The organism is Labrys okinawensis (assembly GCF_002982075.1).
GTDB classification, from domain to species: Bacteria; Pseudomonadota; Alphaproteobacteria; order Rhizobiales; family Labraceae; genus Labrys; species Labrys okinawensis_A.
The window spans coordinates 115,000-171,936 of sequence record NZ_PUEJ01000013.1; the positions used below are offsets into that span (position 1 = coordinate 115,000).

At 64.6% G+C, this 56,937-nt stretch carries 53 protein-coding genes and 1 pseudogene (2 of these 54 cut by a window edge); 29 read left to right on the top strand and 25 right to left on the bottom strand.

Features of this window, described 5'->3' with window-relative positions; translation table 11 throughout:
- Together C5L14_RS26895 and C5L14_RS26900 are read right to left on the bottom strand one after the other, a co-directional pair.
- Positions 1-1,300: the 5' portion of a deoxyribodipyrimidine photo-lyase gene (locus tag C5L14_RS26895; RefSeq protein ID WP_342588437.1), read on the bottom strand. It extends 167 nt beyond the left edge of the window; only the first 1,300 of its 1,467 coding nucleotides appear in the window; its start codon is at positions 1,298-1,300; its stop codon lies beyond the left edge, outside the window.
- 30 nt (positions 1,301-1,330) lie between these two features.
- Positions 1,331-2,617 (bottom strand): 3-phosphoshikimate 1-carboxyvinyltransferase, encoded by a 1,287-nt coding sequence (locus C5L14_RS26900; protein WP_105865138.1) that lies wholly within the window; start codon positions 2,615-2,617, stop codon positions 1,331-1,333.
- A gap of 198 nt (positions 2,618-2,815) precedes the next feature.
- Between C5L14_RS26900 and C5L14_RS26905 the strand changes: the two genes are divergently transcribed.
- On the top strand, positions 2,816-4,039 hold the full coding sequence (locus C5L14_RS26905; protein ID WP_105865139.1) for a TCR/Tet family MFS transporter: 1,224 nt from the start codon (positions 2,816-2,818) through the stop codon (positions 4,037-4,039).
- Here C5L14_RS26905 and C5L14_RS26910 read toward each other — a convergent pair.
- Both C5L14_RS26910 and C5L14_RS26915 read right to left on the bottom strand, forming a co-directional pair.
- Positions 4,036-4,779 (bottom strand): alpha/beta fold hydrolase, encoded by a 744-nt coding sequence (locus C5L14_RS26910; RefSeq protein ID WP_105865140.1) that lies wholly within the window; start codon positions 4,777-4,779, stop codon positions 4,036-4,038. The two genes, C5L14_RS26905 and C5L14_RS26910, sit on opposite strands and share 4 nt — an antisense overlap.
- A 153-nt stretch (positions 4,780-4,932) precedes the next feature.
- Complete coding sequence (locus tag C5L14_RS26915) at positions 4,933-6,462, bottom strand: UxaA family hydrolase (RefSeq protein ID WP_105865141.1); 1,530 nt, start codon at positions 6,460-6,462, stop codon at positions 4,933-4,935.
- 159 nt (positions 6,463-6,621) lie between these two features.
- On the opposite strand from C5L14_RS26915, the gene C5L14_RS26920 reads away from it, so the two are divergent.
- Both C5L14_RS26920 and C5L14_RS26925 read left to right on the top strand, forming a co-directional pair.
- Positions 6,622-7,338, top strand: coding sequence for a GntR family transcriptional regulator (locus C5L14_RS26920; RefSeq protein ID WP_105865142.1), 717 nt, complete (start codon positions 6,622-6,624; stop codon positions 7,336-7,338).
- 11 nt (positions 7,339-7,349) lie between these two features.
- A complete protein-coding gene (locus C5L14_RS26925; protein ID WP_105865143.1) occupies positions 7,350-8,402 on the top strand; it encodes an aldo/keto reductase in 1,053 nt (350 codons plus the stop codon).
- Between the two features lie 142 nt (positions 8,403-8,544).
- Here C5L14_RS26925 and C5L14_RS26930 read toward each other — a convergent pair whose 3' ends face one another.
- Positions 8,545-9,447 (bottom strand): EamA family transporter, encoded by a 903-nt coding sequence (locus C5L14_RS26930; protein ID WP_245443603.1) that lies wholly within the window; start codon positions 9,445-9,447, stop codon positions 8,545-8,547.
- Complete coding sequence (locus C5L14_RS26935) at positions 9,444-10,103, bottom strand: nitroreductase family protein (RefSeq protein ID WP_245443604.1); 660 nt, start codon at positions 10,101-10,103, stop codon at positions 9,444-9,446. Before C5L14_RS26935 ends, C5L14_RS26930 begins: the two co-directional genes overlap by 4 nt.
- Positions 10,104-10,218: 115 nt before the next feature.
- On the opposite strand from C5L14_RS26935, the gene C5L14_RS26940 reads away from it, so the two are divergent.
- Positions 10,219-11,124 carry a LysR family transcriptional regulator gene (locus C5L14_RS26940; RefSeq protein ID WP_105865144.1) on the top strand — a complete coding sequence of 302 codons (906 nt, stop codon included), beginning with the start codon at positions 10,219-10,221 and terminating at the stop codon, positions 11,122-11,124.
- A gap of 24 nt (positions 11,125-11,148) precedes the next feature.
- On the opposite strand, the gene C5L14_RS26945 is transcribed toward C5L14_RS26940, so the two are convergent.
- Positions 11,149-11,739: a hydrolase gene (locus C5L14_RS26945; protein WP_105865145.1), complete on the bottom strand. Its 591-nt coding sequence runs from the start codon at positions 11,737-11,739 to the stop codon at positions 11,149-11,151.
- 389 nt (positions 11,740-12,128) lie between these two features.
- Between C5L14_RS26945 and C5L14_RS26950 the strand changes: the two genes are divergently transcribed.
- The 7 genes from C5L14_RS26950 (at position 12,129) to C5L14_RS26980 (ending at position 17,755) form a co-directional block, all read left to right on the top strand.
- A complete protein-coding gene (locus tag C5L14_RS26950; protein WP_105865146.1) occupies positions 12,129-12,899 on the top strand; it encodes a GNAT family N-acetyltransferase in 771 nt (256 codons plus the stop codon).
- Between the two features lie 170 nt (positions 12,900-13,069).
- Complete coding sequence (locus tag C5L14_RS26955) at positions 13,070-13,372, top strand: DUF2849 domain-containing protein (RefSeq protein WP_105865214.1); 303 nt, start codon at positions 13,070-13,072, stop codon at positions 13,370-13,372.
- A complete protein-coding gene (locus tag C5L14_RS26960) occupies positions 13,372-15,039 on the top strand; it encodes a nitrite/sulfite reductase (RefSeq protein WP_105865147.1) in 1,668 nt (555 codons plus the stop codon). The genes C5L14_RS26955 and C5L14_RS26960 overlap by 1 nt, the downstream gene beginning before the upstream one ends.
- Positions 15,023-15,790 (top strand): phosphoadenylyl-sulfate reductase, encoded by a 768-nt coding sequence (locus tag C5L14_RS26965; protein WP_105865148.1) that lies wholly within the window; start codon positions 15,023-15,025, stop codon positions 15,788-15,790. Before C5L14_RS26960 ends, C5L14_RS26965 begins: the two co-directional genes overlap by 17 nt.
- 59 nt (positions 15,791-15,849) lie before the next feature.
- Positions 15,850-16,350 carry a DUF934 domain-containing protein gene (locus C5L14_RS26970; protein WP_105865149.1) on the top strand — a complete coding sequence of 167 codons (501 nt, stop codon included), beginning with the start codon at positions 15,850-15,852 and terminating at the stop codon, positions 16,348-16,350.
- Between the two features lie 110 nt (positions 16,351-16,460).
- The gene (locus C5L14_RS26975; protein ID WP_105865150.1) at positions 16,461-16,811 is read left to right on the top strand and encodes a hypothetical protein; all 351 of its coding nucleotides are present in this window, start codon (positions 16,461-16,463) and stop codon (positions 16,809-16,811) included.
- Positions 16,812-16,927: 116 nt separating this feature from the next.
- Positions 16,928-17,755 carry a class I SAM-dependent methyltransferase gene (locus tag C5L14_RS26980; protein WP_105865151.1) on the top strand — a complete coding sequence of 276 codons (828 nt, stop codon included), beginning with the start codon at positions 16,928-16,930 and terminating at the stop codon, positions 17,753-17,755.
- Positions 17,756-17,800: 45 nt separating this feature from the next.
- Here the strand turns inward: C5L14_RS26980 and C5L14_RS26985 are convergent, their stop codons facing one another.
- Complete coding sequence (locus C5L14_RS26985; protein ID WP_181161350.1) at positions 17,801-21,235, bottom strand: DUF3971 domain-containing protein; 3,435 nt, start codon at positions 21,233-21,235, stop codon at positions 17,801-17,803.
- Between the two features lie 295 nt (positions 21,236-21,530).
- On the opposite strand from C5L14_RS26985, the gene C5L14_RS26990 reads away from it, so the two are divergent.
- The 5 genes from C5L14_RS26990 to C5L14_RS27010 all read left to right on the top strand — a co-directional run bounded on the left by C5L14_RS26990 (position 21,531) and on the right by C5L14_RS27010 (position 27,055).
- Positions 21,531-22,001 carry a peroxiredoxin gene (locus C5L14_RS26990; RefSeq protein ID WP_105865153.1) on the top strand — a complete coding sequence of 157 codons (471 nt, stop codon included), beginning with the start codon at positions 21,531-21,533 and terminating at the stop codon, positions 21,999-22,001.
- A gap of 223 nt (positions 22,002-22,224) precedes the next feature.
- The gene (locus C5L14_RS26995) at positions 22,225-24,333 is read left to right on the top strand and encodes a molybdopterin-containing oxidoreductase family protein (RefSeq protein ID WP_105865154.1); all 2,109 of its coding nucleotides are present in this window, start codon (positions 22,225-22,227) and stop codon (positions 24,331-24,333) included.
- Positions 24,330-24,689, top strand: coding sequence for an MmcQ/YjbR family DNA-binding protein (locus C5L14_RS27000; RefSeq protein WP_105865155.1), 360 nt, complete (start codon positions 24,330-24,332; stop codon positions 24,687-24,689). The genes C5L14_RS26995 and C5L14_RS27000 overlap by 4 nt, the downstream gene beginning before the upstream one ends.
- A gap of 356 nt (positions 24,690-25,045) precedes the next feature.
- A complete protein-coding gene (gene fae / locus C5L14_RS27005; protein WP_105865156.1) occupies positions 25,046-25,585 on the top strand; it encodes a formaldehyde-activating enzyme in 540 nt (179 codons plus the stop codon).
- Positions 25,586-25,774: 189 nt separating this feature from the next.
- A complete protein-coding gene (locus C5L14_RS27010) occupies positions 25,775-27,055 on the top strand; it encodes a cystathionine gamma-synthase family protein (RefSeq protein WP_105865157.1) in 1,281 nt (426 codons plus the stop codon).
- A 27-nt stretch (positions 27,056-27,082) separates the two neighbouring features.
- Here C5L14_RS27010 and attM read toward each other — a convergent pair whose 3' ends face one another.
- Complete coding sequence (gene attM, locus C5L14_RS27015; RefSeq protein ID WP_105865158.1) at positions 27,083-27,874, bottom strand: AttM family quorum-quenching N-acyl homoserine lactonase; 792 nt, start codon at positions 27,872-27,874, stop codon at positions 27,083-27,085.
- Between the two features lie 187 nt (positions 27,875-28,061).
- Between attM and C5L14_RS27020 the strand changes: the two genes are divergently transcribed.
- Positions 28,062-28,919: a LysR family transcriptional regulator gene (locus tag C5L14_RS27020; RefSeq protein WP_105865159.1), complete on the top strand. Its 858-nt coding sequence runs from the start codon at positions 28,062-28,064 to the stop codon at positions 28,917-28,919.
- Positions 28,920-29,003: 84 nt separating this feature from the next.
- Here the strand turns inward: C5L14_RS27020 and C5L14_RS27025 are convergent, their stop codons facing one another.
- Positions 29,004-30,479 (bottom strand): hypothetical protein, encoded by a 1,476-nt coding sequence (locus C5L14_RS27025; protein WP_146127032.1) that lies wholly within the window; start codon positions 30,477-30,479, stop codon positions 29,004-29,006.
- A gap of 218 nt (positions 30,480-30,697) precedes the next feature.
- Here C5L14_RS27025 and C5L14_RS27030 point away from each other — a divergent pair, with 218 nt between their 5' ends.
- Positions 30,698-32,278 (top strand): alkaline phosphatase D family protein, encoded by a 1,581-nt coding sequence (locus tag C5L14_RS27030; protein WP_105865161.1) that lies wholly within the window; start codon positions 30,698-30,700, stop codon positions 32,276-32,278.
- A gap of 151 nt (positions 32,279-32,429) precedes the next feature.
- Here C5L14_RS27030 and C5L14_RS27035 read toward each other — a convergent pair whose 3' ends face one another.
- From C5L14_RS27035 to dctP, 5 genes and pseudogenes are all read right to left on the bottom strand, one after another.
- Positions 32,430-33,947 carry a malonate--CoA ligase gene (locus tag C5L14_RS27035; RefSeq protein WP_181161351.1) on the bottom strand — a complete coding sequence of 506 codons (1,518 nt, stop codon included), beginning with the start codon at positions 33,945-33,947 and terminating at the stop codon, positions 32,430-32,432.
- A 10-nt stretch (positions 33,948-33,957) separates the two neighbouring features.
- A complete protein-coding gene (locus tag C5L14_RS27040) occupies positions 33,958-35,382 on the bottom strand; it encodes a malonyl-CoA decarboxylase (protein WP_105865163.1) in 1,425 nt (474 codons plus the stop codon).
- A gap of 38 nt (positions 35,383-35,420) precedes the next feature.
- A complete protein-coding gene (locus tag C5L14_RS27045; protein WP_245443606.1) occupies positions 35,421-36,764 on the bottom strand; it encodes a TRAP transporter large permease in 1,344 nt (447 codons plus the stop codon).
- A 96-nt stretch (positions 36,765-36,860) separates the two neighbouring features.
- Positions 36,861-37,376: pseudogene (locus tag C5L14_RS30765) on the bottom strand (TRAP transporter small permease); the annotation flags it as partial.
- Between the two features lies 1 nt (position 37,377).
- Entirely contained in the window at positions 37,378-38,397 is a 1,020-nt protein-coding gene (gene dctP, locus C5L14_RS27050; protein WP_105865165.1) for a TRAP transporter substrate-binding protein DctP, read from the bottom strand.
- A gap of 161 nt (positions 38,398-38,558) precedes the next feature.
- On the opposite strand from dctP, the gene C5L14_RS27055 reads away from it, so the two are divergent.
- The 8 genes from C5L14_RS27055 (at position 38,559) to C5L14_RS27095 (ending at position 46,169) form a co-directional block, all read left to right on the top strand.
- Positions 38,559-39,218, top strand: coding sequence for a GntR family transcriptional regulator (locus C5L14_RS27055; protein ID WP_105865166.1), 660 nt, complete (start codon positions 38,559-38,561; stop codon positions 39,216-39,218).
- A gap of 701 nt (positions 39,219-39,919) precedes the next feature.
- Complete coding sequence (locus tag C5L14_RS27065) at positions 39,920-41,653, top strand: autotransporter outer membrane beta-barrel domain-containing protein (RefSeq protein WP_181161352.1); 1,734 nt, start codon at positions 39,920-39,922, stop codon at positions 41,651-41,653.
- A 210-nt stretch (positions 41,654-41,863) separates the two neighbouring features.
- Entirely contained in the window at positions 41,864-42,598 is a 735-nt protein-coding gene (locus C5L14_RS27070; protein WP_105865169.1) for a FadR/GntR family transcriptional regulator, read from the top strand.
- Entirely contained in the window at positions 42,595-43,413 is an 819-nt protein-coding gene (locus tag C5L14_RS27075; protein WP_105865170.1) for an inositol monophosphatase family protein, read from the top strand. Before C5L14_RS27070 ends, C5L14_RS27075 begins: the two co-directional genes overlap by 4 nt.
- Before the next feature lie 135 nt (positions 43,414-43,548).
- Positions 43,549-44,523 (top strand): MBL fold metallo-hydrolase, encoded by a 975-nt coding sequence (locus tag C5L14_RS27080; protein WP_105865171.1) that lies wholly within the window; start codon positions 43,549-43,551, stop codon positions 44,521-44,523.
- Positions 44,524-44,555: 32 nt separating this feature from the next.
- Positions 44,556-45,020 (top strand): tetratricopeptide repeat protein, encoded by a 465-nt coding sequence (locus C5L14_RS27085; protein WP_105865172.1) that lies wholly within the window; start codon positions 44,556-44,558, stop codon positions 45,018-45,020.
- 58 nt (positions 45,021-45,078) lie between these two features.
- Positions 45,079-45,525, top strand: a complete 447-nt coding sequence (locus C5L14_RS27090; protein WP_105865173.1) for a DoxX family protein — start codon at positions 45,079-45,081, stop codon at positions 45,523-45,525.
- Between the two features lie 233 nt (positions 45,526-45,758).
- Positions 45,759-46,169 carry a DUF3592 domain-containing protein gene (locus C5L14_RS27095; RefSeq protein WP_181161354.1) on the top strand — a complete coding sequence of 137 codons (411 nt, stop codon included), beginning with the start codon at positions 45,759-45,761 and terminating at the stop codon, positions 46,167-46,169.
- Between the two features lies 1 nt (position 46,170).
- On the opposite strand, the gene C5L14_RS27100 is transcribed toward C5L14_RS27095, so the two are convergent.
- The 4 genes from C5L14_RS27100 to speB form a co-directional block, all read right to left on the bottom strand.
- Entirely contained in the window at positions 46,171-47,670 is a 1,500-nt protein-coding gene (locus tag C5L14_RS27100) for a hypothetical protein (RefSeq protein ID WP_105865175.1), read from the bottom strand.
- Between the two features lie 75 nt (positions 47,671-47,745).
- Positions 47,746-48,381, bottom strand: a complete 636-nt coding sequence (purN, locus tag C5L14_RS27105) for a phosphoribosylglycinamide formyltransferase (RefSeq protein ID WP_105865176.1) — start codon at positions 48,379-48,381, stop codon at positions 47,746-47,748.
- The gene (gene purM, locus C5L14_RS27110) at positions 48,378-49,451 is read right to left on the bottom strand and encodes a phosphoribosylformylglycinamidine cyclo-ligase (RefSeq protein WP_105865177.1); all 1,074 of its coding nucleotides are present in this window, start codon (positions 49,449-49,451) and stop codon (positions 48,378-48,380) included. Before purM ends, purN begins: the two co-directional genes overlap by 4 nt.
- A complete protein-coding gene (gene speB / locus C5L14_RS27115) occupies positions 49,448-50,431 on the bottom strand; it encodes an agmatinase (protein WP_105865215.1) in 984 nt (327 codons plus the stop codon). The genes purM and speB overlap by 4 nt, the downstream gene beginning before the upstream one ends.
- A gap of 262 nt (positions 50,432-50,693) precedes the next feature.
- Between speB and C5L14_RS27120 the strand changes: the two genes are divergently transcribed.
- Together C5L14_RS27120 and C5L14_RS27125 are read left to right on the top strand one after the other, a co-directional pair.
- On the top strand, positions 50,694-51,212 hold the full coding sequence (locus C5L14_RS27120; protein WP_181161355.1) for a PRC-barrel domain-containing protein: 519 nt from the start codon (positions 50,694-50,696) through the stop codon (positions 51,210-51,212).
- Between the two features lie 172 nt (positions 51,213-51,384).
- Positions 51,385-51,783: a (R)-mandelonitrile lyase gene (locus C5L14_RS27125; RefSeq protein ID WP_105865179.1), complete on the top strand. Its 399-nt coding sequence runs from the start codon at positions 51,385-51,387 to the stop codon at positions 51,781-51,783.
- 85 nt (positions 51,784-51,868) lie between these two features.
- Here the strand turns inward: C5L14_RS27125 and C5L14_RS27130 are convergent, their stop codons facing one another.
- Positions 51,869-53,014 carry an AAA family ATPase gene (locus tag C5L14_RS27130; RefSeq protein WP_105865180.1) on the bottom strand — a complete coding sequence of 382 codons (1,146 nt, stop codon included), beginning with the start codon at positions 53,012-53,014 and terminating at the stop codon, positions 51,869-51,871.
- A 199-nt stretch (positions 53,015-53,213) separates the two neighbouring features.
- Positions 53,214-53,396 (bottom strand): hypothetical protein, encoded by a 183-nt coding sequence (locus C5L14_RS27135; RefSeq protein WP_146127033.1) that lies wholly within the window; start codon positions 53,394-53,396, stop codon positions 53,214-53,216.
- 272 nt (positions 53,397-53,668) lie between these two features.
- On the opposite strand from C5L14_RS27135, the gene C5L14_RS27140 reads away from it, so the two are divergent.
- Positions 53,669-54,724: a LacI family DNA-binding transcriptional regulator gene (locus tag C5L14_RS27140; protein ID WP_105865182.1), complete on the top strand. Its 1,056-nt coding sequence runs from the start codon at positions 53,669-53,671 to the stop codon at positions 54,722-54,724.
- Positions 54,725-54,779: 55 nt separating this feature from the next.
- Here the strand turns inward: C5L14_RS27140 and rpsI are convergent, their stop codons facing one another.
- The 4 genes from rpsI to C5L14_RS27160 form a co-directional block, all read right to left on the bottom strand.
- Complete coding sequence (gene rpsI, locus C5L14_RS27145) at positions 54,780-55,253, bottom strand: 30S ribosomal protein S9 (protein ID WP_105865183.1); 474 nt, start codon at positions 55,251-55,253, stop codon at positions 54,780-54,782.
- Between the two features lie 4 nt (positions 55,254-55,257).
- Complete coding sequence (gene rplM, locus C5L14_RS27150; RefSeq protein ID WP_105865184.1) at positions 55,258-55,719, bottom strand: 50S ribosomal protein L13; 462 nt, start codon at positions 55,717-55,719, stop codon at positions 55,258-55,260.
- A 168-nt stretch (positions 55,720-55,887) separates the two neighbouring features.
- The gene (locus C5L14_RS27155; protein ID WP_105865185.1) at positions 55,888-56,466 is read right to left on the bottom strand and encodes a nitroreductase family protein; all 579 of its coding nucleotides are present in this window, start codon (positions 56,464-56,466) and stop codon (positions 55,888-55,890) included.
- A gap of 436 nt (positions 56,467-56,902) precedes the next feature.
- Positions 56,903-56,937 carry the 3' portion of an MFS transporter gene (locus C5L14_RS27160; protein ID WP_105865186.1) on the bottom strand. 1,180 nt of this gene lie beyond the right edge of the window, so only the last 35 of its 1,215 coding nucleotides appear in the window; the start codon falls outside the window, past its right edge; its stop codon occupies positions 56,903-56,905.

Sequence of the window (56,937 nt, forward strand, 5' to 3'; positions counted from 1 at the left end):
CCGGCAGCCACCTCTTCACGAAGCGCCCCTCCGGATCGAAGTTCTCGCCCTGGGTCACCGGATTGAAGATGCGGAAATAGGGCGCGGCATCGGCGCCCGACCCGGCCACCCATTGCCAGCTCGCCGGATTGTTGGCCGGATCGGCATCGACCAGGGTCTCCCAGAACCAGCGCTCCCCGTCCCGCCAATCGATCAGCAGATGCTTGACCAGAAAGGAGGCCACGATCATGCGGGCGCGGTTGTGCATCCATCCGGTTGCCCACAACTGACGCATGGCGGCGTCGACGACGGGATAGCCGGTCATGCCCTGCTTCCAGGCGGCGAGATCCTGGCTGTCCCGGCGCCAGGGCATGGCGTCGAATTCCGGCTGGAGATTGCGCTCGTGCAAAGGCGAACAGTGATAGAGCAGGGAATAGGAAAATTCGCGCCAGCCGAGTTCCGATTTGAACTTCTCGATGTCGCGATCGCCGGCCGCCATGCCGCCATCCTGCCGCACCGACAGGGCATGCCAAAGTTGCCGTGCGGATACATTGCCGGCGCGCAGGTAGGGCGATAGCCGCGATGTCGTCCTGCCATCGAGACGATCGCGATTGTCGGCATAGCCGGCCAAATCCTCGTCGAGGAAGTCCTGCAGGCAGGCAAGCCCCGCCGCCTCCCCGCGCCTCCAGTCCCCACGCATCGCCGCGGCCCAATCGGGGCGCTGCGGATCAGGCTCGAGGCCGGTTGGATAGTCAAAGCGCCGAGCGAACGCTTCCGGAAGCGGCGTAAAGGCGCATGCGGCCGGCGCCGGCAGGGGCGGATCGACGACGCCCTGCCGGTGGGCCTGCCAAAAGGCTCCGAAGACGCGATAGGGCGCGCCCGACTGGGAAGAAACCGTCCAGGGTTCCCGCAGGAGCGAGCCGTTGGAGCTATGCGTCTCGACACCGCGAGCGCGCAGGCTGGCCTTGATTCCCGTATCGAGATCCCGGCCGGCGGGATCATAGCGCCGGTTCCAGTAGACGGCGCTGGCGCCGAGATTGTCCACAGTCGTAGACAGGATTTCCTCGGCCGCGCCGGCAAGGACGTGCAGCTGCCCGCCTCTTTCACGAAGGTCCGTATCCAGCGCTGCAAGCGAGCCGTGCAGCCACCAGAGAGCTGCACCTTCCGGCCGCCGTCCTTCACCCGCCGGTTCGTGGATATAGAGGCAAAGCACGGGAACGCCGGCCTGGCAGGCGGCATGCAAGGCAGGATTGTCGCGCAGGCGCAGATCGTCACGAAACCAGACGATCACAGGCTTGTGCGCGGGAGAAGCCGTCATCATCACACCACTGCCCCCCGCCTCAGCCTGCTTTCACGCGCGGCTCTCCTCCAGTTGCACCCCGAGCGAGGCCAGCGCCTGCCAATAGCCAGGATAGGTCTTGGCGACACAGCTCGGATCCTGGATGGAGATGCCATGGATCTTCAGCCCGGCCAGCGCAAAGCTCATGGCGATGCGATGATCGGCATAGCTGTCGATCGAAGCCGGCAGCGTCTGGCCCGCCAGGCCGGGATCGGAGGCGACGATGAGATCGTCGCCCTCCTCGCGGGCGAGATCGGGGCGGATGCGGGTCAGACCGTCGGCAAGCGCCGACACCCGGTCGCATTCCTTGACACGCAGATTGGCGATGCCGGTGAAGCGCACGGGCGTCTGATTGAAGGCGGCCAGAACGGCCAGCGTCGGCACCGCATCCTGCATCTGGGAACCGTCGATCACCGGCGGCAGATGCGGAAAAGCCGCGATCAGGGCATGGGCTTTGGCGTCCGGCTGGGTGAAGGCTTCGGCGGGAACGCCGAGGTCGATGGCGCCCCCCGTCAGCACCTCGGCGGCCCACAGATAGGTCGCGGCAGAGGCGTCCGGCTCGATCAGATAGTCGGTGGCGCGATAGCCGGTCGGGGCCACGCGCCAGGTGCGGGCATCAGGCCGCTCGATCTCGGCCGCGAAAGCCCGCATGGTTGCGAGGGTCAGGTCGATATAGCCGCGGGCGCCGATCTCCTCGCCCTCCTTGCCCCCCGCCAGCACGATGTCCACGGGCTCCGTGCCGCAGGCGGACGCCATCAGCAGAGCGGAGACATATTGGCTCGACAGTCCCGCATCGATCTCGACGCGCCCTGCCCCGAAACTGCCCTTGCCATGCACGGTGACCGGCGGGCACCCCGTCGGCGCCTCGGCTGCGATGCCAAGCGCTCCGAGTGCCGCAACCAGCGGTGCGATCGGGCGCTTGCGCATATGGGCATCGCCATCCACCACGACGTCACCGTCGACCAGGGCCGCGGCGGCGGCCAGGAAGCGGGTGGCTGTTCCGGCATTGCCGAGGAAGAGCGGCGCCGCCGGTTTCATCAGGCGGCCGGAACTGATGACGGTGAAGCTGGTCGCGTCGGGCTCCTCGACGGTCACGCCCATGGCCTGCAGCGCCACCGCCATATAGCGGGTGTCGTCGCTCTTCAGCGCCCCCGTGAGGCGGCTGGTGCCCTTGGCCAGCGCCGCCACCAGCAGAGCCCGGTTGGTGATCGACTTGGAGCCCGGCGGCACCACGCGCCCACGCAGCGGATGATCCGGCGGGATCACCGTGGTCAGATCTCCGCTCCAATCCGTCGACATCCTCTATTCCTTCATTCCAAGAGCAAGGCGCGTCCGCAACGGGCCGACAGACGCTATCGCGCCCTCTCTACGATTGTTGCGCGATTGCGCCAAGCGAGAACCAATCCCGTCTCCGCGGCTTCGCCGATTGCACGCCGCGGCTGCGGCCGGCTAGAAGGACAACCTGCGGAGGATCTGGTATTTCAGATAGGGTGGCCCATGACGGAATCGAAGACCAGCCCTCACGCCCTCACCTTCGTTCTTGTCACCGTGCTGATCGACATGATCGGCCTCGGCATCATCATTCCCGTGTTGCCGCGCCTGATCGAGGACGTCGCCCATGTCGAAATCGCCCAGGCCTCGGTGATCGGCGGCTGGCTGTTCGTGGCCTATTCGGCCATGCAGTTCCTGTTCGGCCCGATCCTCGGCAATCTCTCCGATGCGCACGGGCGCAGACCGATTCTGCTGCTCTCCATCGGGGGCCTCGGCATCGACTATCTGCTGACCGCCTTCGCCCCGACCATCGCCTGGCTCTTCCTCGGACGGCTGATCGCCGGCATTTGCGGGGCCTCCTACAGCGCGGCGAATGCTTTCATTGCCGACATCACCAAGCCCGAGGAGCGCGCCAAGGCCTTCGGCATGATCGGCGCAGCCTTCGGTGTCGGCTTCGCCTTGGGTCCGGCCCTGGGAGGCCTGCTTGCCGGGCTGGGCCCGCGGGCGCCCTTCTTCGCCGCGGCGGCCCTGTCGATCGCCAATCTCGTCTATGGCTATTTCGTGCTGCCGGAGACCTTGCCGCCCGAAAAGCGCCGCCCCTTCTCGCTGTCCCGCGCCAATCCGCTCGGCACCCTGATCGCCTTTCGCCACCACCCCTTCCTGCTCGGCGCCGGGCTGGTGCTGTTCCTGCATTTCCTGGCCAACAATGTCTACCCGGCCATCTGGGCCTACTACACGATCTACCGCTATGGCTGGAGCGAGTTCGATGTCGGCCTGTCGCTGGCGGCCTTCGGTGTGATCACCGGGATCGTGCAGGGCGGCCTGGTCGGCGCCATCATCCGGCTTCTCGGCGAATGGCGGACCGCCGCCATCTGCCTGGCGCTCGAGGCGGCCGTGCTGGTCGCCTATGGCCTGGCCAACAAGGGCTGGATGATCTACGCGCTGCTTGGCTTCTCCAGCCTTGCCGGCATTGCCATGCCAGCCATCAACGCCATGATGTCGCATCAGGTCGACGACGATGCTCAGGGCGAGTTGCAGGGCGCGATCTCCGGCCTGATGGGCATTACCGCCATTCTGAGCCCGGCCATGGCGACCCAGCTTTTCGGCCTGTTCGCCGGCAAGCAAGCCGTGATCGAACTGCCCGGCGCGCCCTTCTTCGCCGCGGCGATCATCGCGGCTCTTGCCTTGTTGGCTTTCCTCGCGGTGCCGGAGAAACGGCCGGCATCCTAGCCATCCGGCCTGAGCCAGGCCCTGACGGCCCGCGCCCCCTCGGGCGCGTGCTCATAGACGACGCTGTTGTGATTGCCCGCGGTCCAGATCATCTCGACGCCATGGCGCTCGGCGAAGACCTTCATATGGCGCCCGCGGATATCGTCGCGGCCGCACCACATCAGCACCGGCGCCCGGCCCGACAGCAAGGCCTCCGCCAGGCCATCCATTTCGGCGAGCGCATCCCAGCTGGCACGAAGGCCCGGCTCGTCCTCGGGCGTCACCCAGGAGACCAGATGCGGCACGAAGGCCCGCGCCAGTTCGAGGGCCTGTTCGAAAAGCAACGGCCCCTCGAAACCCGGCGGAAAGGCCGCTGCGACGCCCTTCACCGGGTCCCAGCCACCGAGCGTCAGGGATTGGAGGCGATCGGGCCAGTGCCTCGCCATGCCGGCCGCAGTCCACGCCCCCATCGAATGCCCGATGACATCCGCCCTCTCGATGCCGAGGGCATCCATCACAGACGCCACCTTGCCGGCCTGGTCTTTGAGGCGGTAGGCGGCGGGATCAGCCGGCTTGTCGCTCTGGCCATGGCCGAGCGCATCCACCAGCACCACCATGTGATCGGCCAGAAACGCTTCGGCGAAGCCGCCCTCGAGCCAGCATCGGGAACTCAGCAAATGCCCATGCAGGAGAACGACGGGTAGACCGGCACCGAGTGTCTGATAATGCGTGCGATGACCGTTATGGGAGATGAAGGGCATGGCAGAAGTCTTTGATCAGAGAACGGCTCGGCACTTGTCATACCCGGGCTTGTTCCGGGTATCCAGGGGCGGCCACGCGCCGGCCTGAAGCGTTGGATTGCCGGGTCAAGCCCGGCAATAACAAGTGGCGTACAATCCGGGCCGCTTCCGAAACTACATCGTCGCGCCAACCTGCCAGGGCACGAACTCGTTGGAACCGTAGCCGAGTTCTTCCGACTTGGACTTTTCGCCCGAGGCGACGGCCAGGATCTTGTCGAAAATCTCCTTGCCCTTCTCCTCGATCGAGACGCCCTCCAGCACGTCGCCGCAATTGATGTCCATGTCGTCCTGCATGCGGCGATAGATGTCGGAATTGGTGGCGAGCTTGATCGACGGCGTCGGCTTGCAGCCATAGGCCGAGCCACGGCCGGTGGTGAAACACAGGACATTGGCACCGCCGGCGACCTGCCCGGTGGCCGAGACGGGATCGTAGCCGGGCGTGTCCATGAAGACGAAGCCCTTCTCCTTCACGGGTTCGGCATATTCATAGACGGCGGTCAGCGTCGTCGTGCCGCCCTTGGCCGCGGCGCCGAGAGATTTCTCCAGAATGGTGGTCAGGCCACCGGCCTTGTTGCCGGGAGACGGGTTGTTGTCCATCGAGCCATTGTTTTTGGCCGTATATTCTTCCCACCACTTGATGCGCTCGACCAGCTTCTCGCCGACTTCGCGGCTGGCGGCGCGGCGGGTCAGCAGGTGCTCGGCGCCGTAAATCTCAGGCGTTTCGGAAAGAATGGCCGTGCCGCCATGATGCACCAGCAGGTCGGCGGCGGCGCCGAGAGCGGGATTGGCGGAGATGCCGGAATAGCCGTCCGAACCGCCGCATTGAAGCGCCAGGATCAGCTCGGAAGCGGGAATCGTCTCGCGCCTGGCCTGGTTTGCGAGCGGGAGCATCGCCTTGATACGCTCCATGCCCTGCTCGATGGTCTTGCGCGTGCCGCCGGTATCCTGGATCGTCATGGTCTGGAAATGATCGCCCTCCACGATGCCGTATTCGCTCTTCATGCGGCCGATCTGGAACACCTCGCAGCCCAGGCCCACCAGCAGCACGGCGGCGATGTTGGGATTGGAGGCATAGCCCCACTGCGTGCGCTTCATGATCTCGAAGCCCTCGCCCTTGTCGGCCATGCCGCAGCCGGTGCCGTGCACGAAAGGCACCACGCCGTCGATATTGGGATAGTCGGCCAGGATGCCGGACTGGTTGAAGGCATCCGCCATGAAACGGGCCACCGAGGCCGAGCAGTTCACGCTGGTGAGGATGGCGACATAGTTGCGCGTGCCCGCCTTGCCGTTGGGGCGGCGATAGCCCTGGAAAGTCGCCTGCTGATCGAGCGGCAGAATGGCTTCCTGCTGGGCATCCTCGGCGAAAGCATAATCGCGCTCGAAGGCATGGAACTCGCAATTATGCGAATGGACGTGCGAACCCGGTACGATCGGCTGAGAAGCGAAGCCGATGATCTGGCCGAACTTGACGATCGGCTCGCCCTCGCCGATCGGCGCGACGGCGATCTTGTGCCCCTTGGGCACGCGCTGCAGCGCCGCCACACCCTCGACCTCCGCCCCGGGCTCGATCACGTCGATGGCGACGAGCACATTGTCCCTGGCATTGAGGCGCAAGGTCCGGGCGGTTTTGGGAACGATCTGCATGACGACATCCAGTTGAAAAGGAGCTGTAGCGTTTTGCGATTTGACGGAACCACCAAGAATCGCAAAGACGCGTCGAAACAAGGAGCTAGAGAAAAGTGCGGTTCGGAGAAACCGCGCTTTGCTCTAGGCAAAGCCAACGGGCATTGCTAACATGTTAGCATGTCAGACGTTGCGGTCAAAGCCTCTTATGCCTTTCTCGAGCCGCTCGGCCTCACGGGCCGCGGCGGCACGACGGAGCGCGTGCTGGCCGTATTGAGGGAAGCCATCATCGGCTTCGAGCTCGCGCCGGGCGAGGATATCGACAAATCAGCCCTCTGCGAGAGACTGGGTGTATCGCGTTTTCCCGTTTCCGAAGCCCTGGCCCGCCTGCAGGGCGAAGGCCTGGTGGAGATCCTGCCGCAGCGCGGCACCCGCGTCTCGCGCATCCGGCTCGCCGAGGTGCGCCAAAGCATGTTCATCCGCCGCGCCCTGGAGGCGCAGGCGGTTCGCAGCCTGGCCCTTGACCATGACGACAGGCTGCTGCCGACGCTCGAGCGCAATCTGCGTTACCAAGAGGCTGCGGCCGAGGCCGGCGACCGTCGCGGCTTTCACCTGCTCGACCTCGAATTCCATCTCACTCTGCTCGACGCCCTCGGCTTTGCCCGCGTCAAGGCGGCCGTCGAGGCAGCCCGCGCCAATCTCGACCGCGTCCGCCGGCTGCTCTCCTCACCCCGGCACATAGCCCTCACTTTGGTCGACCACCAGGCCATCGTCACGGCCCTGCGGTCCGGTGACGCCGATGCCGCGGCCAGCGCCATGGAGGCGCATCTCGATTCCGTCATCACGGAACTGGTGGCCTTTGCCGCCGAAAACCCCACCTTGTTCGAAGACCTGTGAAGAGAGAGGCCATGACCAACAAATTGCCCGACAGCAAATTCGCCATCCGCAAGCACACCAGCCGTTCCGGCGCGGTAATTCCCTTTACCGAACTCGGATTCGGCACCGCCCCGCTCGGCAATCTCTACCGCGCCCTCGACGAGGATGTCGCCGCCCTTACCGTCAATGCGGCCTGGGGCGCCGGCATCCGCTATTTCGACACCGCACCGCTCTATGGCCTCGGCCTCGCCGAGACGCGCCTCAACCCCCTGCTGCGCCGGCGCAAGCGCGAGGACTACGTCCTCTCCACCAAGATCGGGCGCCTGCTCAAGGTGGTGCCGCCGGATCAGCGCACCGGCATCGGCAAGTTCTTCGACACGCCGTCCCGCCGTGAGGTCTACGACTATTCCTATGATGGGGTGATGCGCTCGGTGGAATTCTCGCTGGAGCGCCTGGGCATCGACACCATCGACGTGCTGCTCGCCCACGATGTCGACATCTTCACCCATGGTTCGAAAGAGGCTTCCGACCAGCGCATCAAGGAGTTGATGGAGGGCGGCTATCGCGCGCTCGAGCAGTTGCGCAGCGAAGGCACGGTCAAGGCGATCGGCGCCGGCATCAATGAATGGCAGGTGGCCGAGACCCTGGCCCGCGCCGGCGATTTCGACGTCTTCCTGCTGGCCGGCCGCTATACACTGCTCGAACAGGAAGCCCTCACCAGCTTCCTGCCCTATTGCGCCGACAAGAAGATCGGCATCGTGCTGGGCGGCCCTTACAATTCCGGCATCCTGGCGACGGGCCCGCGCCCGGGTGCGTTCTACAATTACGATCCGGCGCCACCCGCAATCCTCGACCGCGTCGCCAGGATCGAGCGGGTCTGCGCCTCCCATCACGTCAAGCTGGTCGAGGCCGCGCTGAAATTCCCGCTCGGCCATCCCCAGGTGGTTTCCGTCATTCCCGGCGGCCAGTCGCCCCAGGAAGTCACCCGCAACGCCGAGATCATGGGCGCCAAGATCCCCGCGGCACTGTGGGACGACCTCAAGAGCGAAGGCCTGCTGCGCGAGGACGCGCCGGTGCCGGCCTGACCGGCGCGGTCATCCCGTGCGCGATGCAGCATGAAATGCTGCTTCGCAGACACGGGACCGCTCACCAAATCCGGTACTACGACGCGGTCCCGCATCTGCATCGCACCACTTCGTGCTGCAATGCGTGCGGGATGACCTTTCCCTACTTCCCAGCTCCGGCCTGGACCTTCTGGCTCAGCCAGACGCTGCCGATCACCATCGCCATGCCGAGCAACTGCAGCAGGGTGAGCGACTGGCCGAGCAGGCCCCAGCCCAATACCACGGCGGTCAATGGGCTGAGGAAACTCAGGGACGCCACGGCCGAGGGGCCGAGCCGGGCGATGCCGCGGAACCAGAGCATATAGGTCAGCGCCGCGCCGATCAGGGCAAGGTAGGCAAAGCCTGCCATGTTCTGCGGGCTGAGCGCCGGCAAAGGCGGTTCGAGCCAGAAAGCCACGGGGATCAGCAACAGGCCTCCCGCCGTGAGCTGCCAGGCCGTGAAGGCCAGCGTCGAGACAGGCGGCTGCCAGCGCCGGCTCATCACCGTCCCCAGCGCCAGGGAGACCGCTCCGGCCAAGCCCGCGATGATGCCGATTGGATCCAGCACCACGCTCCTGGGCGCGATCAGCAGCAAGGCGACACCGACAAGGCCGGCCAGCGCCGCCGCGATCGCCGCCAGCCGCACCGGCGTGCCCAGCACGGCACGTGTCAGGAAGATCACGATCAAGGGCTGGATGGCGCCAATGGTCGCAGCCACGCCGCCCGGCAGCCGATAGGCCGCGATGAACAGCATTGTCAGGAAGAAGGCTATATTCAGGGCGCCCAGGACCACGACCCGCCACCACCACTGTCCCGCCGGCAATTGCCGCACCAGCGCCAGCAGCAGCAGGCCGGCGGGGAGCGCCCTCAGCATCGCCACGGTGATGGGGTAGCCAGGCGGCAGGAGCTGAGTGGTGACGATATAGGTGCTGCCCCATACCGCCGGCGCGATTGCCGTGAGCAGCACGTCGAAAGAACGGCCATAGCCCATGATGCCGCCCGGGGAAGCCTGACTGAGACTGCTCATGACAGCACCATCACCTCTTCCAGCGGCCGCCTCGGCTTCTGGGGCCAGTTGCCGCCAGCCGCCAGACCGACGGCGACCAGCATCACCGGAATCTCTTCCGGTCGGAGGCCGAATTCCTCCCTGACCGCCTGGGGGTCGAAGCCCGTCATCGGTGCCGAGGCAAGGCCCGATGCGGACGCAGCCAGGATCAGCGTGGCGGCTGCGAGGCTGGCGGAACGGATCGCCTCGTCGCGTTCGGCTTGGGGGTTGCCCTTAAACTGCCGGCGGACCGCCTCCACCCAGCCTTCCGCCATGCCCTCGGGCATCAGGCCCGCCTCGACCGACGGGCGCAGCCTTGCGCCGAGATCGACGCTGCCGGGTAAGGTGCCGCAGACGATGAAGGTGACGGCCGCCTCGCTCACCTTGGCCTGGCCATAGGCGGCTTCACGCAGGCGGGCCTTGGCTTGCGCCCCGCGCACCGCGATGAAGCGCCAGTTCTGCAGATTGTAGGCGGACGGCGCCAGCGTCGCCAGCCTGACCAGTTCGCCGATCTCGTGTTCGGACAGGACATGTGAAGGATCGAAATGATTGGCCGACATCCGGTCTTCGATGGTCGATTTCCAATGCGCCTCGATCAGCGAGGCCTCGGCAACGGGGCTCTTGGCGAGAAAGGTCACGGCACACCTGCATCATGGGATCGCATCCGCGATCGAGGCCATGATTTTATGCAGCCACCACCAAGTGATAATATGCCATCAGATTACGATATTCACTACCACAGGTGTTCAATCGATGGATCAATTGACGGCTTTCAAGGCTTTTCGCCAGGCGGTCGAGCGTGGCAGCTTTGCCGAGGCGGCCCGGGCCCTCGGGCTGTCGCCGGCAGCGGTCAGCAAGAATATCGGCGAACTCGAGGCGCATCTTTCGGTGCGCCTGTTCAACCGCACCACCCGCCGCATGAGCCTCACCGAAGCGGGCTCGCTCTATTATGAACGCGTACGCCAGATTCTCGACGATATCGACGATGCCGGCGCCTCCATCGGAGCCCTCATGCTGGCGCCGACCGGGCTCCTGCGTGTCAGTGCCCCCATGACCATGGCTCTCAGGCATCTCACCCCTGCCCTGCCGGCCTTTCTCGAGGCCAATCCCGGCCTGTCGCTGGACCTCAACATGGACGACCGCCGGATCGACATCGTGAGGGAAGGCTATGACGTCGCCATTCGCGGCAGCGATATCCTGGAGGATTCCAGCCTCGTCGCCCGCAAATTGATGGCGGTTCCTCACATCGTCTGCGCGGCTCCGTCCTATTTCGCGCGAACGGGCCTGCCCTCCGCTCCTGACGATCTGCGCCAGCATAATTGCGTGCAGTTCAGCCTGTCGGGTCACGTCAATCACTGGACCTTCGCCAAGAACGGAGAAACCGTCGGCGTGCCGATCAAGGGACGCTACAAGGTGACATCGAGCGTGGCGGTGCGCGAGGCGCTGCTGGCCGGCTTCGGCCTCAGCCTCATTCCTCTCACCTATGTGGAAGAAGATCTGCGCGCCGGCCGCCTGCAACAGGCGCTGGTGGACTGGACTGGAGTGGAGACCGCGATCTTTGCCATCTACCCCTCCAAGCGCCATCTCGTGCCCAAGGTCCGGGTATTCCTGGATTTTATCGTCGAGCAGTTCTCCCGCCCGGCTTTGCTCGATAATTGAGGATGGATGGCGATACCCAGCCCCTCAATCCCTCATCGCTTCCTTGAGGGCATCGATGATCACCCCGCTCGACCGAATGCGGGCGACGCGCGGCAGGACGTGGTCGATCGAGAAGCGATGCATCTCCGCCGTCATGCTGCTGGTGGCGTCCTCGGCCACGATCGCGGCATAGTTGCTGGCAAAGGCATCGCGCACCGTCGCCTCGACGCCAAAATTGGTGGCGATACCGCTGATGATGACAGTGTCGACGCCGCGCCGACGCAGCTGCAAATCCAGTTCCGTGCCATAAAAGGCGCTCCATTGGCGCTTGGTGATCACCACATCGGCCTTCGACGGGTTGATTCTCGCATCGAAGGCAACCGCTTCGGCAGGCATTTTGTCCTCCGGCAGGATCATGGGCGCATCCACGGGAACCTTCACCACATCCCCATAGCCATCGGAAAAAGCCACCCTCACCAGGATGACCGTGCCGCCCGCCTTGCGCAGCGCCTTGCCGATTCGCAAAGACCGCTCGACGACATCCCCGCCCGAATGCGGCGCCACCGGCCGGCCGACGATCCAATTCTGGAGATCGATCATCACGAGGGCGGTATGGCGGGGTTCCAGACGCAACATGGCAAGCTCCGATAAACGTCAATGCGCTGGAACAAAGCGCGTTCACGACCGAACGCCCGTCTGCTCCTGCTCCTTGTTTCCAAGCCAATCCGACGAATTGGCTCGAGCGTCTTTGCGATTCCAGACGAGTTCGTTCAACCGCTCGACACTTAGGGCACCGCGAGGTGCCGGCGGAACGCGTCGTCAGTCATGGCCTTGCTACTATCCATGACTCACGACACGTCCGGGGTAGCCAGCCTTGTAGGGGCAGCCTGCCGCAAAGCTCAAGTCGACCAACCGGTCAAGCCTGGGCTACAAAAGGATAGGTGGTCCGGCGTGGAGACAAGCGCCTCATCGGCGATCTACGCGGCGGGCGACCCAGGTTTCAACGAGCAGGCAGTGCATCAACCATGGCGGACAACAAGGACGTGCTGGCGCGGCGGGTGGAAGAGGCATGCCTGAACGGCTGGCCAGCCTTGAAGACGGTATGGCTCGACGGCTGGCTGCTGCGCTTCTCGCATGGGTATACCAAGCGGGCCAACTCCATCAGCCTGCTCTGGCCCGGCGCGCGACAGCCGGGAGAGCAGATTCGCTCAGCCGAGGCATTTTACACCCACCATGGCCTGCCCACCATCTTTCGCCTGTCGAGCGTATCGTCGCAGGATATCGGCACCGCCTTGGACGAGGCCGGATACGGACCGGGCGAAGATGAGAGCTGCGTGCTCTACCGCGACCTCGCTGCCGCACCGCCCTATGGTGAGCACGGCGTAGCCTTCGTGCAGCCGAGTCTTGACGACAGCTGGTTCGAGGCCCACGCACGGCTTCAGAAATTCTCCCCGGCGACTGCCGCTCATGCCCGAGCCCTGTTCGGCGCCGTCGCCGTTCCGGCCGGCTATGCAGTGTCGCCGGCCGAGGACGGCCGCCCCGCCGCCCTCGCCTTCGGTGCGGCGCACGATGGCATCGTCTGCATCAACGCGGTGGCGACCGATCCCGCCTTCAGGCGCCGGGGCCATGCCTACAATGCGGTCAGCGCCCTGCTTGCCTGGGCTCGCGACGAGCAGGGTGCGAAAGGGGCCTGCCTGCCCGTGGTTGCAGGCAACGATGCCGGCCGGTCTCTCTACCGCTCGCTCGCCTTTTCTACAGAAATCAGCCGTTATTCCTATCGCCGGAAGGTTGCATGACCGCCGGGCAGCCTTGTCCAGGATGCATGCCTTTTTAGCCATCGCATTGATCGATATATCGAATTTTCGCGACCACTTTAATTTACGTTATTTTTATGTATTGAAATCTATTTGACAAATTGCGCGCGAGAACCGATATCGTGGACGAATTCCAAAAAGGGGTTTTCGTCATGCCGCTCGCTATCACAGCCAACCGCCTCAGGGATGGGCGCGTGGTGTTCCGCACCCCCAGCGGCAGCTGGTCGCTCGACGTGGCCGACAGCGCCATCGAACCCGATCAGGCCACCGCCGATGCGATCCTTGCCAGCGTCAACGCCGCCGCCAATGAGCAGGACGTCGTCGAGATCTACGCCGTCGAGCTCGACGTCAGCGGCGAGAGGCCCCGTCCCGCCAAGCTGCGCGAAGCCATCCGGGCGCTGGGCCCGACCATCGCCTATCTGCCCAAGACCGAACTCGCCGAGGCTGCCGAATAATGGGTGCCCTCTACCGTTATGACGAATTCGACCACGCCTTCGTGAATGCGCGCGTCGCCGAGTTTCGCGACCAGGTGCAGCGCCGCATCAAGGGCGACATCACCGAGGAGGAGTTCAAGTCTCTTCGGCTGATGAACGGCGTCTATCTCCAGCTGCATGCCTATATGCTGCGCATTGCCGTGCCCTATGGCACGCTCTCTTCCAAGCAGTTGCGCACCCTCGCGACCATCGGCCGCCGCTGGGACCGTCATTACGGCCATTTCACCACCCGCCAGAACCTGCAGTTCAACTGGATCGCCCTCAAGGACGTGCCGGATGTGCTGCAGGCCCTCGCCGATGTCGAGATGCATGCCATCCAGACCTCCGGCAATTGCATGCGCAACGTCACGGCCGACCATTTCGCCGGCGCCGCCGCTGACGAGGTCGCCGATCCGCGCGTCTATGCCGAGATCATGCGCCAGTGGTCGACGGCCCATCCGGAGCTGTCCTATCTGCCGCGCAAGTTCAAGGTCGCCATCACCGGCGCCGAGGAAGACCGGGCCGCGGTCAAGGTCCACGACATCGGCTACCAGATCGTGCGCAACGAGGCTGGCGAGATCGGCTTCCGCGTCTTCGTCGGCGGCGGCCAGGGCCGCACCCCCATGGTCGGCAAGGCCCTGCGCGATTTCCTGCCCGAAGCGGATCTCCTCACCTACACCGAGGCGATCATGCGCGTGTACAATCTCGAGGGCCGTCGCGACAACAAGTACAAGGCGCGCATCAAGATCCTCGTTCACGAAAAGGGTCTCGATTCCATCCGCGAGGAAGTCGAAGCCGAGTTCGAACGGATCCGTGACGGCGCCCTCAAGCTGACGCCGGATTCGGTGGCGGCGATGCAGCAATATTTCGTCGCCGGCCCGTTCGAGACGATCGGCCAGACGCCGGTCTTCGACAAGGCCAAGGCGAAGGATGCCGATTTCGCACACTGGGTGTCGGTGAACGTCCATGCCCACAAGCAGCCGGGCTATGGCATCGCCACCATCTCGCTCAAGCCGATCGGCGGCATTCCCGGCGATGCGTCCTCCGACCAGATGGACCTGGTGGCCGATCTCGCCGACCGCTATTCGCTGGGCGAGATCCGCATCAGCCATCTCCAGAATCTCGTGCTGCCGCATGTGAAGCTCGACGACCTGCCGGCGCTGTTCGCGGCCCTGCAGGACGCGGGCCTCGCCACCGCCAATGAAGGGCTGATCACCGACATCATCGCCTGCCCGGGCCTCGACTACTGCTCGCTTGCCAATGCTCGCGCCATTCCGATTGCGCAGGGCCTGTCCGAGCGTTTCGGTTCGCCCGCACGCCAGGCGGAAATCGGCAGCCTGCCGATCAAGATCTCCGGCTGCATCAATGCCTGCGGCCATCATCACGTCGCGGCGATCGGCATTCTCGGCGTCGACCGCAAGGGCGTGGAAAACTACCAGATCACGTTGGGCGGCTCGGCCCGCGAGGATTGTTCGATCGGTGAACTCGTCGGCCCCGGCTTCGGCGCCGACGGCATCGTCGACGCGGTCGAGAAGGTGGTCGACACCTATCTGGGCCTGCGTCTCTCCCCACAGGAAACATTCCTGGAGGCGGTGCGCCGTGTCGGCCTGCCGCCCTTCAAGGAGGCACTCTATGGACAGCGTGCTTGATCTTTCGGTCGCTTCCGTGAACCTCGATTTGGCCAACCCAGCCATCGATCCGGAAGCGCAGGCGCTCGCCCTGGCGGCGCAATATCACAATGCCGATGCGCAGACCGTGCTGCGCGCGGCGCTGTCGCTCTACAAGGACGGCATCGCCCTGGTGTCGAGCTTCGGCGCTGAATCGGCTGCCCTCCTCCACATGGTGGCGGAAATCGACCGTGCCACGCCGGTGATCTTCCTCGATACCGGCCGGCTGTTCAGCCAGACCCTGCTCTATCGCAACGAACTCGCCCGCCGGCTCGGCCTCACAGACCTGCGCACGGCCTCGCCTCGCCAGGCGCTGGTGCAACAGGAAGACTCCGACCGGCTGCTGGCCTACAGCAATCCGGACATGTGCTGCTGGATCCGCAAGGTCGACCCGCTCGACACCGCGCTTGAGCCCTTCTCGGCTTGGATCACCGGCCGCAAGCGCCATCAGGCTTCGACTCGCGCGGCCCTGCAATATTTCGAGGCGGATGCCGGACGCATCAAGGTCAATCCGTTGGCGGACTGGACCTCCAAGGACGTGACGGACTATCTCGAACGCCACGACCTGCCGCCGCATCCCCTGGTCGCCGAGGGCTACCCCTCGATCGGCTGCATGCCCTGCACCAGCCGCGTCGCCGAAGGCGAGGATGCCCGCGCCGGACGCTGGCGCGGCAAGTCCAAGGTCGAATGCGGCATTCATGTTTCGCCTGAAAAGGCTGGAAGTGGTATCTAAGAGATAGCTTCCATACAGTTGAGAAGCCTGCGCTTTGCGTGGGGATTTAGGAGACGCGCGTGCCCCTCTGGAAGAACGGCCAATTCGAGGCTGACATCTATAAGCTGGCCGGAGACGAAGAGGCCCTGCCGGACGGGGCCGTCATCGTCTCGCTGAAGCGCTTCCTGGCAGAAAGGGACAGTCTTGCCACCCGCAACGCCCCGGTCGGTGTGGTGCTGCAGCCGGCCGATGACATCGAGCTGCTGGCCGATGCCTTGCCGAATCTGCCGCTGCTGGCCCTCGCCTTTCCCAAATTCGGCGACGGCCGGGCCTTCTCCCTGGCACGTATCGCGCGGGAACGTTATGGCTTCGCCGGCGAGCTCCGGGCCGTCGGCGACATCCTGTTCGACCGCATCGCCTATATGATCCGCTGCGGCTTCGACGCCCTTGACATCAGCAACGGCCCGACGATCGCCGCGCTCGAGGCCGGCAAGGTGCCAGTCTCGCATACGCGCTACCAGCCGACCGGCGGCGACGGAGCACAGCCCGACAAGCTCAAGCCCTGGCGCCGGCTCGGATAGCAAAGACGTCGCGGCGCGGGAGGCTGTCCGCCCTCGTAACGATCATCTGCAACCATCAAGCTTGCCCTGGACGGTGTATCGGCCCAAACTAACCGGGAATCGGAGGCTGCATGCTCTCATTCCAGGTGATGTTCATTCGGGCCATGTCTTCGGTCCTCGAAACCAGCCAGGCCAGCGCCGTCACCATCGGCCATCGTATGCCCATCCTGGCGACGCTGCCATTCTGGCCCCACCCCGACAATCTGATAGAAGCCAGCCGCATGGTGACCGAGAAGTTCGAGGCCCTTGCGGAAGGTGCGGTCGCGGCAACGGACGAAATGGCGCAACTGGGGCTGCGCGCCGCCTTCGGCGAGGCCGATGCGCGTGACCTGGCTTCCGGCCTGATGTCCGTCGCCGTCGCGGCAGCCCGTCCGGCTGAGCGGCGGGTACGGGCCAATGCCAGACGCCTCTCGCGGCATTGACGCCGTGCGCTCCGCAGATAATCGAATCGGAAGGATCTTCATCCCCGGCGGAAAGGGATGACGGAGCACTTGTTTGCGAACAATTCCCAGGCGGCTTGCTCTAGCGTACGCGGACCATGGAAAAGATTTCTCTGAGCCAGGAGAAGGAAACCCTTCTCATCACCCTCTACGCCAAGGGTGAGGAAAGCCGCCTGCCGGACTCGCTCTTGCAGGACCGTTTCGCGGCTTCTGCGGTCGATCGGATCGATTACGACTTCTCGCGCCTCGGCATCAATCGCGACATGATGATCGGGCTGGCGATGCGTGCCCACATCCTGGACAACTGGGCCCGCGCCTTCCTCGCTTTTCACCCCGAGGCGATCGTGCTGCATCTGGGCTGCGGCTTGGACTCGCGCGTCTTCCGCATCGATCCGCCAGCCACCGTGCGCTGGTTCGACGTCGACTATCCCGAAGTCATCGAACTCAGGCGGCGGCTCTATCCCGAGCGCGCGGGCTACCAATTGATCGGATCATCCGTCACCGATCCCGCCTGGCTCGAGGCCATTGCGCCTGAAGGCCGCCCGGCTCTGATCCTTGCCGAAGGCATGTTTCCCTATCTGCCGGCCGACCAGGCCATCCCCCTGCTCGACCGGCTGGCCAGCCATTTTCACAATGGCGAGATCGCCTTCGATGCCTATAACAGCCTCGGCCTGCGCATGATCCGCAAGCAGCCTTCGGTGCGCGCCACCGGTGCGCAGCTGAACTGGAGCCTTGGCGACCCCCATGACATCGAGCGGCAGGTCCCACGGCTCAAGCTCATGCAGGAATTGCTCGCTTACGACAGCCAGGGTTACGACCCGGCGCAGATCGCCAGAATGTCGCGCTCGGCCCGCCTGGCCGTCTGGCTATTCAAGGCCATTCCCGCCCTCGGCCGGGTTGGCCGGCTGCTGCGCTACAGGTTCTGACCGGCGCGAGCCGCGGGAGACCGCACGGCAGGCGACCCGAAACCCTCAATTCGACTGCTTCTGGAACTCGAAGATCTTGCGCAGGAAGCCCGGCGCAATCGCCGAGAGCGGATTGACCGTGAGGACTGGCGCGTTGACCCGCCCCGACACCTTGAAGTTGATGGCGAACAGGCCGCCATATTGACCGCCGCTGAGCAACCCGCCGATGAGCGGTATCTTGGAGAAGATGTTGTTCAGGGCATAAGCAGGCACGAAGGTGCCGGTGAGGTTGACCCTGTCGGTGCCGTAGTCGAGGTCTCCCGATAGGCTGACGCCGACATCCGGGCCCCAGACGACCGAATCCAGGATGCCGATCCGCGAAGCAGTCCGGGTGAAGGCGAGTTCGAGCCTGGTGAACTGGGCGGAATCGCCGCTGCCGGGCGCGTAGGAGGAGAGCTTGCCCGCATTCTTCAACGTGTCGCGGTATTGTCCCAGGGCCGTCTCGTTCTCCACCGCGAAGCTGCGCATCACAAGGCGGCCACGCATATTGTCGATCACCGGCGAGAAGCGGGCGCCGAGCGCGCCGCCGCGCAGGCGGGTATAGAGATCCAGGAAGCGCATGACGGCGCCGGCATTGGTGGACTGGACCGTGACCAGATTGCCGCTGCGCCCCTCATTGCCCAGCGAGGCGGTGACCTGGCCATTGGCTAGCCTGCCGCTGAGATCGAGCTTGCGGATCGTCGTCCCCTTGCTGTCCAGCAACAGGCCGAGATCGGCGACGCTCTCGTCATTGAAGCCGACCACCTGGCCGATCCGGATATCGGCATTGATGCTGGTGCTCGCACTGCTCCCCTTGGCGCGCTTCTGCAGCATCGACAGCAGCGGGCGAGCATCGAGCCGATTGCCACGCACGAAGACCTTCCAGCCATTGCCGAGCGGCTCGAAAACGCCCTGGAAATCATCGCCCGGCGACAGGCTGATCATATCCATCATCGCCTTGCGAAGCTTGTTGTCCGGGCCGATCGTCACGGTGCCGCGCAGCGAGACGGGCCCGCTCTCCACCGTCAGCTTGTCGAGCGTGCCGCCGCCCTTGTCGGCTGGGTCCCAACTGAAGCTGATCCGGCCCGGGGCGCCGGCCGGCTTCTGCCAGCCCGGCAACAGGTCCTTGATGCGCACCGCCGCCAGATCGATATCCACGTCGTAGCGAGGGTCACGCGGATCGGCGACCGGATGGATGTCGGCCTGGATCGGTCCCGTCAGCGCGTCGCCGAAATCGAAGCCCTTACGCTTTCGCGTCGCCTCGTCCAGGATGACGCTGAGGGCCATTTGCGGCTCCTGGCCCTCGGCCTTGCGCAGGTCGAAATTGGCCGGCAGCCCATCGAACACGCCCTTGCCGGTGAGCAGCATCAACCCCGGCTCGAGCGAGAGCTTCATCGTGCCGTTCTGCAGGCTGCTGCCGGCAACATGGTCGATCGACATTTCCTGCACGCCGCCCGTGATCGCGTATTTGATGTCCTCGGGGCGAGGATGGTCGATCAGAGGCAGGTCGAGCTTGACCTTGAGATCCGCGGTGCCGTTGACCTCGTCGGGACGAATATCCAGGCCCTTGGCGGCCTCGGCCAGCGGCGGCATGGTCATCAGCTTGGCCACGGCCTGCGCCGGGCCCTTCACCCCGAAGACCGCGGACTGGTTCGGCGGTTTCAGAGCGAAATCGCTGATCGAATAGGTGCCATCCGCCAGGGAGAGCGTACCGGTGTCGCCGGTCTCGACGGACGCGCTGTCGACATGGACACTAAGACGGCGGCCGGAGAAATCCACCCTGCCCTCGACCTCGCTGATCGGCGGCAGCGTATCGACGATCTGGACGATGCCTTTCGACATCGGGACGGAACCCGAAAGCGCTTCGTCGGGCAAGGGCGGCGTCTTGCCATTGACCGATGCCAGCGCCCCTTGCGGAATTGCGAGCTTGAGCGTTGCTCCGTCGACGATACCGGCCTTGATATGATCCTCCAGCCAGATCTTGATCTCCGGCACCGAGAAGACGGGCCATACCCGGTTCAACGCCACCGCCGACAGGGTCCTGGCTTTCGCCGTCAGGTCGATCGCGGGGGTCTTGCCGCCGAAGCCGATCGCACCGCTGAAATCGATGGCGACCGTCGGCCCCTGCACCTCGCCCTTGTCCAGGCTGAGGCGATTGGTGGCGGGATCATAGCGCCCGCTAAGGCCGATGCGGTCGAGTTTCAGCGGTGGCCGCTCCTCGCGGCGGCTCGCCAGAAGCACGTCCGGCGCCTGCAGATCGTAAGTCCACACCGGCCCTGTCGCCTCGGAAGGCGGAACGACCTTTCCCTTGAAATCCAGGATGCCCTCGCCCGACTTGACCATCGCCTGGCCGATCTGAATGGCGCCGGCGGCCTTGTCCCAGTTCAGGCTGACCTGAGCGCCATCGAACACGAAGGGAGGCTCCTTCGGCTCGACATTCCAGCTGCCGCCGGCACTGGCGATGTTGACCTGCGCCATCTCAACCGAACCATCCGGATTGATGCTGGCACGAGCCAGCACATCGAAGGAGGCCTTGACCGATGGCTGCTCGACACCCGGCGCCAGAGCCGCCACGAGTTCTGTGACCCCGATATTGCTGGCCTTGATGTCGATCGAGCGCGGCTCGCCGTCGCCGCCTTCCGTGGTGGCGTTGATGGAGCCTCCCGCGGCGGCCAGAGCCACCGACAGGCCACCGGCGGCGGCGGTACGGCGGACGGTCAGGTCGATACCGCGATGGACGACGTCGTGCCCGATCGCCTGGTCGTGCACCGCCAGCGCGGCGTCACGCAGCTCGACCCTGTCGATCGAGCCGACCGAGGCGATCATCGTGTCGAAGCCGTTGAGAACCGCGGCAAGCGACAGGGCCCCTCCCGCGGGGGGCGCCGTGCTGTCGACCCCGGCCTGGAGCGTGAACCGGCCGTCGATGCTGACATTGACGGTCGCCGCCGCGCCCTCGACCACGATCGAACGTGCGTTGACGTTGCCGAGCAGCAGCGACGTCAGATCGAAACCGGCATAGATACGCGGTGCCGAGGCTATCACGACGTCATGCTCGCTGACGGTCACGCCACGGATCATCGCGACCAGCCCTTCCGGACGCCGTTCGATCGCCACATCGTTCAGGCTGAGACGATAGCCCGGCGGCAATTTGGCGGCGATGGCCTGGTGCACCGTCTGGGTGATGAAGGGCAGTGACAGCGGGCCGTTGCCGAGCCGCCAGTAAAAGATGCCGATAGCCGCCCCGACCACCACCGCTGCCGTAGCAGCCACGGACACGGCGCTGCGCAACAGCACCCGGCCGCTGCCACGCCGTGGCCGGGCCGGCGGCTGTTCGACAGGGTCTGTCGGTAGTTCTTCCGCGGCATAGTCGTATGGCAATTGCTCCGCAGCGGTCTCCAAGGCCGCCGCCTCATCGGGGGCAGCCGTCGATTCATGCACTGCGTTCTGTGCGTCCCTCGCCATCAACGATTCGCCAGCCTCTTGCGATAAATCCTTCATGCCCCACGGCAATGCCGGTGAGATGATGGCCTCACCCAGGTTGCCGTACCGTTAAGGAGACGCAGTAGGATGAAGATGCAAATTGTTGAGATAAGCCGATAATTCCGAATCGTCTTATCCGCGGATACGCTGGGCAAACACGCATCGGACCTTCCCGTCGCGAGAGACGGGTGCCCGGATGCAGAACGGCCTGGACCGCGCCTGTCCCGAAACATACACGATTGTGCTCTGACGTACCATTTTGCCGAAAGGAAGGCATATGCATCCCCTGCAGGCCGGCGAGGCGGCTCCCGCCTTCGCCCTCCCTCTCGCCGATGGCGGCACGGTTCGGCTCGAGGATTTTCGCGGCCGCAAACTGGTGATCTTCTTCTACCCCAAGGCGGATACGCAGGCCTGCACCCGCGAAGCCATCGAGTTTTCAGCGGCAAAGGCGGATTTCGCCGCCGCCGGCGCGGACCTGCTCGGCATCTCGCACGATCCGGTGCGCAAGCAGCAGAAATTCGTGGCAAAGCACGGATTGACCACGCCAATCGCCTCCGACGAAAGCCTCGACATGCTCAACGCCTATGGCGTGTGGGGGGAAAAACAGATGTATGGCCGCACCTATCTCGGCATCGAGCGCACGACCTTGCTGATCGACGCCAAGGGTATCATCGCCCGCGTCTGGTCGAAGGTGAGGGTGGCGGACCACGTCGCCGAGGTGCTGGCGGCGACGCGCGCCCTTGCCTAGTGGCAGTCGTGGATTTCATCCAAGCGGAATTCGGAGCGTCGGCCGGAGGCTGACGCTCCAGGTTTCCCGCGCCTTCAGGAAACAAACGCAGCCGTGATGCCAAAGGCACATTCGGTCCATTCCCTGCATGAATGGATCGATGAATTATCGCAATGCCCGCACGCAAGGCTGGCTCTTGCGGCCCCCTCGCCCTACGATGTGACGGTGACATGACGAGATCCCGATGAACAGACCGCTCGGCCCGATCCGCAGGGCTTCCGCCTGCCCGCATGATTGCCCCTCGACCTGCGCCCTCGAGATCGAGGTGCTCGACCGCAACACCATGGGGCGGGTCTATGGCGCCGCCGACAACAGCTTCACCAAGGGCGTGATCTGCGCCAAGGTCGCACGCTATGCCGAGCGTGTGCACCACAAGGACCGCCTGCTTCATCCCCTGATGCGTACGGGGCCGAAGGGGTCGGGCCAATATAGGCGCATCAGCTGGGACGAGGCGCTCGATCGCACCGCCGAGGCGATGCTGGCCGCAGAGCGCGATTTCGGGGCCGAAAGCGTCTGGCCCTATTACTATGCCGGCACCATGGGCCTGGTTATGCGCGACGGCATCAACCGCCTGCGGAATGCCAAGCGTTATTCGGGCCAGTATTCCACCATCTGCACTTCGCTGTCCTGGTCAGGCTATCTCGCCGGCCATGGCCGCATGACGGGTACCGATCCGCGCGAGATGGCCCAGTCCGATTGCATCGTGCTCTGGGGCACCAATGCGGTGGTGACGCAGGTCAATGTGATGACCCATGCCGCCTCTGCCCGCAAGAAACGCGGCACCAAGATCGTGGCCGTCGACGTCTACGACAACGCCACCATGCAGCAGGCGGACGTCAAGATCATCCTCAAGCCGGGCACGGACGGGGCTCTGGCGTGCGCCCTCATGCATGTGCTGTTCCGCGACGGCCATGCCGACCGGGCTTATCTCGCCAAATTCGCCGATCATCCGGCGGAGTTCGAGGCTCATCTCGCCAGCCGCACGCCGCAATGGGCTTCCGACATCACCGGCGTACCGGTGGCCGATATCGAGGCCCTGGCCAAACTGCTGGGCGAACGGCCCCGTACCTTCTTCCGCCTCGGCTATGGCTTTGCGCGCTCGCGCAACGGCGCGGCCTCGATGCATGCGGTCAGCGCCATTCCCGTGGTGATGGGCGCCTGGCAATATGAGGGCGGCGGCGCGCTGCACTCCAATTCCGGCATGTTCGGCTGGCGCAAGACGCTGATCGAGGGCCTGGACGTGCGCGATCCAAAGGTGCGCGAGCTCGACCAGACGCGTATCGGCCCCATCCTCACCGGCGAGACGCAAGCGCTGTGCGGCGGCGGCCCGGTGAAGATGCTCCTGATCCAGAACACCAATCCGATGTCGGTCGCCCCCGACCAGGACAAGGTGAAGCAGGGCTTTGCCCGCGAGGACCTCTTCACCGTGGTGCATGAGCAGGTGATGACGGATACCGCCCGCATGGCCGACATCATCCTGCCGGCCACCATGTTCGTCGAGCATGACGACGTCTACCAGGGCGGCGGGCAGCAGCACATCCTGCTCGGCCCCAAGCTGATCGAGCCGCCGGGCGAATGCCGCAACAATCACGAGGTGATCAGCGCGATCGCCAAGCGCGTCGGCGCCGAGCATCCCGCTTTCGCCATGGATCCGCGCGAATTGATCGACCGCACCCTGCAGGCCTCGAACCGCGGCACGCTGGCCGAGCTCGAGGAAAAGCGCTGGCTCGACGTGCAGCAGCCCTTTGAGGAAGCCCATTTCCTGAAAGGATTCGGCTGGCCGGACGGCAAGTTCCGCCTCAAGGCCGACTGGCCGGGGAATCCCTATGCGGCGCCCGCCAAGTTCGGGCCGGTGCACGACATGCCCGCCTTCCCCGATTATTGGACGGCGATCGAGCTGGCCGACGAGGTCTTCCCCTTCCGCCTCACCACCAGTCCGGCCCGGAACTTTCTCAATTCGAGCTTCACGGAAACCCCCACCTCGCTCGCCAAGGAAGAACGGCCCGATGTGCTGATCCATCCCGACGATGCCGAGGCCCACGGCATCGAGGATGGCGACAAGGTCGAGCTCGAAAGCCCGCGCGGCAAGGTAAGGCTGCATGCCAAGCTCTTCGAGGGCTTGCGCCGCGGCGTACTGGTGGCCGAGTCGATCTGGCCGAACAGCGCCTATGAGGACGGCAAGGGCATCAACACCCTCACCGGCGCCGATGCCCCGGCCCCGGTTGGCGGCGGTGCCTTCCACGACAACAAGGTGGCGATCCGCAAGCTTCCGGCGACCGCGGCCCAGGCATGACCCACGAGGAGTACAACGCCTTCTGCGGTTCTCTCCCGGCCACCAGCCATGTGGTGCAATGGGGCGGAGCCCACGTCTGGAAGGTCGGCGGCAAGGTCTTCGCCGTCGGCGGCCAGCAGAACGGCGAGCCCCGCTACACCTTCAAGGTGAGCGAGATCTCCTATGAGGTGCTCAAGGAACAGCCCGGCCTGCGCCCCGCTCCCTATCTCGCCTCGCGCGGCATGAAGTGGATCCAGCATTATGCCGAGCCGGGCCTGAGTGACGACGAGCTGCGCGACTATCTGCGCCAGTCGCATTTCATCGTCTCGCGGGGCCTGTCGAAAAAGATGCGGGCGGAGCTCGGCCTGCCAGGCTAGAGCTACAATCATGGTCCTGTTGCTCGACCGTCATTGCGAGCAGAGCGAAGCAATCCAGCTGGTGCCATGCGTGAAAGACTGGATTGCTTCGCTCTGCTCGCAATGACGAAGGGAGCCACCACGAGGTTGGAACTGCGACCATAGCGCCAAAGCGCCTTGTGATCGATGGAACCACCAATTGTCGCGAGAACTCGTCACAACGCGGGCTTGGAGCCAGGCGCCCCGACTCCCGAGAACAACTATGCGTCCTTTTTTCACAAGCCCGGAGGCTTGCGATTATCAAGACCGCCGGCCCATCATCCGCTGCCACAAGAAGGTCTCATCGTGCCGATCGGGCCCGGAACAGGAGCAGTGACTTGACGGACATCATCTTTCGTACCGGCGAAGCCACTGTGCTCGCCAAGGAAGGCCAATACACGGACGCCATGCCGGAGGTGCTGATCGGCTCCGTTGACGGACCGGTCGGCCACGGCTTCGCCGCCATGCTTGGCCAGACGGTCGGCCATACCCGCATGTTCGTGGTGCGCGACCTCAACCAACTCGTCCGTCCCGCCACCATGATGACGACGAAGGTGACGATCCATAACGCCGCCTATGTCGAGCTTCTCGGCGGCGTCGTTCAGGGGGCGACCGGCGACGCGATCGTCGACTGCGTCATCGAGGGCGTGCTGCCGAAGGATCAAACGGACAAGATCTGCATCATCATCACGATCTGGCTCGATCCGCGCTGCCCGGGGGACCCCAACCTCGACAAGGCCGACCTCTATCGCACCAACTACGAGGCGACCAAGCTCGCCATCCGCCGCGCCATGACCGGCGAGCCCACGATCGACGAATTGATCGCCAACCGGAAGACCATAAAACACTACGCGCTCGACGGCGTCGTCGAGTATTGAGCCGATATGAAGCACCCGATTTCGTTGCTGAGCCCTTGGCAGCGGAGTCGAGGTCCTGATGCCCTCCCAATTCGCCGAAGGAGTCGGTCACTGCAGCGATCGACTCCTTCCCTTTGACAGGCTTCATGGCCGAAAGCACCATACGCGCCATCCTACCGTTTCCGACAATGCACGTGAAAGGAGCCGGTCATGGCCGTCGATCGCAGCCACAAGCACATGCTGGGCAACCACGCCCTGCATCCCGAAACCCTGATGCTGGGCTATGGCTATGATCCGGCCCTGTCGGAAGGCTCGGTGAAGCCGCCTGTCTTCCTCACCTCCACCTTCGTGTTTCAGTCGGCCGAGGACGGGCGCGACTTCTTCGACTATACCTCGGGGCGGCGCACGCCGCCCGCCGGCAGCGCGGCGGGGCTGGTCTATTCCCGTTTCAATCATCCCAATACCGAGATCGTCGAAGACCGCCTCGCCATCTATGAAGGCGGCGAAGCGGGCCTGCTGTTCTCCTCCGGCATGGCCGCGATCTCCATGGCGGTGCTAGCCTATGCCCGCCCCGGCGATGTCGTGCTGCACAGCCAGCCGCTCTATGGCGGCACCGAAACGCTGCTCGCCCGCACCCTCGCCGATTTCGGCATCGGGCACACCGGCTTCATCGACGGCCTCCATGCCGACTCGATCAGCCAGGCGGCCGACCAGGCGATGGTGGCGGGCCGCGTCAGCGTCATCCTGATCGAGACCCCGTCCAATCCGGTCAACACGCTGGTCGACTTCTCCCTCGTGAGTGCCGCCGCCGATCGCATTGCCGAAATGCAGGGCACCCGGCCGGTGATCATCTGCGACAACACGCTGCTGGGTCCGCTCTTCCAGCGGCCCCTCGGCCATGGCGTCGATATCGTGGTCTATTCGGCCACCAAATATATCGGCGGCCACAGCGACCTCATCGCCGGCGCGGCCATCGGCAGCAAAACGGCGTTGAAGCCGGTGCGCGCCCTGCGCAGCGCCGTCGGCACCCAGCTCGATCCCCATACCTGCTGGATGCTCGGCCGTTCGCTGGAAACCCTGTCGCTGCGCATGCAGGCGGCCGCGCGCAATGCCGTCACCGTCGCCGACTTCCTGGCCGCCCATACCGGTGTCGCCGCCGTGCATGCGCTGCATGCGCTGCCGGAGGATAGCCCGGCGCGCCGGGTGTTCGAACGGCAATGCACCGGCGCGGGTTCGACCTTCTCCATCGAGATCAAGGGCGGCCAGGCCGAGGCCTTCCGCCTGCTCAACGCGCTGAAAGTGTTCAAGCTCGCCGTCAGCCTGGGCGGTACCGAGTCCCTCGCCAGCCATCCCGCCTCGACCACCCATTCGGGGGTTCCGGCGGAGCTGAGGGCCCAACTCGGCGTGACGGACGCCACCATCCGGCTCAGCGTTGGCATCGAGAATGCCGAGGACCTGATCGCCGACCTCGCCCAGGCCCTGGAGGCCTGAGCGGGAACCTTGCCGAGACGGGTGGCGTCAATCGTAGAAATGCGGGGCCTGTCTGAAACCAGCCCAGGCCTCGGGATCATGGCCCGGCACCACGCTCGCCCCCACCCTGTCGGCAAGGAAACGCAGCTTGCGCACCGAGCGCGCGACATCGCTGGCCGAGGTCATCAGGCCCGGCAGCGCCTTCTCGTTCCAATGATCCCAGCTATACGCCGCATCGATCGCCAGCAGGAACGGGCCGCTGTTGGGAAGATCAACCATTACGGATTGATGGCCGGGCGAATGGCCCGGGGTGAACAGGAGGCGGATGGCGCCATCGCCGTAAAGATCGAAATCGTCCGTCGCCTTGCCCTCCAGAAATTGCCAGGCGAGGCCCGGCCGATCGAAATCCCGGCGGGCGTAGGCTGCGGCGGCAAACCAGTCCGGCGTGAAGGCATATTGGTATTCTCGGCGCTGCACGACATGGGTGGCGTTCGGAAAGCGCCCGATCGCGCCGCTATGATCCGAATGCAGGTGCGAGAGCAGCACGAAGCGGATATCGCCAGGCCGGATGCCCAGAGCTTCGAGCTGGGCGACGCAGCCTTGTTCCGGCCTCATCACCGGGCGGAAGACCTCGGCGCTGCCGCCCCAATAGGCCTTGGGATCGGCAAGGCCCTCGACCGCTAGGCCTCCGTCGATCAGCACCGCGCCCTCCGGATGCGTCACCAGGAACCACGGAACCGGGATCTCGTAATCGTCGCCCTCACCCTGGTTCATCTTGATGTGGTGCAGCTTGCAGCGCTGAGTGCCGGACTGAAACATATACAATCGTAGACTAGACATTCGAACCTCCGACTGCCCACCTGCGCTGCGCGAGGCGGGCTAGGCTGGCGCCGGCCTTGCCGGAAACAGTGAAAGAGATATCGGGCATGGCAGCTCCTCCAACAGGGATAGCGCCTGTATGGAGAGAAGCTTTCATTCTGAAAAGCGGGAAGATATGCTGATATCCATCGGAAAAACGGATGGATAGATGCGCCCCTTCGATGTCGATCTCCTGCAGACCCTCGTCGCCATCGCCGAGACCGGCAGCCTGTCGGCCGCGGCGCCTCGGGTGCATCGCTCGCAATCAGCCGTCAGCGAGCAGATCCGCAAGCTCGAGCAGCATTGCGGCGTGCCGCTGCTGGTGCGCGGCAAGCTCGGCGCCAGCCTCACGCCAGCCGGCGAGCGCCTGGTCGTGCATGCCCGCCGGATGCTGGCGCTCAGCGAGGAAGCTTTTCGCGACGTGCTGGGCAGGCCGCTGGCCGGCGACCTGCGCCTGGCCATCACCGATTATTTCCGCCCGGCGACGATCACGCTCCTGCTCAAGCGTCTGCGTGAGCGCTACCCGCAGCTCAGGCTGCATGTCGCCACCCGCCAGAGCCTGATGATCGAGAGCCGCCGGGACTTCGACATCGGCCTGTCCATGCGGCTTCTCGACGACGACGTCACCCCCGACGAGGATGGCCGCATCCGGCTCGGCCGTGAGCCGCTGTCCTGGGTGGCTTCCCCCGCCCTCGAGCTCGATGCGGCCCGGCGCCTCCCGCTTGTCGTGCTTCCGGAAGCCTGTGCCTTGCAGCGCCTGATCATCCGCACACTCAACCAGAGCGCTATCGACTATGAGATCGCCCATTCGGCTGCCGGGGTCGCCGGCCTCCATCTGGCGCTCGCCGCCGGCCTGGGCGTGGCCTGCCTCAACCGTTCCGCCATACCCGCAGGCATGGCCATTCTCGATACCGGTCTCGGTCTGCCGGCCATGCCCGACATCGAATTCTCCATCCTGCCGCCTCAACCCGGCGAATCCGCCCTGGTGGCGGAAGTCCGCCATGTGCTGGCGAGAGAGCTTGCCTGATCTCCGCGCCGTATTCCGGGCGCGAAAAGGGCGGCCCTTCGGGAAAGGCCGCCCTCGCAGCATCGCTTACAGGGTGGAGGCGCCCTACTTCTGCGCCCCCGGCCCGAAGGACTGGCCGTTCACCGTGACCTTGCGGGCGAGACTGTCGAAGTCGATGTCCCAGGTCAGCCGGCCGTCCGCCTCCGTCTTGGCGAGGCCCTTGAGGAAGGCGATGCCCATGGCCGCACGCTGAGGCCCGGGACCGGCGGCACCGGCCTTGCCGAGAGCCGCGGCGATCTCATCCAGATTGGAGGCGGAGACCGTCGCCTTGCCCTGCTGGGCGGGCAGCAGCGAGCTTTCTCCCTTCCCTTTCACGTCGTAGGCGGGAGCGGTGAGCGTCTGGTCGAAGGCGAGCTTGGGCTGGCCCGCCAGGAGCAACGGCATCAGCGCCGCCTGGAGAGCACCCGGCTGAGCCGGTTTGGCATCGGTGCCGACTTCGATCGCCTTGCCGGCAATCGTCTCGAGATCGAGGCCGGTCAGGTTGATGTCGAGCGTCGCCTTGTCCGGCACCACAGCCTTGGCCCAGTCCGGCACCATGCCGTCCGGCAGGACCAGACCGTTCATGGCCAGGTTCAGGCCGACATTGCCTGTCTTCACCAGGCCATTCGAGGCCAGATTGGTATCCACCGTGGCAATCTTGATGATGCCCTTGGGCGTCCCCACCGTCAGATTGTCATAGCGGATCTGCGCGGCCAGTGTCTTCCACAGCGGCAACATGGCTTTCAGCTTGGCCCGCGCCTGCTCCTGGGCCGCCTTGCCATTGTCCCCCGCCTTGCGGGCCGCGAAATAGGCCAGGGCCTGCATGAATTGCTGGCTGCTGAAGCCATTGGCCGCAAAGGTCTCGTGTATGCGATCGGCGCGCAGCACCATCGGCGGCGCCGGATTGGCGGGATCCTTTACGGTAACCGTCTCGACGAGATCCAGCAGGTCCCCCGTCATGTTCAGGTCCGACTTGCCGGCCTCTCCGACTTTGCCGATCAAGGCGAAATCGATCTTTCCGAGGCTGGCGTCGATATCCTCGATCGGCGAACGCATGGTGAAGACGGCCGACTCGCAGCTCATGCTCTGGTCGGCGAACTGCACGGCCTTGAGGTCGAAGACGCCCTTTCCGGTGCAATTCTTCAGCCGCTGGACCAGCTCGCTCTGCGGCCCGGCCTTTCCTGATTTATAGGTGAAATCGAGCGAAGGCGTCGTTTGCTCGAAGACGTATTTGCCATCGGCCTCGGGCTTCACGTGTCCCGTGAACGGACCGAAGCTGAACTGGGCACCGTCCGCTGGCAAGCCGAGCTTGCTGCTGCTGACATCGTAGGTGAGGTCATAGCCGTCGCCATTGGGCTTGATCGTGAGAATGCCCTTCTCGAACACTTTCGGGCCGAAATAACGGGTAATCTCGTCACGGATCGCCTTGGCGCCCTGCTCGGTGGCCGGCTCTGCCATGGCTTGCGACGAGGCCAGCCCTACAAGCGCCACGCCAGCCAGCACGACCCGGCGACGAACACCGCATTTACGCTCAGATTGCATCAAGAAAGCCATAAAATACCCGGTCTGCTCAATGGAAGATCCCCAGCTCCCTATGCCACAAGCGGAAGCAGGCCGCCTGTGAATTTTTTCTGCAGGGCCCCGCAGGGGAGCCCGGTCGATGCTCCTCTCACGTCCAGTTTACAATTCCTCCAACCAACTGACATGCCCCTGTCATGTCGGTGGCCAAGAAGGAGCGCATTTCAAGCCGGAGAGTCGCCATGCGCTTCATCGAAAAACCCTTGTCCCGCCGCCGCTTCCTGACCGCAACCGCCGCAACCGGCCTGCTCGGGGCCGCGGGCACCTTCGCCATGCCGGGCGTCTCCCGCGCTGCCGACCGCCCCGAGGTAACGGCCGGCCTGCAGTCCGGCGACGTCGCCGGCGACAGGGCCGTGCTGTGGTCGCGCACCGACAGACCGGCCAACGCGATCTTCGAATGGTCGACAACCGAGAGCTTCAAGACGGTGAACCGGCTGCCGACGGTGACCGCCTCTCCCGAGACAGACTACACCGTGAAGATCCTGGCCGAAGGCCTGCCGGCGGACCAGGAGATCTTCTACCGCGTGCGCTTCCAGGACCTCGCCCATACCAGCGTCGAGAGCGAGCTGGTCACCGGGCATCTGCGTTCGGCCCCGGCCGGACTGCGTGACGTCTCCTTCGTCTGGTCCGGCGACACGGCCGGCCAGGGCTGGGGCATCGACGTCGATCGCGGCGGCATGAAGATCTATTCGGCCATGCTCAAGCACAACCCGGACTTCTTCATCCATTCCGGGGACAACATCTATGCCGACGGCGTGATCAAGCCCGAGGTGAAGCTGCCCGACGGCACCATCTGGAAGAACATCGTCACGCCGGAAAAGTCGAAGGTCGCCGAGACTCTCGATGAGTTCCGCGGACAGTATAAATACAACCTCATGGACAAGAACTTCCGCGCGCTCTACCAGCAGGTTCCGGTCTTCACCCAGTGGGACGACCATGAGGTGACCAACAACTGGTCCTCCTCCAAGGACCTGCTCAACGACGAGCGCTACAAGGAAAAGTCGATCGCGGCCCTGGCGGCGCGCGCCGCGCAGGCCTTCCACGAATATATGCCGATCGCCACCACGCTGGCCGAGCCGCGCCGGGTCTATCGCAAGATTCCCTATGGCCCGCTGCTCGACGTCTTCATGCTCGACATGCGCACCTATCGCGGTCCGAACGGCGCCAATCTGCAGACCACCGAGGGCGGGGAAGCCGCCTTCCTCGGCACCGAGCAACTCGCCTGGCTCAAGCGCGAGCTCGCCAATTCCAGGGCGACCTGGAAGGTGATCGCCGCCGACATGCCGCTCGCTCTGGTGGTGTGGGACAAGGCCGATCAGAAGAAGGGCTTCGAGGCCGTCTCCAACAATGAGAACGGCAAGCCGCTCGGCCGCGAGCTCGAATTCGCCGATCTCCTGCGCTTTATCAAGGCAGCCGGCGTGAAGAACACGGTATGGCTCACCGCCGACGTCCACTACACCGCCGCCCATTACTACAACCCGGACAAGGCGGCCTTCCAGGACTTCGACCCCTTCTGGGAATTCGTCTCCGGCCCGCTGCATTCGGGCACGTTCGGACCGGCCGATCTCGACAATACGTTCGGCCCCGAGCTGAAATATGTGAAGGCGCCCGGGCCCGACAAGCAGAACCTGTCCCCCGCCGCCGGCCTGCAATTCTTCGGCCATGTCGCCATCGCCGCCGACACGCGGGTGATGACCGTCACCCTGCGCGACGCGGCGGATGCGGCGCTCTGGTCGACGCAGATTGAGCCGAAGCTGGGCTAAGGCAAAAACCCTTCTCCCCTTGCGGGAGAAGGTGGTATTGCGCAGCAATGACGGATGAGGGGTGTTGGCGCATGCCTTTCAAGGGTGCGTTTCTCCCGTCATCCGCCCCTTCGGGGCACCTTCTCCCACAAGGGGAGAAGGCTTTCACGCCTCACCCCCGCGCGTAGAGATCGCGATAGGTCGTCTGCAGCACGTTCTTCTGGACCTTGCCCATGGTGTTGCGCGGCAATTCGTCGACGAAGAGCACGCGCTTGGGCTGTTTGAACTTGGCCAGGCGGCCCTCCAGGGTCTGGAGGATCGTTCGTTCCTCCACCGTGCTGCCGGGCTTGCGCACCACGATGGCCGTCACCCCCTCGCCGAAATCGGCATGCGGCACACCGATGACGGCGCTCTCGAACACGCCGGGGATGCCGTCGATCTCCGTCTCCACTTCCTTGGGATAGACGTTGTAGCCCCCGGTGATCACCAGGTCCTTGCCGCGTCCGACGATATGGACATAGCCCCGATCGTCGATCTTGCCGAGATCGCCGGTGATGAAGAAGCCGTCGGTCCGGAATTCCGCCTTGGTCTTCTCCGGCATGCGCCAATAGCCCTTGAACACATTGGGGCCCTTCACCTCGATCATGCCGATCTCCCCTTGCGGCAGGGCTTCACCCGTCTCGGGCTGCACGATGCGCAGGGAGATGCCCGGCAGTGGCATGCCGACGGCGCCGGCCACGCGCGCCCCGTCATAGGGGTTGGAGGTGATCATGTTGGTTTCGGTCATGCCATAGCGCTCGAGAATCGCGTGGCCGGTGCGCGCCTTCCATTGCTCATGCGTCTCGGACAGCAAGGGCGCTGATCCCGACACGAACAGACGCATATGGGCGGTCGTCTCGGCCGTGAGGCCCGCCTGCTGCAGGAGGCGCACATAGAAGGTCGGCACACCCATCATGCAGGTGGCGCCGGGCAGGTGGCGCAGCACCTCCGCCGCATCGAAGCGCGGCAGGAAGATCAGCGAGGAGCCTGCCATCAGCGTGGTGTTGATCGCCACGAACAGGCCATGCGTGTGGAAGATCGGCAGGGCATGCAGCAGCACGTCCGTCTGGCTGAAGCGCCAATAATCGGCGAGAGTGAGGGCGTTGGACGCCAAGTTGCCATGCGTCAACATCGCTCCCTTAGAGCGTCCGGTGGTGCCGGAGGTGTAGAGCAGCGCCGCCAGGTCGTCTTCGCCGCGCGTGACCTCGTCGAAGCTCTCCGGTGCGGCTTTTGCCACCTCGGTGAGCGAGCCGTCGCCAAGGCTGCCGAGGGTCGCGACGGCAGCACCGAGCCGGGTACCGATCTCGCCGAGTTCATCCGCCTTTTCCGGCGCGCAGACCAGGAGGCGCGGCTCGGCATCGCCGACGAAATAATCGAGTTCGGCCTTGGTATAGGCGGTGTTGAGGGGCACGAACACCGCGCCGGCGCGCAGGCAGGCAAGATAGAGAAACACCGCCTGCGGGCTCTTCTCGACCTGGACGACCACACGATCGCCGGTCTCGACCCCATAGCCGCGCAGGGCGTTGGCGTAGCGGCCCGACCAGGCAAGCACGGCGCCATAGTCGAAGCCGCTGCCATCGGCGAGGGTCAGGAAGGGTTTTCCCGCTTCCGGCATCCGGGAACGGATCAGGCTGAAGAGATGGTTCGACACGCGAGTTTCCTCAAGAAGTGGAACGAGGCCGCTGGGCTGCATCGGCGCTGCGGGCGGGCGGCGGCAAGGCCGGCACGGCCGGCTTGCGACGCGCCGGCTGCGTCTCCGCGGTTTTCAGCAGCTTGCGCACAGCCGGGCTGGCGGCGATCACGCCCTGGTTGGCGAAGGCCTCATGATTGGCTTCGATGGCGTCCAGATCGTAGAGATAATTGACCATGAGGCCGCCGGCCTGACGCAGCCCGTTCGCCGAGACGTCGCCCCGCCAGTTGATGCGCTCGAGGCGGGCGCCATTGCCGAGATGGAACCGAGCCACCGGGTCGATCGGCGCACCCGACGGGGTCTTGGCCACCAGGAAATAATGGGCGGCGGCGGCCAGCTGCGCCTCGCGCACGGCTTCGGTCGGCCCGGTGCCGCCCTGTTCGGCCGGCTGGAACAGCCCCTCCAGCACAGAGAGGTCGGCAACGCCGGGAATATGCGCATCCTTCTTGGCGAGTTCGCGCTTTAGCCAGCCCATGAAGCCGGGAACCGGCGACAAAGTCACGAAGGTCTTCAGCTTCGGCAGGTCGCGCCGGAGTTCCTCGACCACCTGCTTGATCAGGAGATTGCCGAAGGAGACCCGGCGCAGGCCGGTCTGGCAATTGGAGATCGAATAGAACACCGCGGTGGTCGCATCCTCGGCCCGGATCGGCTTGCGTTCGAGAGCGAGCAGCGGCGCGATCGTCGCCGGGATGTCCTGCGTCAGGGCCACCTCGACAAACACCAGCGGCTCGTCGGCCATCTGGGGATGGAAGAAGGCAAAACAGCGCCGATCCGAAGGCTCCAGCCGGCTGCGCAGATCCTCCCAGCTATGGATGGTGTGAACGGCCTCATATTGGATGATCTTGGCGAGGATGTTCGCCGGGGTCGTCCAGTCGATCCGCTTCAGCATCAGGAAGCCCCGGTTGAACCAGGACGAGAAGAGATGGGCGAGATCCGCATCAAGGGCCTCCAGCTTCGCATTGCCCGGCAGGTCGGCGAGCACGTCCTCGCGCAGCCGCACCAGGGCGGCCGTGCCGCCGGCGGGGCGGTTGAGCCTGCGGAAGAGCTCCTGGCGCCTCGGTTCGGCGGCGGCGTTGAGCTCGGCCATGGTCCGTGGGGACTTGTCCTGGAGATAGGCCTCGATTGCCGCATCCAGGCGAGACTGGTCGGGGCCGAAGCCATCGGCCAGCGCCGCCAGATGGCGGCGCCGGTGCTCGTCATCGGCTGCGGCATAGGCATCAAGCCATTGTTGCGCCAAAGCGACGCCGGAAACCTCGCCCCGGCCGGTCAGCAGCGCATTGCTGAGGGCCAGCAGATCCGCCGGCCGCTCCTGGGACGAGGGCCGTTCGAGGCCGATGAGGCCCCTCCCCCGTTCGGCGACCGCTTCCAGGAATTCCTGCAGAAAGTTTCTGCTCATCGCTGTTCACCATACCCTGTCAAGCCGAGTCATTGGGATCACCCCATGATCAGATCGGGCAGCCAGGTGGCGAGGCCGGGTATCAGGCAGGCCAGCACCACCGCCAACGCCATCAATCCGACGAAGGGCAGCGTTCCGCGCATGATATCCCCCAGCGGGATGTCCGGCGCGATATTCTTGATCACGAAGATGTTGAGCCCGACCGGCGGATGGATCAGCCCCATCTCCATGACGATGGTCATCACCACACCGAACCAGATCAGGTCGAAGCCGGCCGCTTTCAAGGGCGGCAGGATGATCGGCGCCGTCATCAGGATGATCGAGACCGGCGGGAGGAAGAAGCCGAGGACGACCACGAAGAGCAGGATGGCGGTGAGCAGCAGCCATTTCGACAGGTTCAGGCTGATGATCCAGGCCGCCGCCGACTGGCTGATCTGGAGATAGCTCATCACATAGGAATAGAGCAGCGACATGCCGATGATCATCAACAGCATGGTCGATTCTCTGAGCGTGCCAGAGAGGATCGGCATAACCTTGGAGGGGCGCCAGATGCCGTACATGGCCGAGATCACCACCAGAGCGAGAACGGCGCCGACGCCGGCTGTCTCGGAAGGCGTCGCCCAGCCGGCATAGAGCACCACCATCACGCCGGCGAGGATCGAGACGAAGGGTACCACCCAGCCGATCATGCGCAGCTTCTGGGCGAGGGTGTAGCTCTCCTCATGCAGGATGGCGGAGCGAATGCCGATGCGCTCGGCCTGCACCAGGGCCTGCCGCTTCTCCTTGCGGTAATGCAGCATGGCGTAGACGGCGAACATCGTCATCAAGAGGAGGCCCGGGCCGATTCCGGCCAGGAACAGCTTGCCGAGCGAGACCTCCGCCGCCACCGCATAGAGCAGCATGGTCACCGAGGGCGGCAAGAGGATGCCGAGCGTGCCTCCGGCCGCGATGATGCCGGCGGCAAAGCCGCCCGAATAACCGCGAGCGCGCATCTCCGGAATGCCGGCGGCACCGATGGCCGAGCAGGTGGCGGGCGAGGAGCCCGCCATCGCGGCGAACAGGCCGCAGGCCACCGTGTTGGCGACACCGAGGCCGCCCGGAATGCGATAGAGCCAGGCATGCAAGGCCGAATAGAGGTCCTTGCCGGCGTTGGACCGGCCTATCGCCGCGCCCTTCAGAATGAAGAGCGGGATGGCAAGGATGATGACATTGGCCAGCTCCTCGTAGAAGTTCTGCGCCAGCGTATCGATCGAGGCGGCCGGCATGAACAGGATCATGAAGGTCAGCGCCACCACACCGAGCGCGAAGGCGATCGGCATGCCCGAAAACAGCACGATCAGCGTGGCGGTGCAGTAGGCGACGCCGATGCCCCATTGCGGCAGGCCGGTCAGCAGCGGCAAGGGCGGCCGCGACCACACGGCGAAGGCGGCGACGGCGAGCAGCACGATGACGAAGACCGGCAGCGAGCGTTCCGCCACCTGCAGCGCAACCTGCGCAGCCAGCAGCACCATGCCGGCCGTTAGCAGGGAATAGGGAATCCACAGAGGCGGTCCCCAGGCCGAATGCGAGGTCTGCTCGTCCACCCAGGCTTCATGCAGGAGCGAGCCCGATTTCCAGGCGAACAGGATGCAGAAGAACAGCACCAGCGCATCGACCGCGAGCCGCCTGGTGCCGGCGGCAGCCGGCAGCCAATGGTCGAGGATATCGATGCCGACATGGCCGCGCGCGGCCTGCACCGAGGCTGCCGACAGGAAGATGGCGCCGGCGATCAGGTAGATGGTGACCTCGTCCTGCCAGAGCACCGACTGGCGGGTGATATGGCCGGTGATCACGCCGAAGGTGAGGACAACAGCCGCCGCCAGCAGAGCCACGGCCGAAAGCCGGAAGGCGACGGCGTTGACCGCCGCGAAGGCACGCTGCACGACCCCTGCCCGCTGGGCCGGGCCGGCTTCGTCGGCGGCGAGAATGGCGTCGTGCTGGATCGAGCCGCCCATCTCACGCCACCTTCTGCGCGAGCTTCAGCAATTCCGCGGCCTCGCTCGAGCGGGCCGCATAATCCTTCCAGGAACTGGCCTCGGCGATCTTGCGCCATTCGGCGAGATCGGCGGCGCTGAAATCGGCGACTTCGACACCCTTGGCGGCATAGACCTTGGCGACCTCCTCGTCGTCATGCCGCGCCTGCTTGGTGGCCCAGCCTTCCATCTCGGCGCCGACGTCGAGGAGCGTCTTCTGCTGATCGGCAGGCAGGGCATCGAAGATGGTCTTGGACATCAGCAGCGGTTCGAGCATGAACCAGAAGGAGCCCTTGCGCGCCGATGTCAGCGATTTGGCGAGTTCTTCCAGGCGGAAGGAGATCAGGCTTGTCGAGGAAGTCACGGCCGCATCGAGCGCACTGGTCTGCATGCCGATATAGATTTCGTTCGAGGGCATGGTGGAGACCTGCGCCCCGGCGGCGGTGAACATCAGGTCCATTTCCCGGCTGCCGCCGCGGATCTTCAGCCCCTTGGAGCTGTCGGGCGTCAATACCGGCTTGCCGCGCGAGGCCACGCCGCCGCCCTGCCAGACCCAGGCGATGATCTTGATGCCCTTGGCCTCCAGGATGCCGGAGAGCGCCTTGCCGATCTCGGCATTCTTCCAGGCGGCGCCCTGCTCATAGCTCGTCACCAGGCAGGGCATCAGGCCCAGATTGGTGGCGTGCAGCTCGCCGCCGGCATAGGCGACCGGGAACAGCGACATGTCCAAGGCGCCACGACGCATGGCCGAGAACTGCGCATTGGTCTTCATCAGCGAGGCATTGGCATAGACGTCGAATTTCAGGGCGCCGCCGGTGCGCTTCTCCACCTCGGCGGCGAAGATACGGCAGAGGCGGTCGCGGAAATCGCCCTGTTCCGCCGTGCCGCCGGGAAATTGATGGGACATCTTCAGCGTAGTGGCGGCGCGGGCAGCCCCGGCGGACCGGATGACCAATGGCGTTGCGAGTGCGGCAGTCAGGACCTGCCTCCGGGTGAGCGACATGGCGTTTTCCTCTTCAATCCATCCGAGGCTGGCTGGTTCCGCCTGCGGTTGCATTCAACATTATTGCAGTTTTAAAACATTTACAATAAAATTGTATACAATTTTAGCGAGATTGACTCCGTCGCCTGCGGAGTCGTACGAGATTGCGGAGGATATCGGCCATGAGCGAAAAACCCGCGACCCGCCTGCGCAACCAGATCGAGGAGGAAATCGCCACCGGCGTGTTCAAACCCGGCGACAGGCTCGACGAGGTCTCGCTGGCGGCCCGGTTCGGGGTCTCGCGCACACCGATCCGCGAGGCTCTCCAGCAATTGGCGGCCGCAGGCCTCGTCGAGATTCGTCCGCATCGCGGCGCGATCGTCAGCGCGCCCGATCCCAAGCGCCTGATCGACATGTTCAGCCTGATGGCCGAGTTCGAGGCGATCTGCGGACGCCTCGCCGCCCGCCGCCTGCTGCCGAGCGACGAGGCCGCCCTGAAGAGTACGCTCGAAGCCTGCCGCAAGGCTGCCGACAGCGGGGACATAGACGTCTATTATTACGAGAACGAGCGCTTCCATCGCGCCATCTATGTGGCCAGCGGCAACGACTTCATCGCCGAACAGGCCACCGCCCTGCACAAGCGCCTCGCCCCCTTCCGCCGGCTGCAGCTGCGCGTGCGCAACCGCATGCGCACCTCGCTGGCCGAGCACGAAGCCATCGTCGATGCCCTGCTGGCCGGCGACAGCGCCCTTGCCTCCACGCGCCTGTATGATCACGTCGCCGTTCAGGGCGAACGATTCACCGACCTGATCGCCTCGCTCAATCGGGCAGCGGCGGAATAATTTCGCTCTCTTTCCCAGACCACCTGGCGGAATTCCGGCGCCGCCCGGCCGGCCACGCCGCCTTGGCCGGCCCCGACGACGGCCATCTCTATTCTTCATATTATTCATACTAATGTCACGAGCGGCCTCTATGAAGCACCTTGTCGAGCAGGCACCGGGCCGACCCCACCCCCGGACCGTACCTGCCCGCGACGCGCATAATGACCAGCAATAGGAATTCTCGCTCAGCTCGCCATTTCGCCGAGACCCCATTCTCCGCCCTGCGGATGACGGTACGCTTCATCAAGCCGATGCTCTGATTGTACCTACCGCGCGCTGATAAGGCTTCGCCCGTACCGGCGCGCCTCTTCCAAGTCCTTGCCAATGTCCAGGGCCGGGCGGTTACCGCCATCGGCCGGGTCACGTCGCCTCAACCGCACTGCCGAACGTCATCGCCGGCCCGCGCGTCGGCGGACGCTGCCGCGCGCCTGTCGCGCCACCACGAAAACCGTACCCGAGAGATCGAGACCATGTCCGCCACAACGCCTGATAGGCCGAGCAAACCGCCTGAAAACGCCGCTGCGTTCCTTTCCCCTGCCTGGGCCCGATCCACATATCGGCTCCGCGGGGCAACATGGCCTTGCCTTGCGGGCCTATCGCTGTTTGCAATCAGCAGCCTGCCAGCCCTTGCGGTCGAGCCCTGGATCATGGTGGAAAAGACGATGTTCTCGGGCGTAGACGCCTCCCGCGGGCAAGGCGTCACCACCGACGGCACCAATTGGTATTTCTCCGGCACCAATGCGCTGGAAATGACCAATGGCGCCTTCGACCCGCAATTGCTGGTCACCCCAGCCATTCCGGATGCCCTGAAGAATCCCTCCCAATATTCCGATATCGGGCTCAACCATATCGGCGACATCGATTATGCGGACGGCAAGCTCTACATCTCGCTGGATACGAGCAACCGCTCCCCCACCACCAACCAGAAATATGAAAGGCCGGTCTTCGCCATCTACGATGCGAAAACAATGACCTATCTGGGCCAAGCCTTCTCCCTCAATCCACCGCACGGCACGCATGACATCGCCAGCTGGGTGGCCGTCGACGCCAAGAACGGCGTCGGCTACGGCATGGCCTATGAAAATGCGACGGAGATTGCCGTCTACAACCTTTCGGACTGGTCGTTCCAGAAATACATTCCCCTGTCGCAGACCATCGATCAGGCGCAGGGCGGCAAGATCTTCAATGGCTGGATGTATTTCTCGACGGACAATGACCAGAAGCTGATCTACCGTGCCAATCTGCTGACGGGCAAGGTCGAGCTCATCGGCAATCTCAAGATCGACGGCGAGCAGGAGGTCGAGGGCCTGGTCTTCAAGAACACGCCCGACGGCTGGTCGATGCACATCCTGAACCGGGAGGAAGACCCGAACCATCCGGGCGAGACCGGGATCGGCTTCTACCGCTATGTGCGCCCCTATGGGAATGCGCTTTCGGGCGAGATCCATGCCGACATCAAGGGAGCTTTGTTGGAGGACAGCCGCTCCCCGCGCGAGGCTGCCAACCGGCGCCTGCGCTCCGCCTTCGGCAGTATTGCCGGGGTAACGAGCGGGGCCGCCACCGGCAGCGCGGATGGCATCGTCGTCTGGGGAAGTCCCTTCGCAGCCACCGGCAGGGCCGAGGGTTCGGGCGATGCCGCCGCCTTCGACCGTACCGGCGGCGGCTTCATCGGCGGTATCGATGCGCCGGTCGGAACCTGGCGCGTCGGTGTTCTCGCCGGCTACAGCCATACCAGCTTCGACGTCGCCGCCCGGAGTTCCGACGGGTCCGGCAACAATTATCAACTCGGACTCTATGGCGGCACGCAATGGGGGCAGCTCGGCTTTCGCACCGGCGCCATCTATGGCTGGCACAATGTCGATACCAAGCGCAATGTCGTGTTCCCCGCTTTCCGTGAGACGCTTTCGGGGCACTACGACGCCGCGACGGCACAGGCCTTCGGGGAGCTCAGCTATCGCTTCGATGTCGGCCGGAGCGCTTTGGAGCCCTTCGCCAATCTTGCTTATGTCCATCTGGACATGGATGGCTTTGCCGAGAAGGGCGGCACCACGGCCGCGCTGACCAGCCCCGAGAGCTCGGCGGACACGGTTTACACCACATTGGGGCTCCATGCCTCCACCGGCTTCGACCTTGCCGGGACCAGGCTGAACCTGCGCGGCACGCTCGGCTGGCAGCACGCCTTTGACGACGTGACCCAGAATGCAAATCTGGCCTTCAACAACGGCTCGTCCTTCACGATATCGGGCGCGCCGCTTGCCAAGGATGCGCTGGCGGTGGAAGCCGGCGTCGATATCGCCCTCACGGCGAACGCGACCCTGGGAGCCACCTATTCCGGCCAGCTTGCCAGTCACACCCAGGGCCATGCCTTCAAGGTCAATTTCGATATGAAGCTGTGATCTCAGGGATCGCCGGGGGCGTTCGAGGTTGGACGAAGCGGCCGAACCAGGGCAAGCTATCGATACGCCCGCCCCCGGCCTCAGGCTCCCTATACCAGCCGCCGTTGAAAAAGAGCCGCGACTGCGAACCTGACGCTGCTCGGCATCAGGCGCGCGATGTGAATACGGGACACGATGAAGAATAAAGCTCTTCCCTCCAAGGTTTCACTCATGAACGCGTCAGGAGGGAACGCCACCGGCACAAGCCTCTATTCGCGTCTCCTCAACGACATCGGCCAGAGCATCGTGCGGGGCGAACTCGCCCCGGGCGACCAATTGCCGAATGCCGATGCCTGGAGCGCCGCCCATGGCGTGAGCCGCACGGTGCTGCGGGAAGTCGTCAAGGTACTCGCCAACAAAGGCATGGTGGAAATGCGGCCCAAGGTGGGCACGCGCGTGCGCCCCCGCCAGGACTGGAACTTCCTCGATCCCGACGTGCTGGTCTGGCGCTACGGATCGAGAACCACGGCTGAAGAGGCGCGTTCCCTGTTCGAACTGCGCCGCGCCATCGAGCCGATGGCGGCCGCCCTCGCCGCCGAGCGGGCCAGCGGCGAGCAGATTTCGCAGCTGCAGCGGCTGATCTCGCAGATGGAGCAGGCCGGCGATGACAGCGAACGTTTCGCCGTGCCGGATCTGGCATTTCACCAGGCCATCCTGCGCATATCGGGCAACGAGCTGATCGGCTCGCTCGCTGCACTGATCGAGACGGCCCTGATGATCAGCTTCCGTCTGACGGACGACAATCCCGAAGGCCAGAGCCACTCCCTGGCCCTGCATCAGGCGGTCGTCGACAACATTGCCAGGCGAGATCCGGCTGCCACGGCCAAGGCCATCACCTCCCTGCTCGATGAGGCGGAGGAAGACGTCAGGCGCTCCCTGCTGGCAAGGCGCGAGCGCAAGTCGTGACCGGTGACGACATCGACCGGCGGCACCGCTTCGCCCAGGACTGCGCCCGCGACGCCGGCGCGATCGCCCGTCGCTACTTCCGCTCCCGCGAAGCCCCGTCCACGATCGAAAAAGGTCGGCACGATCCGGTGACGCAGGCTGATTTGGAAATCGATCGTTTCCTAATCGATCGACTTGCCGGAGCTTTTCCGGCCGACGGCATCCTGACCGAGGAGACCGGGGGGTCGCCCGCCCGGCATCTCTGGGTCATCGATCCGATCGACGGCACCCTGAACTTCGCCCGTGGCATAGCCCACTTCGCCGTGTCGATCGCCTTTTGCGTCGGCGGCCGGACGGAGAGCGGCATCGTCTACGATCCCATCAGCGACGAGATCTTCACCGCCCGGCGCGGCCGGGGCGCTTTCTGCAACGGCCAGCCCATCCGCGTGCGGGCGACCGACGGCCCTGCGGACGCGGTTATCGATGCGGGATATTCGCTCCGGCATCCTGCGGCAGATTATCTCGCGCTGATCGGCGACCTGCTTGGCCAGGGTTACGCCTTCGTCCAGAACGGCTCCGCGGCCGTGGGCCTGGCGGCGGTCGCCTGCGGCCGTATCGACGGCTTCTGCGAGCTCTCCCTCAAGAGCTGGGACGTCCTCGCCGGCCTGCTCCTGGTCGAGGAGGCCGGCGGCTGGACCAGCAGCTTTCCGCACGGTCCCGGCTTGCTGGAGGACCACCGGGTCCTCGCCTGCGCCCCGACCATCCGCCAATCCCTGCAGGATCTCATGCCGGAGGCATCGACCCTCAGCGGGAAGGGGCCACTCCTCTCCATCTAGAACGGGCCCGGGCTCCCGAAAAAACTTCGCGCCGCACGGGAATAATTCCGCACGCCTGCGGGTCTGGTCACTCAGCGGAGGCACTGACTGCCTGTGCAGCCGTCCGGCATGAGCCGTTGAACAGGAGTGACCAGAATGCTGAAGATGACGCGCCGTACGGTGCTGGGTTCTGCGGCGGCAGCCGCGGCGTTCGGCCTGGCGGGAAGACTTGAATTCATCGCCCCCGCCTTCGCCGAGACACCGGTCGAGCCCAGCGTGGGCTTCTACAAATACAAGGTCGGATCCATCGAGGTGACTGCCATCTACGATGGCATCTGGCGCAAGCCCCACGACCCGACCTTCATCAAGAATGCCTCGGTGGAGGATACCAAGGCAGCCTTGTCAAAGGCCGGCCTGACCACGGAGTTCATGCCGATCCCCCTCACGGTGGTCGTGCTGAAGATCGACGGCAAGTTGATCATGATGGATGCCGGCTCCGGCGTCGGGCAATGGCAGGCCAATGCCACGCATCTGCCGGCCAACATGGCGGCAGCCGGCATCGACTACAAGGCCATCGACACCATCATGATCTCGCATTTCCATCCCGATCATGTCTGGGGCCTGATGGAAAAGGGCACCAACGCACCGGTCTTCCCCAATGCGGAACTGGTCGTCAGCGCCGCGGAATATAAGTGGTGGACGGATCCCTCGCGGGTCGAGAAGCTCGCCGAAGGGCGGCGGCCCGCCGGCAAGCGCATCGTCGAGAATTTTCCGAAATGGAAGAACTGGAAGCTGGTGGAGGACGGGACGGAGGTCGGACCGGGCATCCGGATCCTGTCCGCCCCCGGCCACACGCCGGGCCACTCGGTCTATCTCCTCGGTTCCGGCAACGAGCAGTTCATGGTCTCGGCCGACATCATGTACGTGCCCGCTTTGCTCGCCCCGCATCCCGATTGGCAAGGCGCCTATGACCAGGATGGCCCCATGGCCATCGCCACCCGGCGCAAACTCATCGACCGGGTGATCGCCGACAATATCAGGATCTGCGGTTCGCATTTCCCGTTCCCCGGCAGCGGAACCTTCGTGAAGGACGGCAATGCCTATGGCTTCACGCCGGCCGTCCAGATCTGAAACCCGCCAACATCGCCATCAGGAGAGAAACCATGCTGAAATATGCAGTCGCAACCGCGCTGGCCACGCTGGCCCTGGCCGCGGTCACCACCACGCTGCTCTCGATACCGGCCTATGCCGTCGACAATATCGAGTCCACCGATGCCCCCGACCTGACCTCCGTCAAGGCCAAGATCGAGGCCAAGAACTACACCGGCGCGCTGGAGGAACTGCGGGGCCTGGCCGAAGACACCCAGCAGGCCGACGTCTACAATCTGCTCGGCTTCACGCTGCGCAAGACCGGCGACTACCAGACGGCGCTGACCTACTACACCAAGGCGCTGGAACTGCAGCCCGGGCACAAGGCCGCCCGGGAATATCTCGGCGAGCTCTATGTCGAGACCGGCGACGTCGACAAGGCCAAGGTTCAGTTGTCGGAACTCGGCAAGCTCTGTCCCCAGGGCTGCGAGGAGCTCGAAGACCTGCAGAAAGCCATCGATACCAAGGTGACGAAGTGACGTGTGAGCCGGCAGGCGCCAAGGCACTTGCCGGCCCTCTCTCCCGGAGGTGGCTGCAATGACGCCAATCAGCAAGATCAAGGCCGGGCTCGCCGATGCCATGCTGCTCGCCGGCAGGCTGCTGCTCGCCCTGATCTTCCTTCACGAAGGCACGATCCTGGCGCTGCATTTCACGCGCACCGTGGAGTCCATGGCGGTGATCGGCATCGGCGCGCCCCTGGTCGTCGGCGTCATCGCGCTGCAACTGGGGGCAGGCCTGGCCCTCGCCCTCGGCCTTCTCGCCCGCATCGGCGCCCTCCTGCTCGGCCTGTTCTGCCTGGCGACGGCGACGCTTTTCCACATGGACTTCGCCAGCCAGAACGAATTGCTGCATTTCGAGAAGGACCTCGCCATCGCCGGAGGCATGTTCGTTCTGTCGATTGTGGGATCCGGCGGCTTGTCGCTGGACAGGTTGCTGCGACATATGTCCTCCTTACCCGGCCCTCTGAGGCGGATCCTGTTCTAGGAGGAAAGCCGTTTTGATAGCCGAGCTGGATTTTCGTCATTGCGAGCGCAACGAAGCAATCCAGTCCTCCGTGTGAGCCAAGTCTGGATTGCTTTGCTGCGCTCGCAATGACGGCTGCTTCATTCCTGCCGGACCCAGCCCGCCGATCTCGCGACCTAGCTGTTCCCTTGGGGCGGCAAGTGCCGTAAACCCCGGGGCATCGGAATGGCGAGTGGTATGAAGCGATGGTGAGCGTGAAACGTGAAGGCCCAGCAGCCCTGCGCATTGTGGGGCGCAGCTTCCTCATCCTGGGCTTTGTCGGACTGCTGGCCACCCCGGTGCTCGGCATGAACGAATGGCGCAGCCCGCGCACGGCGTCCGCCGCCGGCACCATCGTCTCGGTCAATCCCTATCCGGTCGTCAGCTTCTCGACACCGCAGGGCAGCGTGATCCGCTTCACCAACCTCGTGCGCAGTTCCCTGCTGCACGAAGGCGACAGTGTGACCGTCGCCTATAATCCGGCCATCCCGACCGACGCCACGCTGGACGGTCTGCTCGGGCGCTGGTTCTTTGCAGGCCTCGCCGCCTTGCTCGGTACGGCCTTCCTGCTGGTCGGCGGGCTCACGACCGTCATCGGCCGCAGGCGCACCGCCGGCACGTCTTGACTCAATCGGGCTGCGGCAGGCGGAAGACCTGGTCGTTGACCTTCACGCTGTGGGTGACGATGTCGTAGGAGACGTTCCAGACCAGTTGCCCGTTCCCCTCTTCCTTGGCGAGCCCCTTCACGAAGGAGAGGAAGAACACCGCCTTGCGCGCGTCCTCGACATTGGCCTTGCTGAGGCCTTCCACCACCGCGTCGAAACCGGTAGCGGCCACCGCAAGGCTGGCCGTCGGCTCCGGATTGACGGCCGCGCTGCCGTTGCCCTTCAGGGTGTAGGCGGGAGCGGCGACGTTGAAATCGATCTTGTAGTTGAGATCGCCGTCGAGCAGCCGGGTCATCAGCGCCACGGCCATCGTCTTGCTGAAAGGCGGGTCCTGCGTGGCATCGACGCCCCGGATCAGCACGTCCGCCATGCCGTCGAGACCGTTCAGCGACAGCTTGGTGGCATAGTTCGCCTCGGCCGGAACCAGCGAACGGGCCCATTCGGGCACCACGACCTCCGGGATCACCAGGCCGGAATAGTTCAGCGCATCGGAATAGTAGCCCTGCTTCACCAGGCCGGTAAGGCCATAGGCCTGCCTGGCTTTGCCCAGCTTGACCTGGCCGAAAGGCAGGGTAACCACGAGGTCTTCGATCTGCGATGTGCTCGAAACCTCCTGCCAAAGCGGCAAAGCGGCGCGCAGCTTGGTCTTGAGGTCGTCCTGCGCCAGCACGATCTGGCCCTTGGACGGATGCTCGCGCAGGAAGGCGGCGAGGTCATAGATCGCTGCAAAGCGCATGCCCGTGGCCGAGAAGGTCTGCTGGCCGCCGGCCAGATCGAACGACACAGGGAATTGCGTGTCCTTCTTGTCCTGGACCTTGCCCTTCAGCCCCTGCAGCTGACTCTCGAACTTGACGTCGACACCATCATTCGCATCGGGCTCGCTGCTGGTCATGAAACCGAACTTGCCCGTCGACAGATCGATGTCGGCATCATGATTGCGAACCGTCGCCGCACCGCCGTCGCAGCCGACCGTCAGCGTGGCAAAGCTCATCAGCTTGGGTACGAACATGCCCTGACTGGCACAGGCGGCGAAATTGAAGCTGCCCGTCTCCGGGCTTTCCTTCCAGACGCGACTCCAGGCCATGGCGATGGGTGCCGGACCGCTCTTCACCACCCAATTGCCGTCGCTTTGCGGCGTCAGGCGCACCACGTAAGGGTTCATGCGCAACACTTCCGCGACGCCCTTGCCCTTGGCCTCGTCGAGCTTGCTGCCATCGAAGGACAGGGTCACGTCATAGCCATCGTCCTTGGGCGCGATGGTGATGAAACCCTTCTCGAACGGCACGGGGCCGATATAGGACTGGAACGTCTCGGTCAGCTTGCGGGCACCTTCAGCAGTCGCGGGTTCGGCCAGGGCCGGCGCAGCGCCCGCAAGAGCCAGCACAACGGCGCAGCACGCAGCGGCTGATGACAAAGCCGTTCCCTTCTTCATGCGAAGCGCGACACCGTTCATGATCGACATTTGATTCCTCGAAAATTCCATCTGAAAAGCTGAGTGCTAGCGAGCTTTCATAGGGCGACGACGTGGCCGCCGATGTCACTCGCAGAACAGGAGATCGCCGGGAGCGATCTCGACGCGCTCGCCCATGACCGGCGCCTCCCCGCGCGCCACCCGGGCAAGGGCGATCGGGTAGAGTTTGTGCTCGGCATGCAGCACGCGGGCCGCGAGATCCAAAGCCGTATCGCCCGGCAGCACGGGCACCGCCGCCTGCGCGATGATCGGCCCCTCATCCATGCCGGGCGTGACATAGTGAACGGTGCAGCCATGCAGGCGCACCCCGGCCTCCAGCGCGCGCTCGTGGGTGGCAAGCCCGGGAAAGGCCGGCAGCAGAGCCGGATGGATGTTGATCATCCGCCCGGCCCAGCTCTGGACGAAAGGCGCCGTCATCAACCGCATGAAGCCTGCCAGCACTACGAGATCGACGACATGGGCTTCCAGCCGCGCTTCCAGCGCCGCCTCGAAATCTGAGCGGCTCGCGAAAGCCTTGTGGTCGATCGCCTCGGCTGCGATGCCGGCCTCACGCGCCCGGGCCAAGCCGGGCGCACCCGGCCGATTGGAGATAACCGCAACGATCTCAACCGGATATGCCGGATTCCTCGCAGCTTCGATAAGCGCGGCCATGTTGGAACCACGCCCCGAGATCAGGATGGCGGCGCGCTTGCGTCCCTTCATAGCGTCAGCGTGCCGCTATAGACGACCCGCTCGGCACCTTCCTGCCTTATCACCGTGCCCAGGCGCACCGGTGGCAGGCCGGCTTCGGCGAGAGCCGCCTCCACCGCGGCCGCATCGGCGGCAGCCGTGACCACGATCATGCCGATGCCGCAGTTGAAGGTGCGCAGCATCTCAAGGGCTTCGACACCGCCGATGCGCGACAGCCAGCCGAAGACCGGCGGCGGCGTGAAGGAAGAGAGGTCGATGGAGGCGGCGATACCGTCAGGCAGCACGCGCGGAATATTGTCCGGGAAGCCGCCGCCGGTAATGTGGGCGAGCGCCTTGACGGCAGAGCCCGTCGCCTTCAGTGCCGCCAGCAGCGGCCTGACATAGATCCGCGTTGGCGTCAGCAGCGCTTCGCCCAGGGTCTTGCCCTCGGCGAAGGGGGCCGGCGCGTCCCAGCCGAGCCCCGAGAGCTCGACGATCTTGCGGATGAGCGAATAGCCATTGGAATGCGGCCCCGACGAGGCCAGGCCCAGGATGACGTCCCCTTCGGCCACCCCGCCACGCGGCAGGATGGCATCGCGCTCCACGGCGCCCACCGCGAATCCGGCGAGATCATAGTCGCCATCGGCATACATGCCGGGCATCTCGGCGGTCTCGCCGCCGATCAGCGCGCAGCCGGCATCCTTGCAGCCTTCGGCGATGCCCTTGACGATGGCGACGCCCTGCCCCGGCGCAAGCTTGCCGGTGGCGAAATAGTCGAGGAAGAACAGCGGCTCGGCGCCCTGCACCACCAGGTCGTTCACCGACATCGCCACCAGATCGATTCCGACCGTGTCGTGGATGCCGGTCTCGATCGCCACTTTCAGCTTGGTGCCGACACCGTCATTGGCCGCGACCAGGACGGGATCCTTGAAGCCGCAGGCCTTCAGATCGAACAGGCCGCCGAAACCACCGATCTCGGCATCGGCGCCGACGCGGCGGGTGGCGCGGACCAGGGGCTTGATGGCATCGACCATGGCATTGCCGGCATCGATATCGACACCGGCATCGGCGTAGGTCAGGGAGTTCTTGCGTTCGTTGCTCATCTCCCGGCTTTGCCCTGCTTCCGCTCGGCAATCAAGCCCAGATAATGCTGAACCACGGTTGCACCCGCAATCGAAGTGATATCGGCATGGTCATAAGCGGGCGCAACCTCCACCAGATCGCAGCCGACGATGTCGAGGAAGCCGAGCCTGCGCAGGATCATCAGGGCCTGGCGCGAGGAGGGACCGCCGGCGACCGGGGTGCCGGTGCCGGGCGCATAGGCCGGATCAAGGCAGTCGATATCGAAGGTGATATAGGCCTTGGCGTCGCCGACCCGTTGACGGATGCGCTCGACCACCTGGGCGACGCTGAGCGTCTCCAAGTCTTCCCCATAGAGGATCTCGATGCCGCAATCATCCGGTGCATGGGTGCGGATGCCGATCTGGATGGAACGGTCGGGCCGGATGATGCCCTCGCGCACGGCTCGCGCCACGAAGGAGCCATGGTCGATGCGGCCCTCGTCATCGTACCAGGTGTCTTGATGGGCATCGAAATGCACCAGCGCCATCGGACCATGCTTGGCGGCATGCGCCTTGAGGAGCGGCCAGGTGACGTAGTGGTCGCCGCCGATCGAGCACAGCATGGTGCCGGTCTCGATGATATCCAGCGCCTGCGCCTCGATACAGGCCGGGATCTCGCCATGGCGCGCATAATCGAAGGAACAATCGCCATAGTCGACCACGGCAAGGTTCTCGAACGGATCGGCCTGGAAAGGATATTGCGGGTCACCGTCGAAGATCGCCGAGGCGCGCCTGACTCCCTGAGGTCCGAAGCGGGCGCCAGGCCGGTTGGAGACGGCGGCATCGAAAGGAATGCCCCAGACGGCGACATCGATGCCGGCCAGGTCGCGCTGGAACCGCCGGCGCATGAAGGACAGGATGCCGCCATAGGTCGGCTCGGTGGCGCCCCCGAGCACCTCCTTGCGGAAGACGGCGTTGTCGGTCGGGCGCGGGCGCTTGGGATCGTCGGTGGGGCCAGCCATGGGAATCTCCTCCAAGGCGTTTTCCAGAAAGTTGATCGACTTTCGATTAGGAAAACGCGTCGAGACAAAGAGGTAGAGAGAAGTGCGATTCGAAGACATCGCACTTTGCTCTCGCGTTGCTCTGCTTAACGAATATCGCCCCCGGCTTTAAGGGCAATGCGTGACAAAGGGAATATGCCCGCGGCATGGTCGCGGCCCCATCGGAACATCGCGCCGCCAATTTGGTTTGATGAAGTGGAACGGCTCGTCAAAGGAGGTTTCCATGATCCTGAGAAAAGCCACTTACACCATCGCTCTCGTCACCCTGCTGGGGTTACCCACCGCGACTTTGGCGCAGCAGACCACCCCCGCGCCGACAGGCGCCGTTTCCTTCCTCACCAAGGCCGAGCCCGGCCAATACAGGGGCAGCCAGCTCGTCGGCGTGAAGATATACAATGCCAAGGATGAGAATATCGGCAATGTCAACGACGTGCTGGTCGACAAGAAAGGCATGGTCATCGGCGTGGTCATCGGCGTCGGCGGCTTCCTGGGCATAGGGGAGAAGAATGTAGCCCTGCCCTACAGCGCCATAACCTGGAGCGACACCGCACCGGCGGCGCCTCAGCCCAGCGCGGGCGCTCCCGCGCCTGCCGGAACCCCATCGGCAGCCCCCGGGACTCCCGAGACCCAGCCCGTCAACCAGGTGCGGGATTATCCTGCCCGCGGCATGCTGGCGATGACCAAGGAACAGCTGGAGGCGGCACCCACCTTCAAATACGCCTCGGAAGCGGTCACCCAATAGATTGCTTGCGCGGCATCGGCCGGGATCGATGTGCTCGCTGGCTGATCGCGCCACCCTTCCCGGCTCGGCCCGCTTCTCGCCTTCCATGGCGGAAAGCGGGCCTGAACGGGCTATCGTCATGCGGTCTTCACCGCTAAGATCCGGCCTTCTCCCATCGAGCGCGAGGATCGTCATGGAAATCAAACGGGGTGGCTCGCAGCCTTCCGGACGCGGAGCCGCGGACTGGTTCACGGGCGCCGTCCGCATCGACCCGCTGTTCAGCGCACCCCAGCCGGCCCGCGCCGTGGGGGCCAGCGTCACCTTCGAACCTGGCGCCCGCACCGCCTGGCATACCCATCCGCTCGGTCAGACCCTGATCGTGACCGCCGGCTGCGGCCTGGCCCAGCGCGAGGGCGGCCCGATCGAGGAGATCCGGCCGGGCGACGTGGTCTGGTTTGCGCCCGGCGAGAAGCATTGGCACGGCGCCACCCCCACCACGGCCATGACCCATATCGCCATCCAGGAACAACTGGACGGCAAGGCGGTCGATTGGCTCGAACAGGTCAGCGACGAGCAATATACGGCCCGTTAAGCAACCTCTTGGAAACGCCGGACGCACGGAAGAGGTCGATCTGGAGATCGACCCTCCAGCCGGCTGTCATAATTGCAGATGTGCTCTAGTCATCCCCGGCGAAATCGCCCGACAGCCGCAGCCCTTCGAGCCAGGTTTCGCCGTCGCGTTTGATCACGCGGTGCGGCGCTACGCCGGAAAGGTCTTGGATGGCGTCCGCCAGGACCTGCGAATGCGTTACCAGCCAGATCTGGGCCCGCCGCGAAGCACGCACGATCATGCCCGCCAGCGGTACCAGGAGATCGGGATGGAGACTGGCTTCCGGTTCGTTCAGGGCAATGAAGGGCGGCAGCCGGGCCGACAGCAATGCCCCGGCCAGCGCGAGATAGCGCAAGGTGCCGTCGGAAAGCTCGCTCGCCTCGTAGACGCGCTTGGGATTGTCGGGAAAGGTCATGCCGAAGGAAGCCATACGATCGGGCATCGGAACCACCAGCCGGGCACCGGGAAAGGCTTCATCGACAGATTCGAACAGCGTTTCACTGTCGGCACGGATATGGACGAGCGTGGCGAACACGGCCGCCAGATCGTGGCCGTCTGAGGCCAGCGTCGGCGTGGCCAGGGCATAGCAGGGCCGGCGCAGCGCTGAGTCGCGATCTGTGCGCAGGCCATGATAGAAACGCCACTCCAGGAGAGCACGGCGCACGGCGGCGAGGTCGGCCAGGCGATCGGCGTCATGCAGTGTCGCCAGCGCCGTTTCCGACGCCAGCAACGGCACTCCGAACGGACGCCGCTTGCCATCCGGGCCGGCGATGCTGACGGCCGGGCCCTTGCGCTCCAGCACCGTCCGTTCGCGCCCGCCATGGCTGAATTTGAGGGTCTCGACCTTGACCTGAGGCTCACCGAGAAAACCGTTGCCCAGAATGGCCCCGCCGGATTGCTGCACCAGCCCGGCCTCGATGCGGTAGCGATACCGGGCGCTGTCGCTGATCAGGCCGACATCGAGGTGAATGCGGGCTGGCTCGTTCTTTGGGCGCAAGCCGGCCCACAAAGCTGCCGCCAATCCGCCTTCGCGAGCCAATTCATAGGCGAAACTGCCTTGTGCCGCCGCCTGTATCAACTGGAGGCCGCGATAGAGATTGGTCTTGCCCGTGCCGTTGGCGCCGACGAACACGCTGAGGTCACCGACCTCGAAATGGATCGAGCGCAGTGAGCGATAGCCCTTGAACCAGATATCTCGGACGCTGAAGGACATGGCTCGGTTCCGAATCGAGAAGGACCGAGCTTGCCACAGAAGCTGTTTGAGGCCTCGTCTTGGATTGCCATTCCCTCAGGACGGAATGATCCCCGCGCGCGATCCGGCTTCACGGCCCCAGCTGGGAGATTTCGATTTCGGGGGTCGACGCGGTGTCCGCCGCTCTGCCGGTATTATTCGAGCGAGGCGCCTGGCGCCCTCACCGCACCCGGCGTCCACCCCGACCGGACGGTTTGGGTGCGCGCCAATGGCTGATCGCGGTCGCCAAGGTGCTGTACCAGGCCCGGCTAGGCTCGATCGGCGGCATGGTTTCCGGCGAAGCCGGCTGCTCCCAGCGGCGCCGATAGGCTGTCTTGAAGAAATAGCTCGAGGGAATCATCACGGGTGCTCCGCACTTGTGTTATTGAATCGATTCAATACTTTGTGCAAAAACAACCCGCAACTTGCGGGCAGATGGGACTTTTGCGAATGATTGAATCGATTCAATCTTTACCGAAAAATCCATCGAAGGTCAAGCAAAATTGAATCGATCCAACGACATGCTACAGTCGGATCCATCACTTCGCCCTCCCTACGGAGGGAGAAACGAGACAGCACGGTGGTCGGCCGCCACTCCGGTCCGCGGAACATCGCGCAACGCAATGGGAGAAACCCTTGGACAAGGTCATAAGGCTGGCGGATGTGGCCAAGGCTGCGGGCGTGTCGCAAGGCACCGCCTCCAACGTCTTCAACCGCCCACGCCTGGTGCGGCCGGAAGTCCGCGAGCGCGTCGAGGCGATCGCAGCCTCGCTCGGCTATCGCGGGCCTGACCCCAAGGGACGCCTGCTGCGCGCCGGCAAGGTCAATGCGCTCGGCATCGTCACGGCCGAACCCCTGTCCTATTTCTTCGAGGATCCCTTCGCCCGCCTGATGATGGCGGCGATCTCCAAGGCCTGCGACGAACGCGGCGCCGGCATCGCGCTCGTCTCGGCCATGAACGAGCAGAAGCTGGCCTGGAACGTGCAGAGCGCCCTGGTAGACGGCTTCATCCTGTTCTGCATCGACGAAGGGCCGCGGCTGGTCGAGCTGACGCGCGAGCGCCAGCTGCCTTTCGTCGCGCTGCATCTGGGCACGCGCGATGAGGGCATCGCGGCCATTGGCGTCGACAATTTCGCCGGCGCCAAGGCCGCGGCCGACCATTTGGCGAGTCTCGGCCACCGGCGCTTCGCCATTCTCTCCATGCCCTTCGCCGACGACCGCACCGGCCCTGCCACCATGCGGGAAGTCGATGCCGCGATCTATTCGAGTTCGCGTGACCGCGTGCTCGGCTATTTCGCCGCCCTTGCCGAGCATGGCATCGATACCGCCGCCGTGCCGATCTTCGAAACGCAGAACGAGGAGGCGGATGTCGAGAAGGCGATGGCATGGCTGTTCACGGCCCCGTCCCCGCCGACCGCTCTCTTGGCCATGTCGGACCGCATCGCCTTCGCCGCCCTCGAATGGCTGCAGCAGCGAGGCCTGTCAGTGCCGGAAGACGTTTCGGTCATCGGTTTCGACGGCGTGCCGGAAAGCGCCTTCTCTGAACCGCCGCTCACCACCATCGCCCAGCCGATCGCAGCGATGGGCCAGCTCGCCGTCGAGATGATTCTCGACACGCCCGAGGAAACGGGCCGGCGGCAATTTTCGACCGAACTGATGGTGCGGGGATCGACGGCTCCGCCCAAGCCTTGAACAGGCAACAAAAAACCCCGCCGAAGCGGGGTTTTCGAAAGTGCTGTCCGGAAGCTTAGCGCTTCGAGAACTGGAAGGAGCGGCGAGCCTTGGCGCGGCCGTACTTCTTGCGCTCGACCACGCGGCTGTCGCGGGTGAGGAAGCCTTCCTTCTTCAGAGCCGAACGCAGTTCGGGCTCGTAATAGGTCAGGGCCTTGGAGACGCCGTGGCGCACGGCGCCGGCCTGGCCGGACAGACCACCACCGGCGACGGTGATGTTGATGTCGTACTGGCCGGTGCGGTTGGCGACGGTCAGCGGCTGCTGGATCAGCAGGCGCAGCACCGGGCGGGCGAAGTAGACGTCCAGCTCACGGCCGTTGACCGTGACCTTGCCGGCGCCGGGCTTGATCCAGACGCGGGCAATGGCGTTCTTGCGCTTGCCGGTGGCATAGGCGCGGCCATGGGCGTCCAGCTTCTGGACATGCTTGGGCGCTTCGGCAGCGGCAGCAGCCTCACCGAGAGCCTGCAGCGAATTGAGCGTATCGGCCATCGGATCAGCCCCTCACATTCTTGGCGTTCATGGCGCCGACGTCGAGCACTTCGGGCTGCTGAGCCTCGTGCGGATGCTCGGTACCCTTGTAGACGCGCAGGTTGAGCATCTGCTTGCGGCCGAGCGGACCACGCGGGATCATACGCTCGACGGCCTTTTCGACGATACGCTCGGGGAACTTGCCTTCCAGGATGAACCTGGCGCTGCGCTCCTTGATACCGCCGGGATGCCCGGTGTGGTGGTAATAGACCTTCTGATTGTACTTGCGGCCGGTGAACACCACCTGGTCCGCATTGATGACAATCACGTTGTCGCCGCAATCGAGATGGGGCGTGTAGGTCGGCTTGTGCTTGCCGCGCAGGCGCGTTGCAATCACCGAAGCCAGACGACCGACGACCAGGCCCTTGGCGTCGATGATGACCCACTTCTTCTCGATATCGGCGGTCTTGAGCGTAAAGGTGGACATGGTCTCGCCTGTGGTTGCGCTGTCGATCCGACGGTTGAAAACGACAAGGCGGCCGAACGGCCGCCGAGTTGGGGTGCTTCTACACGAGAGCCGAACGAGCGTCAACGCGATATTTTAAACACGCGTCAATTCTTTCCATTTAAAAACAATCACTTACATATGTGGTAATTAATTACCTGCGTTCTGACCATAGAAAGTGACGAGATCTTCGAGCTTGGGGCGGGGCCGGTCCGGTACGGCTTCCCGGGGCGTGCCGATATGCACGAAGCCGGCAAGCTTTTCATGCGAGCCGATGCCCAGCTTGGCGAGCACCCTTTCGTCATAGGCCATCCAGCCCGTGAGCCAGCTCGCGCCAAAGCCCAGCGCATGGGCGGCGATCACGAGATTCTCGCAGACCGCTCCCGCCGATAATTCCTGCTCCCACAGCGGGATCTTCACGTGGTTGGCGGCGGTGGAGACCACGCCGATCACCAGCGGCGCCAGGGTGAAGCGGGTCGATTCCTTCTTGCGGGCCGCCTCGTCCGCGTCGGGACAGGCGGTCATGAAGGCATCATAGACCACCTGCCCTGCCTTCTCGCGCGCTGCGCCCTGATAGATCACGAAACGCCAGGGATGAAGCTTGCCATGATCCGGCACGCGCGTGGCGATGGCAAGCAGGGTCTCGAGCTGTACGGCGTCCGGTCCCGGTTCGGACAACAGCGCCGGGGGCACCGACCGGCGGGTCTTCAGAAGCTCGATTGCATCCATGGCGTACATTCCCATTGCATTGCGATCCGGCACCTGCGCCGAACCCGCAAAGCCGCGTCAAAGCGCGGCGTTGGAGCGAGGCGGCATCTTGATCAAACGCGCCTTGCCCGAGGAGACGAACGCTCACATAAGCCCTGAGGCTGGCCTTGGGTAGGACTTCCGGCGCGATAAGCGCGAGTCCTCCCCATCTTTGCGATAGGCGATTGCGGGATGCGGTTACGCAATCGCGGCCATCTCGCTGATAAAAAAGAGGTTTTCGCTCATTCCCTTGCGGCGGGTAGTGGCTCACGCGGCCGCACCGCAGCACGCGGGGTGCGGCACAGAGCCGGGATCTGCAGTGCTGACCCGGGATCTGCAGTGCAGACCCGGGATCGTAAGCCATTGGGCTCATTCCCAGCGCAGTCCCGTATCTAGGAGGCACTGGAATGCGGCAGGATCATTCCGCCGCATCCGCGCGGGCGACAGTGCTGA

Bases quoted from the DNA above. Each gene is read 5' to 3' on its own strand.
- C5L14_RS26900 (WP_105865138.1), bottom strand. From the start codon at position 2,617: ATGTCGACGGATTGGAGCGGAGATCTGACCACGGTGATCCCGCCGGAT.
- C5L14_RS26905 (WP_105865139.1), top strand. From the start codon at position 2,816: ATGACGGAATCGAAGACCAGCCCTCACGCCCTCACCTTCGTTCTTGTC.
- C5L14_RS26910 (WP_105865140.1), bottom strand. From the start codon at position 4,779: ATGCCCTTCATCTCCCATAACGGTCATCGCACGCATTATCAGACACTC.
- C5L14_RS26915 (WP_105865141.1), bottom strand. From the start codon at position 6,462: ATGCAGATCGTTCCCAAAACCGCCCGGACCTTGCGCCTCAATGCCAGG.
- C5L14_RS26920 (WP_105865142.1), top strand. From the start codon at position 6,622: ATGTCAGACGTTGCGGTCAAAGCCTCTTATGCCTTTCTCGAGCCGCTC.
- C5L14_RS26925 (WP_105865143.1), top strand. From the start codon at position 7,350: ATGACCAACAAATTGCCCGACAGCAAATTCGCCATCCGCAAGCACACC.
- C5L14_RS26930 (WP_245443603.1), bottom strand. From the start codon at position 9,447: ATGAGCAGTCTCAGTCAGGCTTCCCCGGGCGGCATCATGGGCTATGGC.
- C5L14_RS26940 (WP_105865144.1), top strand. From the start codon at position 10,219: ATGGATCAATTGACGGCTTTCAAGGCTTTTCGCCAGGCGGTCGAGCGT.
- C5L14_RS26945 (WP_105865145.1), bottom strand. From the start codon at position 11,739: ATGTTGCGTCTGGAACCCCGCCATACCGCCCTCGTGATGATCGATCTC.
- C5L14_RS26950 (WP_105865146.1), top strand. From the start codon at position 12,129: ATGGCGGACAACAAGGACGTGCTGGCGCGGCGGGTGGAAGAGGCATGC.
- C5L14_RS26955 (WP_105865214.1), top strand. From the start codon at position 13,070: ATGCCGCTCGCTATCACAGCCAACCGCCTCAGGGATGGGCGCGTGGTG.
- C5L14_RS26960 (WP_105865147.1), top strand. From the start codon at position 13,372: ATGGGTGCCCTCTACCGTTATGACGAATTCGACCACGCCTTCGTGAAT.
- C5L14_RS26965 (WP_105865148.1), top strand. From the start codon at position 15,023: ATGGACAGCGTGCTTGATCTTTCGGTCGCTTCCGTGAACCTCGATTTG.
- C5L14_RS26975 (WP_105865150.1), top strand. From the start codon at position 16,461: ATGCTCTCATTCCAGGTGATGTTCATTCGGGCCATGTCTTCGGTCCTC.
- C5L14_RS26980 (WP_105865151.1), top strand. From the start codon at position 16,928: ATGGAAAAGATTTCTCTGAGCCAGGAGAAGGAAACCCTTCTCATCACC.
- C5L14_RS26985 (WP_181161350.1), bottom strand. From the start codon at position 21,235: ATGGCGAGGGACGCACAGAACGCAGTGCATGAATCGACGGCTGCCCCC.
- C5L14_RS26990 (WP_105865153.1), top strand. From the start codon at position 21,531: ATGCATCCCCTGCAGGCCGGCGAGGCGGCTCCCGCCTTCGCCCTCCCT.
- C5L14_RS26995 (WP_105865154.1), top strand. From the start codon at position 22,225: ATGAACAGACCGCTCGGCCCGATCCGCAGGGCTTCCGCCTGCCCGCAT.
- C5L14_RS27000 (WP_105865155.1), top strand. From the start codon at position 24,330: ATGACCCACGAGGAGTACAACGCCTTCTGCGGTTCTCTCCCGGCCACC.
- C5L14_RS27010 (WP_105865157.1), top strand. From the start codon at position 25,775: ATGGCCGTCGATCGCAGCCACAAGCACATGCTGGGCAACCACGCCCTG.
- attM (WP_105865158.1), bottom strand. From the start codon at position 27,874: ATGTCTAGTCTACGATTGTATATGTTTCAGTCCGGCACTCAGCGCTGC.
- C5L14_RS27020 (WP_105865159.1), top strand. From the start codon at position 28,062: ATGCGCCCCTTCGATGTCGATCTCCTGCAGACCCTCGTCGCCATCGCC.
- C5L14_RS27025 (WP_146127032.1), bottom strand. From the start codon at position 30,479: ATGCAATCTGAGCGTAAATGCGGTGTTCGTCGCCGGGTCGTGCTGGCT.
- C5L14_RS27030 (WP_105865161.1), top strand. From the start codon at position 30,698: ATGCGCTTCATCGAAAAACCCTTGTCCCGCCGCCGCTTCCTGACCGCA.
- C5L14_RS27040 (WP_105865163.1), bottom strand. From the start codon at position 35,382: ATGAGCAGAAACTTTCTGCAGGAATTCCTGGAAGCGGTCGCCGAACGG.
- dctP (WP_105865165.1), bottom strand. From the start codon at position 38,397: ATGTCGCTCACCCGGAGGCAGGTCCTGACTGCCGCACTCGCAACGCCA.
- C5L14_RS27055 (WP_105865166.1), top strand. From the start codon at position 38,559: ATGAGCGAAAAACCCGCGACCCGCCTGCGCAACCAGATCGAGGAGGAA.
- C5L14_RS27065 (WP_181161352.1), top strand. From the start codon at position 39,920: ATGTTCTCGGGCGTAGACGCCTCCCGCGGGCAAGGCGTCACCACCGAC.
- C5L14_RS27070 (WP_105865169.1), top strand. From the start codon at position 41,864: ATGAACGCGTCAGGAGGGAACGCCACCGGCACAAGCCTCTATTCGCGT.
- C5L14_RS27080 (WP_105865171.1), top strand. From the start codon at position 43,549: ATGCTGAAGATGACGCGCCGTACGGTGCTGGGTTCTGCGGCGGCAGCC.
- C5L14_RS27085 (WP_105865172.1), top strand. From the start codon at position 44,556: ATGCTGAAATATGCAGTCGCAACCGCGCTGGCCACGCTGGCCCTGGCC.
- C5L14_RS27090 (WP_105865173.1), top strand. From the start codon at position 45,079: ATGACGCCAATCAGCAAGATCAAGGCCGGGCTCGCCGATGCCATGCTG.
- C5L14_RS27100 (WP_105865175.1), bottom strand. From the start codon at position 47,670: ATGTCGATCATGAACGGTGTCGCGCTTCGCATGAAGAAGGGAACGGCT.
- purN (WP_105865176.1), bottom strand. From the start codon at position 48,381: ATGAAGGGACGCAAGCGCGCCGCCATCCTGATCTCGGGGCGTGGTTCC.
- purM (WP_105865177.1), bottom strand. From the start codon at position 49,451: ATGAGCAACGAACGCAAGAACTCCCTGACCTACGCCGATGCCGGTGTC.
- speB (WP_105865215.1), bottom strand. From the start codon at position 50,431: ATGGCTGGCCCCACCGACGATCCCAAGCGCCCGCGCCCGACCGACAAC.
- C5L14_RS27120 (WP_181161355.1), top strand. From the start codon at position 50,694: ATGATCCTGAGAAAAGCCACTTACACCATCGCTCTCGTCACCCTGCTG.
- C5L14_RS27125 (WP_105865179.1), top strand. From the start codon at position 51,385: ATGGAAATCAAACGGGGTGGCTCGCAGCCTTCCGGACGCGGAGCCGCG.
- C5L14_RS27130 (WP_105865180.1), bottom strand. From the start codon at position 53,014: ATGTCCTTCAGCGTCCGAGATATCTGGTTCAAGGGCTATCGCTCACTG.
- rpsI (WP_105865183.1), bottom strand. From the start codon at position 55,253: ATGGCCGATACGCTCAATTCGCTGCAGGCTCTCGGTGAGGCTGCTGCC.
- rplM (WP_105865184.1), bottom strand. From the start codon at position 55,719: ATGTCCACCTTTACGCTCAAGACCGCCGATATCGAGAAGAAGTGGGTC.
- C5L14_RS27155 (WP_105865185.1), bottom strand. From the start codon at position 56,466: ATGGATGCAATCGAGCTTCTGAAGACCCGCCGGTCGGTGCCCCCGGCG.